Source organism: Nocardiopsis alba DSM 43377, from assembly GCF_000341225.1.
In the GTDB taxonomy this organism is placed as follows: domain Bacteria; phylum Actinomycetota; class Actinomycetes; order Streptosporangiales; family Streptosporangiaceae; genus Nocardiopsis; species Nocardiopsis alba.
In genome coordinates this window covers 114,318-170,955 of the sequence record NZ_ANAC01000015.1, presented here as the reverse complement: position 1 = coordinate 170,955, position 56,638 = coordinate 114,318, and the positions used below count along the sequence as shown (strand labels likewise).

Genomic DNA, 56,638 nt, shown 5'->3' with positions numbered 1-56,638 from the left:
CCGAACGCGCGCGCGTTGATCGACGCGGGCGCCCTGGTGGCGTTGGCCAGCGACTGCAACCCCGGCTCCTGTTTCACCTCCAGTCTGGCGTTCTGTATCGCGGTGGCGGTGCGGGACATGGGGATGACCCCGGACGAGGCGGTCTGGGCGGCCACCCGAGGCGGGGCGATGGCGCTGCGCCGTACCGACGTGGGCCACCTGGCCCCCGGGGCCCGCGCCGACCTCACCCTCCTTGACGCCCCCAACCACCTGTATCTGGCCTACCGGCCGGGGGTGCCCCAGGTGGCCGCGGTGTGGAAGGACGGTGAACTCGTCTCCGGCCGCCTCTGATCGGGCCCGGAGAACGAGAACGGGGGCGGTGTCCGCCGATGGCGGTCACCGCCCCCTTCGCGCGTCGACGCGATGAGGCCGTCGTCCCACCGCTCCCTCGGGGCGGCGGGGGATGGGTTCTACTTGTCGTCGCTGTCCGCGTCGGCGCTCTCGGCCGTCTCGGCGGTCTCGGCCGGAGCCGGGGACGCCTTCTTGGTGGCGCGACGCTTCTTCACCGGGCGGGAGTAGTCGACCAGGGGCTCGAAGCGGGCCTCGTGCTCCTTGAAGCACTCATCGCAGGCGTCGACCTCGCGAACGGAGCCCTCCCAGGCGAACTGGACGACCTCAGTCGCCTCGACCTTCTCCTCGCGAACGGCGTGGGGATCGCAGTACTTGCGCGTGAAGACCTCGGTGACCACGGCGGGGATTTCCCTTCGATATGGCGTGAACAGTGCGGACCCCGTGATCATACACCTGTACGAAAGCGGAGGCCGGTGTAGAGCCGGCCTTCCGCCTTGGTGTTCGGGGTCGCCCCGAAGCCTAGCGAAGACGGAAGGGTCGCTGCGCCTTCGAGCGACGCGCGTGCCCCGGGTGACCAGGCCCTCCGTTCACGGTGTTCGGTTGTGATCCCCGTCGCGCGGCGCCGGGCCCCGATGGGTTCCGCCGTGGTTTCGGAAGGTGTTCCGTCCGATTCCCTATTTTCGGTGCGGTTATTCTCCGGTCGGCCGTTTTATGCATTCTGTGAACACGGCGGGCGGGCTGTGGTTAGTGTGATGGCCCATCGGGGCGTGACCGGCGGATACGAACGCGAACACGCCGGATCGAGACGACCGATCCGCCCCGTGCGCCGGACGCCGAGACGGCGTTCGGGCAGGGCCGTGCGCCGTGGGGGAACGGCGCGCGGGAACGAACCGGACCGTCCGCGGTGGCGGGAGCGATCGTTGGGGGACGACCGTGGTCGAATACATGGAGGGCACGCCGAAAAGGCGTGATGTGCGAGAAGGGGAACGACACCGGCCCGGAGGAGGGGAGACGCGTTCCCGTGGCGGGCTCGAGGCCGATACGGCACGCGTCTGCGAACGTGTGTCGATCGATCCGCGTTTCGTGATGCTCCGGCGGAGGTTCGCCGTTCAGACCGCCATTCTGGTCGTGCTCTTCCTCGGTGGCTACATGACCTATCTTCTTCTTTCCGCCTACGCGCGCGATTTCATGGGGATTCCGATTATGGGGCCGATCAATGTGGCGCTGCTCCTGGGAATCGGGCAGTTTCCGCTCACCTTCCTGCTCGCCTGGGCCTTCCACCTGTTGTCCGTCCGCACCCTCGACCCGTTGGCCGAGGAGCTCCGGGTCGGGTTCGAGGAGGACGTCGAGGGGCGGGTGATCGACTGATGCCCTCCCTGCCCGCGGACCCGACCGAGGCGATCGTGGGGTCGCTCGGTGTCACCCACCTCTGGACCCTCGGACTGTGCGCCCTGTTCGTCCTGGTCACCCTGGTCATCACGGTCCGTGCCAGGCGCACCACCAAGGGCGCCGTGGACTTCTACGCCGGTGGTCGGGGCTTCTCCGGAACCCAGAACGGGCTCGCCCTGACCGGGGACTACCTGTCCGCCGCCTCCTTCCTGGGCATCGCCGGGATGATCTCGCTCCAGGGCTACGACGGTCTCCTGTACTCCATCGGCTTCCTGGTGGCCTGGCTCCTGGTGCTGCCCATGGCCCAACTGACACGCAACACCGGCCGTTTCACCATGGCCGACCTGCCCGCCTTCCGGATGCGCCGGATGCGGGTCCGGCTGGCCTGCACCATCTCCACCGTCACCGTCTGCGTGTTCTACCTGGTCGCCCAGATGGTCGGAGCGGGCGCCCTGGTGTCCCTCCTGTTGGGGCTGCGCGACGGCGGCACCTTCCTGGGGATGAGCGCGGCCGAGGCGCGGACGGGGGCGATCGTCCTGGTCGGCGTGCTGATGATCGTCTACGTCATGTACGGCGGGATGAAGGCCGCCACCTGGTTGCAGATCATCAAGGCCGTGGTGCTGCTCTCGGCCACCGGGCTGCTCACCGTCATGGTGCTGGCCGTGTTCTCCTTCGACCCCCGCGCGCTGTTGAGCGGGGCCGCCGAGGCGAGCGGTCACGGACAGGCCTTCCTCGAACCCGGGCTGCGGTTCGGGGTCGAGGTGCCGGGCGAGGGCGCACGGACCTTCTTCGACAAGATGGACCTGATCAGCCTCGGCCTGGCGCTGGTCCTGGGGACGGTCGCGCTGCCCCACATCCTCATCCGTTTCTACACGGTCCCCGACGGCAGGGCCGCCCGTTCCTCGGTCAACCGCACCATCGCCCTGGTCGGCGCCTTCTACCTGATGACCCTCGCCCTGGGGTTCGGCGCGGCCGCCCTGGTGGGCTCCGAACGCATCATGGCGGCGGACCCCTCGGGCAACTCGGCGGTCCCGCTGCTCGCCGAGGAGCTGGGTCGGAGGGCCGCCGGGCCGGTGGGCGCCGCGGTGCTGCTCGCCCTCATCTGCGCGGTGGCCCTGGCCACCATCCTCGCGGTGATCGCCAGCCTGACCCTGGCCTCCTCGTCCTCGATCGCCCACGACCTGTTCGGGCACATCCTCATGTGGGGGCGGCCGCGCGAGTCCCAGGAGATGGGGGTGGCCCGTCTCTCGGCCTGTGTGATCGGGGCGGTCGCCATCGCCCTGGCGGTCCAGGCCCAGGGGCAGAACGTCGCCTTCCTGGTGGGGCTGGCCTTCGCGATCGCCGCTGCGGCCAACCTGCCGGTCATCGTGTTGACCCTGTTCTGGCGCCGGTTCAACACCGCCGGGGTGGAGGGCGGTATCTACGGTGGGTTGGCGGCCACCCTGCTGCTCATGCTGCTCTCACCGGTGGTGTCCGGCAAGGTCGACCCCCGCACGGGGGAGAGCCTGTCACTCCTGCCGGTCGGGATCGACATCAACGTCTTCCCCCTGGAGAACCCCGCGCTGGTCGCGGTGCCGATCGGTTTCCTCTGCGCCATCGTGTGCAGCCTGCTCTCCTCCGAGCGGGGCAACGCCCGGTTCACCGAGATGCGGGTCCGCTCCCTCACCGGCCGAGGGGCCGACCGTGACTGATCCGGTCTCCCCGGCCCGGGCCAGCGCGGCCGTCACCTCGTCGAGGAAGGCCGGCACACCGGGCAGCCCTCGCGCGATACGGGCCCACTCCCGGCGCATCCGTTCCGTCCACTCCTGGACCGGCCGGTCCGGTGAACGGCGCAGTGAACGCAGCATCGCCCAGGTCGTCACCGCCACGAGGGGGCGGGCCAGGCCGCGTCCACGCACGTCCAGCCAGGCCTCCACCGGCCAACGCCCCTCCCTCTCGGCTCCGGGCACGGCCCGCCCCGAGACGCCCACCAGGGGATGGGACACCTCCAGACGGATCGGCTCCAGAGCCCTCTCACCCGCGGCGGCCGCGAACCAGCCGGGCAGGTCGATCGTCACCTCGACGTCGACGCGCAGCATCCGGGAGCCCTCACGGAGCAGGCCTCCCGGGGTGGGGAACCGCGTCCGCGAGCGTACGGTGAGGGTGCCGGCGGGCAGGTCGTGCTCGACCCGGCCGGTGGTGGTCGCCTCCTCGAACCCCGACCGCGCGGGATCGTCCCGCATGGCGAAGTCGAAGGCGCGCAGACCGTCCGTCTCCCAGGAGACGACGGCCAGATCGGTGCCCACCCAGCCGTCGACCTCCTCCTCGCCCTCCCCGACCTCGTCGGGTTCGGCGATCTCCGACTCGGGGACGGTCTCGGTGTAGAGGTAGCGCGCTCCGGGCACGAGGTGTTCGCCCGACAGCAGCTCCAGGGTCCGCGTGCCGGGAACCTCCTCCCGGGCGTCGTGCGGGTCGGAGGCCGACAGACCGAGTTCGCGGGCCCGCTCCTCCAGTCGCTCCAGCTCGGCCTCGTCGGGGACCAGGAGTCGCCCTCGAACGTCGAAACGGGCGGCGGCCAGAGCCCGGTACACCCCGTCGATGGCGTCGAGGAGGGCCTCCCGGTCCAGGACGTCCAGGTCCAGGGTGTGGCGAGGGCGGGGCATGAGCGCTCCGTTCGAGATGGAGGATGGGCCCGCTCATTGTGGTCCCCGCGACGGGTGATGGACAAGAGTCCACCTCTTTCTGGCGAGGCAGATGTGGAAAAGTCGCCCCGAGCGGGCACCATGGTCGCGGCCGTCCCGCGATCCCGTACCGGAGGGATCGTCGTACGGGGCGGGCCGGGACTGTCCGAGAGGAGTACCCGGCAGGGCGAGCACGGCGGGCGGCCGCCGTCACGACCGCGGAAAGGGGTGGGGCCGGTGCCCAGACGGTGGACCGTGATCCTGAGGGATCGAGCGGACACGGCACGGCCGATCCGCCCGGAGGACTGTCATGGCCTGCTCAACCACTGGTGGCCCCAGTCCGAACGGGAGCACACCGCAGCCAAACGCTGGGCGATGAACGGCTGGCCCCTGCCCCTGGGGAACCGGCTGTACCACTGGACCCTCACCTGGCTGGACGACGTCTCCGCGCCGCTGGACCCCGCCGATCTGATCGGTGTGCCCCAGCGGATCGGCGACCATCTCCTGGAGCCGCTCTCGGTCACCCCGACCTTCGAACGCTCCTACGCCGAGATGCTCACCTCCGAGCCCGGCCCCGTGACCGTACGCGGGGCCGAGGTGCACGCGCTGACCCCGGTGGTGACCACCACGCGTGACAACGCGGGCGAACGGATCCCGCACATCTGGCCCACCCCGCGTCGTCTCTTCGGCGCGGTGCACCGTTCGGGCGGGGAGATCGTCGGTGGCAGCGGGGCCCTGGGCGCGGTGGCCCGTTTCGCCCCGAGGGATCTGGCGACCCCCTGGCTGGAGGAGGCCCTGGTCGAGCTGGCCCGGGTCCGGCGAAGCCCCCTGCCCGGGGAGGACGTCCGACTGGCCGAACACGCCCACGCGGAGAAACGCACCGTGCTGGGCTGGCTGGGCGGTCTCCGGCTGGACCACGGGACGGGAGGTCGACGGCCCGGACCGACCTTCGAGGTCCTTCTGGAACTGCTCGAACTCTCCGGGATCGGCAAGTACACCGCCCAGGGTTTCGGGGCGGTCCGGGTGGACACGGTCACCGGCGGCCGCGTGACGGTCGAGGTCCCGGCACCCCGCGCCGGGAACGCCGAGCCGAACCGCCCGCGCCGGATCGGGGACAGGGTCGACCTCGCCTCGGTCCGCTCCGCCTCCGAGCCCGAGGAGTTCGGCGGCACCCTGTTCGATTGACCCCACGACCACCGGTTCCCGCTCGAGGACGGCGGGCGGGGATCGGTGCGGTACACGGCGGACACCGCGCCGCCGTGTACCGTCGGCTCCCACCCCGTGGACGGGGGTGGGAGCCTTCCTCATGTCTCAGCCGGTCCTCTCACCGGGAACGGTCGGAGGGCCGCCGGGGCGCTCGCGCAGGGAACGGGCCAGGTCGAGCAGGGGGGCCACGAGATCGTCCGGGACCAGGGCGGGGCCGGTGAGCTTGGTCGCGGAGGGGCGTTCCCGATCGGAGAGCCGGAGTGGTTCGGGGCGGTGTGGGGTCGGCATCGGCGGCCTTTCTCGAAGAGGCGTCCGGCGGGTCCTTGAGCGGTGCGGGGGCGGGCCCGTCAAGGTGGTCTCTCGGACAGTCACCGTCCGTGGGCGATCCTGGTTCGTGTTTTTCGGATCATTCCTCCCGCGCCGTCACCCGCCACCACCCTCAACGGTCGCGCTGACGCGCGCGGTGCTTCACACGGTGCCGGGCTTCCTCTCGCGGCGCCGACGTCGCTCGGACAGCCGAACCCGGGCGGGCCCCCGCTGTGCGATCCTGCGGAGCCTGCGTAGCAGGGCACAGTAGGGGCACCCTCGCTCGTCGTCTGGCGAGAGATCGCCCGGCGGCCGCTCGCCACGGATCGGCTCCGCCGATGCCGGGCGAAAGCATCCGAAGAACACTCCCCGGGGATGGCCGGAAGGGGACACCGAGATGACGGTGGAGCGCGTCTCCTGATATCCGTGGTGATGCCGGTACCACCGTCCGCGAAGGGCCTCTGGACCGTACACGCCTCCGACCCCGGAGACACGAGGAACACACCACGGTGACCCCTGCCCCCGTCCACCACAGAACATCGAACGCGCGACCGGAGGAACCTCCCCCGGAAGACGGCGTCCTCGTCGGCGTCGACCTTCGAGGGATCCAGGACTACGTCTACAGCGGTCGGCGCATCCTGGACGCGGTCGGCCGGGCGGCCCTGGTCGCCGAACTCACCGACACCTCCGACCCCGTCCACGGCGTGGCCGACCTGATCCCCGAGCGGTGTCTGATCCTGCGGGACGCGGGAGGCGCACTCACCGCCGTCCTCCCGGACCGGGAGAGCGCTCGCCACCTCGTCTCCCGCTACACACGCAGGCTCCGGGACCGGGCCGGGGAACTCACCCCCGTGGTGGCCCTCGTGCCCTTCGGCGCGCGGGGGCCGGCCGACGGGGGCGAGCCGGAGGCGCCCGACCTGGACACCGCGCTGGCCGTCCTGCCCGCGCGTCTGCGTCGTGCCCGCAGGTACATGTCGGCCCTGCACACCCCGGCGCACGGCTACGGCGTCACGGCGATCTGCTCGGTCGGAGGGGGACCGGCCGAATCGGTGGACAGCAGCCGCTCCGAACACGATCGGGTGGCGGCCGACGTCGTCCGGGCCCGGGGGATCGGGCGCCGGTGGCACCGGGAGCACAGCCGCGCCTGGCTGACGGACGCGGTCACCGCCTCGGGAGACCCGAACCTGGCCCTGCCGATGGAGGTGGACCGGCTGGGCCGCGACCACGGCGGGGTGAGCCGGGTCGCGGTGGTCCACGTGGACGTCAACGGTCTGGGCGCGACCCTGGCCGAGTACCGGGACCGGGTCGGGGATCCGGACCGCCCGGGGTCGGGGGCCCTGGCCCAGCGCTCCCTGTCCACCAGGATCGTCGGCCTCACCGAGGGGCTGGCCCGCGCCCTGGTGCGGGCGGTGGCGGCCACGGTCCGGGTCGACCCGGGGGAGGCGCCGTACGTGCCGGACCGGTGGCACGGCGGCCGCATCACCCTCGACCACGAGCCTCCCGGACCGGTCCGGTTGCCGGTCCGCCCGATCGTGGTGGCCGGGGACGACCTCACCGTCCTGTGCGACGCGCGTCTGGCGTTGAGCATGACGCGGTACGCCATGGAGTGGCTGGACGCCGACCCCGAACGGATCGAGGACCCGGAGGACCCCCGTGCGGCCCTGCACCGTGTCCTGGCCACCGCGCGCGGCATGAGCGGACGGACCGTGGTGAGGGGCGGGCGGCGTCACGTCACCTTCGTGCCCACGGTCGGTGTCGGGATCGCGGTGCAACCGGTGGGAGCGCCCCTCTCCCTCGGCTACGACCTGTGCGAGACGATGTGCCGTATGGCCAAGGACGACCGAGCGGCGCGGATCGAGGAGGATCCGGCCGCCGCCGAGGAGCACGCCGTGGCCTGGACGACCCGCTTCGACGGGGTGGACCGGGTACGAAGGCGACTGGAGGCGGACCTGCGGGAGGAGCCTCCGCGCACCGCCCGTCCGATGAGCGGAGGCGAGTTCTTCCGCTTCCTGGACCGCTATCTGCGCGCCGGCGGCCCGCTCGCCGACGACACGGCCCGGAACCGGGGCTGGTTGGTCTCCTCCCTGGTCCCGCTGCTGGAGTCGGGGGCCGATCCCGCCCCCGAACTGGCCCGACGGGCTCGCGCCACCGGGCGTCCCGTCGCCCTCCCGAAGGACTGGAGCAGGGGGGAGCTGCTCGACGCGGTCGGTGTCATGGACCTGTACGCGGATCCCGGGCTGGCCGAGACCTCGTGCCGGGGCGGGGGAGGGGGCCGATGAGCGTACCGGATCGGATCCTGGTGCGGTTGGTCTCCCCGGCCCTGTTCGTCGGCTCCAGCGCCGATGGCACGGCCGCCGACACCGACGTGGTCACCGACGAGCATGGCCTCCCCCATCTGCCCCGCCACCGGCTGGCCGCCCGTCTCAGGGCCGGCGCGGTCTCCGCCTCCGCGGTCTTCCCGGAGTTCGCGGGGACGGTGCACCGCCTCTTCGGCCGGGGGCGTTCCCACGGGAGGGATCGGATCCTGCGGGTGGGGCACGCGGTCACCGGCGACGAGGTGCGGTCAGCGGTGGCCCACGCCCTGGCCGGTCGGTCCGAACCCCTGCGCTCCCGGCTGCGCCGTTCCGTCACCGAGGCCTACACCACCCTGGAATCGGGGGTGGAGATCGGTCCTCACGGGGCGCCCGAGGCGGGCCGGCTGCGCACCGACCGCGTCCTGTCGCCCGGCCTGGTCCTGACCGCCGCCCTGACCTGGTCGGTTCCGCCCGCCCCCGACGACCGGCGCTGTCTGGCGATGGCCTGTCTGGCCACCGCTCAGATCGGGCTCAAGGCCACGCGTGGCAGGGGTCGGGTGGACGTGCGGCTGGCGTTCCCCGAGGACCCCGACCCGCACGCCACCACCCTGGCGGAGGCCGGGATCGCGAGGTCGGGGGACGGGGAGGTCGTCCCATGACCTGCCCGACCGAGGAGACCATCGCCTACCTTCCGCTGCGCTACGTCCTCACCGACTCGGTCGCGGTACGGACCTCCTATGATCCGCTGCGTGTGGACTCCGAGGGCGTGGTGAGCGGCCGGGCCCAACGGGGCATGTTGGCGGCCGCGCTGTCCAGGGCCGGACGCGAACGCGAGCTGACCGAGTGGGTGGCGCGGGGCGACCGGGTGCGCTTCGCCCCGGCCCACCCCAGGATCGAGGGGGGCGGCGGAGCGGTGGTCGCCCTCCCGGCCCCCGCCCACCTGTACGTTCCGGGAAAGGACGGCGACACCCTGGTGGACGCGTTCGCCGGCGGCACCGACGCCCCCGGCGTCCCCTACCGGGCGCTCAGGGAGCCGGTGACCGTCGACCGTTCTCGGCGCGCGAGCGTGGACACCACCGCCGAGCGCTACCTGGGCCGTTCGAGCTCGGGGGAGCGAGGCCGGGGCATGCCCTTCTTCACCACGAGCCTGGACCCGGGGCAGGTCTTCGAGGCCCGGTGGCAGTTGCGCGGCCCCGATCCCGACTTCGTGCGAGGGCTCGCCGAACGGATCCTGGACGTGCTCGCCGAGGCCCGCGGGTCCCTCACCCTGGGCGCGGCCGGCACCCGCGCCCACGGCGGGGTCGAGGTGGGCCCGGTGGACCCCGACCGCCCTCTGTCCCCGGATCGGGTGGACCGGCCGGAGACGCCCTTGTGGAAGGGCGGAGAGGTCGATCTCCTACTGATCTCCCCGGCCCTGACCGTGGGGGAGCAGGGGCAGTACCGTCCCCACGCCCTGGTGCCGGCGGTACGCGAGCTCTGGAAGCGGCGCGTGTCCGAGGCCGATCCTCCCGAGGTGGTGGCCGCCCACGTCGAACCGGTCCTCGTGGGCGCCTACCACCGCGCCTATCGAGGCCCCATGGCGCAGCGTTGGGCCGCCGCGCCCGGATCCGTGGTCCGACTCCGGGCCGGTCGGGCGCCGACCCCGGAGCTGGTCCGGGAGCTGGAGTCCCACACGTTGGGGGAGCGGGCCGTGGACGGGTACGGCCAGTTCGTCCTCCTCCCCACGCCCCCGCCCGGAGCCGCGCCGCTTCCGGAGGCCTCGGCCCCCCGACCCGAACGGCGTGAGGGCACCGTCACCCTGACCGACGGTCGGGTCCTGCCGGCGCCCGACCCCCGTGACCACGACCGGTGGCCGGACGATCTCTACGACACCCTGCTCTGGAACGCCGCCGTCGGCCCGGTCCGCGACCACGCGCGCGCCTCGGCGAGCGCCCTTTCCACGTCCGCCCACGGAACCCTGCGTCGGCTGCGAGAGGTGATCTCCGATCCACGCCGCTCCCCGGACGAGACGCTCACCGCCCTGCGCGCGACCCTGGACGCCTCCGCCGGGCCGGAGGACGCCCTCCACCGCCGTCTCGCGGGACTCTCCGGTGGGGAGGCGGCCCTTCGCTGGTGGGCCTCCTCGCGCCCGGAGGACGCCCACGGGTCGGCCTACGCGCGGGGGATCGCCGCCGTGGACCTGGCCCTGACCGACGGCCTGCCGCCGGCGGAACGCCCGAGCGGCCTGTCGGAGCGGGCCGAACGGTGGGAACGCCGGGACGCGGCACGGCTGTGCCTGCTGTGGGTCGCCTCGTGGCTGGCGGAGGCGGTGCGCGCCCCGCGGGAGGGCACCCGCCGGGGCGAGGAGGGACCACGATGACGGAGGTGCCCAGAGACCCCGACCTGCCTCGACCGACCGCGGTGGTCTGGGAACTGACGGCCCGGCTGTGCCTGCTCACCGACGCCCACATCGGGGCGGCGCGGTCCGTGTCGGGGCACGGGAGCGAGAACGACGGGGTCCTGCCCCTGGACCGGGATCCGATCACGGACGCGCCCCGTCTGAGGGCGACCACCCTCGCCGGGCTGTTGCGACACGAGCTCACCGCCCGCGCCGACCACACGGGGGCCGTCGGCCTGTTCGGCGGCGGGGGCCCCGTCTTCGCGCCCAGCGCCCTGGACCTGGACGACGCCCACGCCGAGCGGGCCGAGGCCATCCCGGTGACGGTGCGGACGGGGATCCGGGTGGCCCCCGACACCGGCGCCGCCCTCCCCGGCCGTATGTGGCGGCGGGAGATCCTGCCCGCCGGCACGCTGTTCACCTGTCACCTGCGCCTGTGGGTCCCCGCTCTCGCCCACGAGGCCCGACTCCTGAGCCTGCTGCTCCTGGCGACCCGCGGTCTGGAGGGGGAGGGACCGGGGCTCGGGATCGGGGCCCGTACCGGACGCGGCTACGGGGCGGTCCGCGCCACCCGGTGGGCCGCGCGCCGCCACGACCTCACCGACGCGCGCGGGTGGTCCGGTTTCCACGCGCGCGACTGGGCCGAACGCCACCGGCAGGGCGTCGAGGCGCTCACCGAGAACCCCGGAAGGCTGGCCGACCTCGTGGACCTCGGTCTGCGCGAACACGGCCGGGACGCGGTCGCCGCGCACGTGGCCGCCCGGGCGGCGCTCCCGGATCGCGCGCGTCGCGCCGAGCTCCGTATGGAACTCCACGTGGCCGAACGCGCCGCCCCGCCGGCCGGGCCCCCCACCGGACCGGAGGGGTTGCGGCCCGGGCTGCTCCTGGTGGGCGGGGATCCGGCGGAGGACACACGCCCCGGGGTCGACCGCTCCCACCGCCGGCGCCCCGTGGTCACCGATCCGGACACGGGGGCGACACGGGTCGAACCCGTACTCGGGGACACGGCCCTGTTCGCGCTCCTCAAACGGATCGGGGGCCGACTGGCGCGGGACGCGGCCGAACACCTGGGCGCCCCGGGAGAACGGTGGCGGGCCTGGCACGGGAGTTGGTGGGGAGCGGACTCCGCGCGGACCTCCTCCCCCGAACCCGCCGCGACCCACCACGGCGAGGCCGTGCCCTCCCGCGTCCGGTTGCGGTCCGTCCCCGTCCTGGCCGGTGGGGCGCCGCTGACCACCGCGCGTCGGACCGTGGACGCGCTGTTCGGCGACACCGTCGACGGCCGGCTGTTCACCGCCGAAGCGCACTGCGGCGGCTCGGCCGAGGTCGTCCTGGACGTCATCGGACCCGACGACGCCGTACGCGGGCTGCTCGCCCTACTGGTGCGGGAACTGGCGACCGTACCCTTCGACGGAGCGGGCGCGGGGACCGGCGGCGGCAACGGGGGGCTCGTCGCCACCCGGGCGGTCCTGACCACCTACGGCGACCCCTCGTCCCCAGTGGAGACCGAAGGGGACGACGAGGGGGACCCGGTGGACCTCATGGCCGTGTTCGCCGACCCCGAGGGGGAACGGGCCCACGTCGTACGCCGCTGGGTCAGGGCCCTGCACACGCGTCTCACCGGACCGGAGGACGAATCACGATGAGCCCCCACGCCCACGAGCCGCCCGCCCCGTTCGGGGTCGAGGTCGACCGGCTCGACACGGAGGAGGTCGACGGGGTCCTGGACGACGTGTTCGTCCACGGAAGGCGCTGTCGACTCCTGGACGAGTCCGGAGCGGGCCCCGGCCCCCAATGGCTCCTGGCCGAACTCGGCGACGGACGGATCACCGGCTCCTGCCCTGGAGACCGTTGGCGCCGTTCGGACGGGCCGGGCACCGCCCATCTGTCCGCTCCCTCCCTCGACCCCGGTGTCGACCGGTGGCGGATCCTGGAGGTCCTGGTCTTCTCCGCGCACGCCCAGATCCGGTTGGGCGAGGCCGCCGACACGGGATGGATCGCGATCGATTCCACCGAGGAAGGGCCCGAGTGGCTGCGTCCGCGCGACCGCTCCTTCCTCCTTCAGGGCTGGACCGGCGACGACCACGGACGCACCCTGGAGGGGGAGACACCGATGGCGATCACCCGGGAACCCTCGGGCAACGAGGCGGTCCTGCCCGCCCCTTGGACGGTGTTCTCCGGTCGCCTCCGTCACCGTTCCGGGTCGGACCGGGCCGCGCTGGAGAGCCGGGGGACCTGGTTGACCGTCCGCGAGTACTGGGCCGCGGACCCCGACACCGGCGCGGTCGGCGTGGCCTTCCACCGGCTCACCGGCGTCCACAACGGGACCAAGCCCACCGGGCCGGAGTTCGACGTGGGAACCGGCGATCAGATCGAAGAGGGCTGAGGATGGACCCCCGACACATCGCGGCCCGCGTCTCCCGGAACACCGCCCCCCGCCCCCGAGGCCGGGCCACCGCGCCCTACGGCCTGGTCCGGCTGGCCGAGGCCCCCGTTCCCGCCGCCGTCCTGCACGACGGGTACGACACCCACGACCTGCCGCGCTCCCACGACCGCACCGTCCCGGGCACGAACACGGGCTGGATCGAACTGACCCTCACCACCCTGACACCCACCTTCGTGGGCCGGACCGGGGAGGGGGAGGGGCCCTCGCGCTCCTTCCGGCTCCCGGACGGGGACCGGCTCCTGCCGGCGATCCCCGGCACCTCCCTGCGCGGACTGGTGCGCAACACGCTGCGCATGCTCACCGGCGGCGAGACCGGACCGGTCGACACCCCCATGCTCTTCTTCCGCGCCCCGGTGAGGGAGGGCGGCGCCGACGCCTCCGCGCGCTCCCGCCGGGTGCGCGCCCGACAGCACGAGCACTACCGCCGTCGGCGATCGGGGACCCGCACCGCGCAGGGCTTCCTGTACCACTCCCCTCGGGAGGGGCGCTGGTACGTCGTGGAGGTGCCCGCCACCCCCTTCGGACGCGAACGGGGACGGGCGCTCAAACTGCCCTTCCGTGTGTTGCGGGAGAGCCTCGCGACCTGGGACTTCGGGGTCGACCACTTCCCCGACCCGCCCCGGGACGGGACCTACGTCCCCACCACCCACGCGTCGCACGGGCGCCTACAGTACCGCCGGGTGTACGCCGTCCACCGCTCCGGTCGCGACGGGGTCGCCGCCGTCGCCCCCACCGAGGAGGAGGCCCGCGCCCACCTCGAACGGGGGCGGGGCGACGGCGAGGTGGTCCCCGCCCTGATCGTGCTGACCGGGGTCGCGGCCGAGAGACGGCGCAACGCCTACCTCTTCCCGCTCCCACCCGACCGGAGCAGGGGACGTCGCCCCGTCCCCGACGCCCTGATCGAGATGTTCGAGTCCGCGGCCCAGATCACCGACTACCAACGGGCGGCCTTCCCCGACACGTTGGGCACCGAGGAAGGCGACCCCGAACGCCCCCCGGTGGCCGGGGGGAGGGGCGGAGGCCTGCCCAGACGGGGCCTCGAACCGGTCTGGTTCGACGTGGGCCCCTCCGACCGGGTCGTGTCCTTCGGCCGTTCGGGCGGTTACCGGATCGCGGTCGGCGACGAGAACCCGATCCGAAGGGCCGTCCCGGAGGCGGTGCTGCGGCCCGGGGACGAGGACCCCGACCGGGCCGGTCGGACCGTGGACGTGTGCCGCGCGATGTTCGGCGACGTCGACGTGTTCGCGGGGGAGGCCGGGGCCCTCAAGGGGAGGGTGTCCTTCGGCAACGCGGTCGCGGACGACGTCGCCGCCGACCTCACCGACCCCGACCACCCCGACGGCACGGTCCTGCGGGTACGTCTGCTCTCGCCCCGACGCGGCTGCTTCGCCAACTACCTGGTGCAGGGGCCGAACGCGGACGAGGGGGAGCGCCCCGACATCGTCACCTGGTCGCACGAAGGGGACGTGCGCCTGGGCGGATACAAGATCTACCTGCACCGTCACCGGCCGGTGACGGGCCCCTTCCCCTACGACGCGCGCTCCCTGAGGGAGCTGGGGATCGAGATACCGCCGCCGGGCGGAGGAGGCCCCGGCCGGACCCACCGCGACATCGTCCCCCTGCGGGACGGGCTCGTCCTGCGCTCACGGATCACCTTCGCCAACCTCACCGACGCCGAACTCGGGGCCCTCATGCGCGCCCTGCTCCTCGACAACCCGGTCGACGGAGGGGACACGAACGATCCCGAACACGCGCACAAGATCGGGATGGGCCGCTCGTTGGGGATGGGAAGCGTCCACCTGCGCCCCGAGCTGTACCTGGTGGACCGAGGGGCCCGCGCCGCCGACCTGTCGCTGCGACCCGACGCCGGGGTCGTCCACGCCGACGAACGCCGCGTCCGGCAACTGCTCGACGCCTTCTCCGCGGCGCTGGTGGCCCACCGCCTTCCGGGGGAGCCCTCCCCGGAACGGTGGCGGGAGGTCGACCAAGCGGTCGATTTGTGCCTGGCCACCCGGTGGCGGCGGCGCCTCCCCTGGGAGGAGACCGCGGTGATGTCGGCGGGCGGGTTCGCCGAGTACCCGGTCCTGCCGCCGCTGACCGAGCGGTTCCGGCGGGCGGGGCTCAGCCCCGAGAGGTGATCGTCTCGGCCAGCGCCTCCAAGAGGTCGGCCCGCAGGTCGGGGTCCTCCCGCGCGTCGCGCCACCGCTCCGGGACGGCGGGCCCCTCCACCAGCAACCGGCACAGCAGGAGGTCGAGCGAGCCGGTGGGGTCGGCGTCGAAGGCGGCCCGGTGGGCCTGTGCCTCGGCGGTCAGCTCCCGGGCCAGCCAGGACAACCACCGCTGTTCGTCACGGCGCAACACCTCGCGTCGATCGCCGTCCTCCTCCCACGACGAGGTCTCGGGGACCGGGGTGTAGGGGGCGCTGCGGGCACGGCCGCGGGCGTGCTGCACCAGGGTGAAGTGCGCGGGCATGAGCGTGGACATCCGGCCCAGGACACCGGTCAGACGACGGGCCAGATCCTCTCCGGTCAGCTCGGGCAGCAGCCCGCGCAGCAGCAGACGGCGCCGCTGGTCCGGGGTGCGCCCCGGGTCGGCGTCCTTGCCCGAGGCGAGTTCGGCCAGCTTGCGCAACAGGTAGTCGCCGGTGGCGGTCGAGACCATCGGCGGTTCCTTCCCCACGGTCATCGGTCGTCCGTACAGGTCGGCCACGGGAACGGCGCTGCCGTCCTCGGTGAAGGACACCGACTCACCGGGGGTGATGTCCTCGGGAAGGTCGGCGGCGGGGTTACCGCGCCCGGCGGTGAGCACCAGCATGGCCAGGGCCTCTTGCTCGACCACGTCGGTGGCCACGTGGGAGACGTCGCGCCGCTGGGCCCACCGGCGGGGGCGTTCGGAGAAGGCGCTGCGGGCCTTGCCGTTGGGCGCCGGGTGCGGGTAGACCCGCCGCAGGTTCTTGTACGAACGGTCACGGCGCACGTCGTCCAAGGCGTCGCGGAGCCGGTGCGCGGCGGTACGGTCCACCCCGTCGGGGCCGGGCCTGGCCCGCCCCATGCGCACGGCGAGTACCCCGTGCGGATCGCCGCCGTGCTCGGAGCACGGACAGTGTTCGACGCACAGGTCGATGTAGTCCCAGAACTGTTGGGTGTGCTGAGCGCAGCCCTGGGCGGTTCCGTCGGTGGAGCACGGCCCGCATCCGAGCACGCGGGTGAACACGCGCAGGAAGGTGGCCGAACCGTACAACTCCCAGGCGGAGCAGTGGTGCTTGCTCACGAACTCTTCTCCCCGGATACTCCGGGGCCGGGATGCCTCCCCAGCCCTTCCGGGAAGACGTGCGGACGAGTCGCGAACCCTGTGCGACACCCCCGGGTCAGCGGGAGGTCATATAACAAAATAGGGCCGATGAGGGTGAAAAGTCAATTGTCGATGGCCATTATCGAAAAGCGGGAACGCCATTTCCTTTCGTGAATCGGTCAGGACGGAACAGGGGTACCAGGGGGAACACGGGTCCGTTCCGTCGAGGTCACACGGATGTGTCCGAGAGAGTGCGGTGAGAACCGGACCGGCCGGCAGCGGGGGTCCACCGGAACGAGAGAGATCGAGAGGCCGCCGTATGAGGGTGATCAACCTGACCCCGCACGAGGTGAGAGTGGTCGATGAGGAGGCCCGGGTCATTCGCACCTGGCCCAGCGCGACCCGCCCGGCCAGGGTGGAGGCGGCGCGGGTGCCGCTCAGGGACCTGGACGGCATCCCCCTCATGGCCGAGAGGCGGACCAGGGCGGCCAACCTGCCCGAACCCCGGGCCGGGGTGTGGTTCATCGTCTCGTCCGTGGTCAGTTCGGCCCATCCCGAACGAGGAGACCTGTTGGTCCCCTCCGACCTGGTCAGGGACGGCAGAGGGGTCGTCACCGCCTGCCGTTCCTTCGTGGTCGTCTCCGATTCGGTGTGCGGGGCCCGCCCCCTCCCCTTGGCGTCGACCGCCCCCGGATGAGTACGGTGGGGGCGTCCGCGACCACCCGGAGACGATCGGCGCACGGATCGCCCCCATCCCCTGGGAGAGGAGAACGTGGACGGACCCGGAGCCGCCATCGTCCTCGTGGGCCAGAACCCCACACCGGCCCTCCTGGCCTCGTCGACGCTGCCCGTGGAACGGCTGTTCCTGGTCTGTAGCGACGGCACCTCGCCGGTGGCCCACCGCGTCGTCGACGCGGTCCACCGCCTCCACGACGACCGTTCGGCGCGCGCGCTCAGCGTGGGCCCGGACCCGCACGACCCCCGTGCCGTCACCGCGGTCCTGGAACGGATCCGCCGCGAACTCGACGGACGCCCCTGGTACCTGGACTACACCGGGGGGACCAAGATCATGAGCGTGGTCGCGGCCCTGCACCACGAACGCTCGCTCCCTCCCGGATCCCGAGGGTTGCGCCGCTACCTCGACCCGCACGGCGCCTCGTCACGGGAGGCCCCCGGTCCGGACCTGAGCACGCTGGCCGCGATCCACGGCGCCCACTGGGCGGAACGGCGCGACCCCGAGCCGGTGCGGATCTACCTGCGCGGCGGCGAGGACGCCCTGCGCGAGGCCTACCCGAGACTCCCCGAAGGCGAGGTGAACGGTATCTCCGCCGAGGGGCGCGTCCTGTCCCACCTGCGCCGCCTGACCCGCGGCCGCGACGACACCGAGGTACTGGGATCCCGCCGGATCGTCGACCCCTACCGGCCGGGCGGCTCCATCGCCGACTTCGACGTCCTCTTCCGCCACCGGCACCGGGTGCTGTGCGTGGAGGTCAAGAGCCGCTCCGAGGACGTGGTGGCCCGGGCCGGATGGACCGTGGCCAAGGCCCGCCGCGTGTTCGGCGGCGCCGCCCGGATCCTCTTCGTCTACGCGGGGCCGCCCGTCGACGACCTGCGGGAACGGCTCACCGCCTACAACCCGGCCCTGTCGGCCCGCAACGTCCACGTCTGGCACCTGGACGCCTTCCTGGCCAGGATGACCACGTTCGAGGCCCTGCGCCGTGCCTTCCTGCCCGAGAGCCCCCCTCGCCCCCGAGAGGCCACCGATCCGGAGGACCCGCGCACGTCCTCCACACCGCCGGCCTCACGACCGCGCCATCCCGTACCGGAGGAGGGGCCCCTGCTCGTCACCCCGCTGGGCGGCAGCCGGTTGGGCGCCCTGACCGCCCTGCACGCCCACCGCCCCTCCCGGGCCCTGGTCCTGCCCTCCCGGCAGAGCCTGCGCACCAAGGTGCGCGAGGCGGCGGCCCGCACGCTGTACGCGGTCGAACACCCCGGAGCGGAGGCGCCCGACGACGCGACCCTGCGTTCGGAGGGCTACCGTGATCGGGTGCGGCTGGCCGCCGACCCGGTGGACGGGTTCGACCCCGCCGCGGTGACCCGGAGCGTGGGCGCGTGGATCGACCGAGAACGCGACGGGGACCGGCCGGTCGTCGTCGACTTCACCACCGGGACCAAGGCGATGAGCCTGGGACTGGCCGAGGCGGCGCGCGGGGCCGGAGCCTGCGCCACCTACCAACTGGCCAGGGAACGGGCCGTGGTCTGCCTGGAGCACGGGCGTCGGGAGCTTCGAGGACGCGCCCGCCCGGACTGGTCGCTGGTGCTGTCCGGTTACGAACCCCTCGACGGGGCGCTGCGCGACGTGGTGCGGGGGCCGGCGCTCGACCAGGTCGATGTGGAGTTGCTGGACCTGGCGGCGCGCTCCCTGATCGAGGCCTCCTCCACCGGGTGCCGGGTGTGGTGGGACCCCTCCCTCGCCGACGGACAGGCCTTCCTCACCGCCCGTGAACGTCCCGGCCTGGCCCTGGCCTTCGACGATCGCGTGGTGGGTCTGGCCGCCCCCGGATGGAGACGGCGCCGCACCCCCGAAGGGCCGCTCCGCGCGGTGAGCCCGGGAGGCTGGGCGCAGAGCGTGTTCGCCGCGACCACGCACCTGGCGGTCCGCTGCGACGTGGCCGGAACGCTCCTGGCGCTGACACGGCCCGGCCGTGACGTGACCAGGGCGGGGGAGCTGGTGGACTGGATCGCGCAGGGCCCGACGGGGGAGACCGCGAACGAGGGGATCCGCTTCGGGGACCCCCACCGGCCCATGGTGGTGGAGGTCGATCCGGCGGCGCCGCCCGCCCTGCTCGGCACCGACGTCGGAGGGCTCTGAACAGGGCACGGGTCTATCGGCGGATCTCCCTTCGACGGTTTCACCACCGAACGTGCTCTTCCTCCCATACCGGGAACGCAACCTCCGAAGGGGGTGGAACGTCTCATTCCCCGCGCGTCACCGGAGCACCGGTGCGCGGCTCTCGGAACACGGGGGCCGCGCGGACGGCGCGAGAGCGGAAGAGGAATCGAGAACGTGCGTTTCACGGGTGTCATGGTCCTGGGCGGTGTCGCCACACTGCTCCTGGCGGGATGCGCCCCGCCGAGTGCCGCTCCGGAGGAGGACGGCGGGCCCGCCGACTTCGCCTTGGGCACCATCGACTGGGAGCCCTGCAAGAACGAGGAGGAGTTGGCCGAGGCCCCCGAGTGGGACGGCGACCCCGAATGGCTGGAGACGCTGGAGTGCGGGACCCTCGACGTCCCCCTCGACCACGCCGATCCCGGTCAGGGGACCATCGGGCTCGCCATGGTCCGACGCCCCGCCGAGGGGGCGGACGAGGACCGGATCGGCTCCCTCGTGCTGAACCCGGGCGGGCCGGGCGAGACCGGGGTGGACCTGCTGGACTTCCCCATGTTCGACGACCCGATCCTCTCCGCCTTCGACCTGGTCTCCTTCGACCCGCGCGGTGTCGGTGACAGCGGCGGCTTCGCCTGCGGAGACTGGTTCGCCCTCGACGAGGCGCGTAGCGCGGTCGAGGACCCGACCCGGGTGAGCGACGCCGAGCTGGGCGCTCTGGAGGAGGCCGCCCGCGCCTACGCCGACGACTGCGCCGAAGAGGTGGGGGAGGACTTCCTCGCCGCGATCGGCACGGTGAACGTGGTGCGCGACCTGGACCTGATCCGTGAGGCGCTGGGCGACGAGCGGCTGAGCTACGTGGGCTTCTCCTATGGCACCTACATCGGTGCCCTGTACGCCGAGATGTACCCGGAGAACACCCGCGCCCTGGTCCTGGACGGGGCGGTGGAGACCGAGCGTCCCAACGTCGAGGTCGCCGTCGACCAGGCCGAGGGCTTCCAGTACGCCTGGGACCTGTTCGTCGAGGACTGCTCCGCCGCGGGCGAGTGCCCCTTCTCCGATCCGGCCGCCTCCGAAGGGTGGATGGCGGACCTGCTGGAGGACCTCGACGCCGACCCGCCCATGGCGCGGGACGTCGAGGTGGACGGGGCGACCCTGATGTCGATGATCTCCCAGCAGCTCTACTACGAGAACTCCGGTGACCTGCTGGCCGCCACCCTGACCGCTCTGGACGAGGACACTCAGGGGGCGGGCGAGTACCTCGACGTCCTCTACGACGACACGTTCGCCGAGTACGAGGAGGAATCCGACGACTGGTCGGACAAGCCCGGCATGACGTGGGCGGACGAGGAGGCGGCGCTGACGGCGATCAACTGCGCCGACCGGACCGACCCCACCGACGCCGACGCCTACCGTCGCGCCGCGCAGGAGGCGGCCGTGGACTCCCCGCTCTTCGGCTCCGACCTGGTCTGGGAGCAGCTCCCCTGCGCCTACTGGCCCGACACCGAGGAGGCGCCGAGCGGCTTCACCGCGCCCGACGCCCCGCCGATCGTCGTGGTCGGCACCCTGGGCGACCCCGCCACCCCCTACACCTGGGCCGAGGAGCTGGCCGGGCAGCTGGACTCCGCGGTCCTGCTCACCTACGAGGGCACGGGCCACACCGCCTACGCCTACGGTGACCCGTGCGTGGACCCGGCGGTGGACTCCTACCTGCTGACGGGCGAGATGCCCGAGGAGGGGCTGTCCTGCCCCGCCTGGGAGTGGTGAGGACCCGCTAGGGAGAGGGCACGACCCTCTCCCACCCGGGTAAAACACACCAGAACGGACTATTGACCCGCCTGTCGGCATGTTCGCCATGCGTGTCTCGACGATCACTCAGAGTATGTGAATCTCGGTCGTCGGGGGTCACGGATGAGGTCGGTTGTGCGGGTGCGCGTTATGAAGACGGGGGCGTTCGGGCTCGGAGCCCTGGCGGTGGTCGTGGTCGCCACGTCGATCACGGCCCACGCCGACGTCGGCGGGGACCACCCCTTCCACGGACAGAGCATCGCCTGGGAACCGTGCCTGCCCCCCGAGGAACTCGCCGCCACCGAGACCGTCGAAGGCGATCCCGACTGGCTCCGCCGTCTGGAATGCGGGACGGTCACCGTCCCCATGGACCACGGCGACCCCGAAGGCCGGACCCTGGACCTGGCGCTCGTCCGCCACCCCGCCCAGGGGCCGGCCGACGGACGTCGGGGCTCCCTGCTCTTCGAGTTCGGCGGCCCCGGGGTCTCCGGCGTCGACACCTTCCTCGCCGGCTCCCTGCCCCTGGGGCGGGAGATCCGAGACTCCTTCGACCTGGTCTCCTTCGACCCGCGCGGCGTCGGCGACAGCGAAGGGTTCTCCTGCCCCCTCCTGCGCGTCATGGACCGCCCCCTGTCCGAAGCGGACCGGATCGGCGCCGCCGAGGTGGAAGGCGACCTCCTCACCGACATGGAGAAGAGCGCCCACGCACTGGCCGCCGCCTGCGAGAAGGAGGCCGGCGCCGACTTCCTCGCCACCATGGGCACCGTCAACGTCGTCCGCGACCTCGACATCATGCGCGACGCCCTGGGCGACGAACGACTGAACTACGTGGGCTTCTCCTACGGCACCTACATCGGCGCCCTGTACGCCGAGATGTACCCGGAGAACACCCGCGCCCTGGTCCTGGACGGCGCCGTCCAGACCGAACGCGACGTCGTCTCCGAGGCGGTCGAACAGACCGGCGGACTCCAGACCTCCTGGGAGGCCTTCGTCGCCTTCTGCCTGGACCGGGCCGAACCGTGCCCCTTCACCGGCACCGACTCCGCCCTCCGGGAGATGGAGGGGATCCTGGACGGCATCGACGCCGAACCCCTCCACGTCGCGGACCGCACCCTGGACCGGGACGGGTTCCTCGACCTGCTGCGCGGCGCCCTCTACACCGAGACGCTCTGGTACGACACCGCGGGCCTGCTCGCCCGACTGGCCGAGGGCGAACGCGACGACTTCGTCCACGACTACCTGCTCGGCCTGCTGCGCCGGGGCGGTGACGAGACCCCGGGGATGGAGGAATCGGCCCACCTCGCCGTCCGATGCGCCGACCACGCCGCCCCGACCGACGTGCGCGACTACCAGGAGGGCGCGATCCGGGCCACCCGCCTCTCCCCGCTCTTCGGCGGCGACGAGGTCTGGCGCAAACTGCCCTGCGCCTACTGGCCCGACACCGAGATCGCCCCCATCGGGGTCACCGCGCCGATGGCCCCGCCGATCCTGGTCGTGGGAACCCTGGGCGACCCGGCGACCCCGTACACGTGGGCGAGGGAGATGGCCGACCGGCTGGCCACGGCGACCCTGCTCACCTACGAGGGCGGCGGCCACACCGCCTACGCCAAGGGCCACCCCTGCGTGAACGAGGCCGTCGACGCCTACCTCCTCCGGGGCGAACTCCCCGAGGAGGGCACCGTCTGCCCCACGGGTTCCTGAGCCTCCCTCCCGAGTACCGATGGCCCCTCCCACGGGGCGGGAGCACCGGACGAGCGAGAATCGGAGAAGGACGACACCGAACGAGGGAGCGCGGCATGGACACCGAACGGTCGCACGAACCGATCACGAGGACCACGCCTCCCGTGTGGCTCGCGTACGCGGCCTCCGGTACCGGACTGCTCCTGGGCGCGGCACACCTGACGGTCACCGGGGGCCTCCTGCTGAGCGAGGCCCGGAACCCCACACCCGGCTACCTGGCCTGGATGCTCGCCCCCGTCCTCATCGCCCTGGCCATCGCGGCCGTGCCCTTGACGCTCATCGACCCCCGCCGGGCAGGTACCTCTGTGCCCCGGTGGACCTGCGGGGCGATCGCCGTCCTCACGGCGGCTCTCGCCCTCTTCGGGCTCGCGCCCCTGGCCTTCGGAGCCGCCCCGCTCTCCCTCTTCCTCGGCCCGGGACCCTACGCCCTGGCCTGCGCGGTGGCCTTCACCGCCCTCACCCTGAGCACCCGCAGGCCCCGCCCGTAGGGGTGGGCCCCGGGCTCTCCTGTGAGCGCCCGAGGCCCGGACCCGTGCCGGTTCGCGCGGGCGTCTCATATCCTGTTCCGAAACCGGAGGCGAACCTTCCACCCCGGTCCCTCACATCCCCACGATCCCGAACAGGCATCCCCCATGCACCGTTCCCCATTTCCCGCGACCCTCGTGCCCCTGACCGACCCGTTCCCGCCGGGTCTCATCGTCATCGGAAGCCCCCATGCCTGAGCCCGGGCGAGAAAGAGTGCGCTTCAAAAGATGGACCTCGGCCACCGTCGCGTGGCTGATATACGCGATGTGCGGGTTCGGATGTTTCGCCATCGGTGGTGGGACCGGGGACTCGGGGCGGATGGAATGGGCCGATGTTCCGATCCTCCTGTTGGTCTTCGTCTCCTCTTCCACGCTGGCGTGGCTCTGGTCGATGCTCGGTGTGCTGACCGGGGTGAGGATGCGCGGTCAGAACGTGATCGTGCGGAACTTCGCGAGGGAGGTGGAGTTCCCCGCCTTCGTGGTCACCGGCGTGCACTGGGTGGGAGGCATATCCCTTTCGCTACGGGGAGGGCACTCGATCAAGTGCATCGCCTTTCCCGACTCCCTCATGTCCCTGATCCTGGGGTACCGGAACTTCAGAGGTGTGGCGAGGGCACTCGAACGGGAGATCGCTGAGAGGTCGATCCGTTTCCCCGAGACGGACGACGCCCACGCCGAAGAGTGTTATCGATGGGGTCTTTCCACATTCCTCGTCATTCTGGCCTCGTACTTCCTGCTCTTTCTTCTCGGCTACGTGATATTCGTCTGAGCGGCGGGCGAGTCGGGGGAGGTGTCCTCGTTTTCCTCTTCCCGATAACGGGCCGGTGGGGCGCCGAACTCCCGCTTGAACGCTCCGGCGAATGCGAACCGGGAGGCGTAGATGCCCAGTCCATGGACGGCTACGCCCACACCAACAACAGCCCGGCGGCGTACTGGGACGGATCTGGTCTATCCGCGTGTACCCCGGCCGATGGCATCTGCATAGAGATCGGTGGTAACACCAACGTTCACTACAAGAAGGGCGGGAAGAGTCACGTCCAAACCTGGAACTACCGCCCGAACACTGGGTGGCGAAAGATCACGCAGACCTCCTATAAGGGTTCCTCCAGTAAGTTCTTCAGCACGAATAGATATGTCAGAGGGCACGGGTGGAGTGTCCTGATGTTGGGTATGGGAGGGGGAGCTGCTCTGAGTGTCGGCCGTCTGGCCTCTGGGACATGGAGTGGAGCTTTGAGGTCAATGGGCTCTAGGCCTACGGTGCGGACTGGTGTTCAAAGGTGGGATTATAATCCCAGGTCGGGGAATCCTCAGCGTAGAAGCGGGATTTTTCAAGGTTGGGATATGAATTCAGGGGCAGTGGACTGGGGGGCTTCCTCTGCTGGTTATGCTGTTAATATCGCCAGTGGTGCTACATTTGGGGGTCCTGTTCCGTATGGGAACCCGTTTGCGAGGAACTAGATTTGGCTGAGGGAAGAGAGGTTTTTCGGAGTGTCGGAACGCTACTTCTCGGGGCGGTTGTGACATTCCTTGTCTGGCTCCTTTTCTCCTTGGCTGTGATCGGTGAGGGCTTCGGGGTTTCAGGGATCCTTGTTATGGCGAATATTTTCGCCTTCTTTGTCTGGGTTGAGTTGAAGGTGGTGTTCTGGAGGAATGTTTCCTTGGAGGATGGCGAAGTGGTGTTGCGTGGATATTGGACAAAGACTCGTATAGGGGCTGGTCGAATTGATCGAGCCTGGGTCGGCGGAGGGGCGCTTCTGATTGAGTTGAAGAATGGTGATATATTGGATGTCTCGGCTTTTCGGGGTTCCATTATTTCCTCTATTTTTGGAAGTCCCAGTGCTTCTCGGGCTGCCGGGAGGATCGAAGAAGTCTGTAGGTCCGATGCTGTAAAGAGTGATGGCGATAGATCGACTTCCTTGCATTTGAATATCTTGTATGTGCCGGTGATTTGGATTGCATCTTTTGTCTATTACTGGTTCTTGAGTGGGTTTGTTGTTCACTGGTGATCTGTGTTGGGTGCTGGTGTGACGGCGGCTCGGTTGCGGTTGGATTGCTGGCCGCGAGGGCGATGTCGAGTTCCTGTAGTAGCCCATGGGGAGGGCGTCGGGGGCCTCTTGGGATCTAGGGGTATTGAACTTGGAGGATTCCAGAATTCGCCTGGGGGAAGTCGGCCTCCTGCGCCTTGATGAGTATGTTTAAGGGGAAGAAAGATCAAGCCGGCGGAACGCCTGGTGGTCTTGTTGGTGCTCCTCTCCGTGCTCGCGCTCTCCTTCTGGGAGCTCTACAGATATTGAACCGAGGAGATCGTCGTGGTGAATGTGGGAGAGCGGCAGAGATGAGGGGAGCCGACCGTGGCGCGTGACGAAGGAGGTGCCAGGCGAACGATCTCCCAGGCGAGGTCGACCTGGGCCGAATGGGTTGTGGCGTTTCCACCCATGCCCCCCACCCGCGGTGACATGAACGTGTTCTCCCTGGTCACCGCTCTCATGGCCCCGGCCCTGTTCGCCGTGTTCGGGATACTGGCGCTCGATCACAAGTACGGGCTGGGCTCTTATGGGAGCGGCGCTCATGTCTGGCTGGCCATTCTGGCCTTCTGGCAGATGGCGGCCTGTTGGATAGGACTCTCATCGGGGTGGGTGGGGAGGAGGTTCCCGGAGGCCGAACGCTATGCTCGCGCGTTCGTCATCGGTCTATGGGTGCTGAACGTCCCCCTTCTTTTTTTCGGGGCCTGGTTCTTCCTGACCGCGGGGGCTCCACTGCTGCGACTGATCCCTCTGGGAGTGGCGGCCCATCTCTGTCTCGCCCTCTCGGTGGTCTCCTTCTTCCTGCCGGCCTCGAAGAGGGTCGAGCCGTGAGCCCGGCGGCGGATGTCCTGATGAACGGGGTCGCGGGGCATGAAGGTCGTCACGCCTCTGCTGAGGGCCTTGAACGGTTGACGATCGATCCCGGGAGGGTCTCTTGCGCACGATCGCCCTGCTGAACTGCGGGCTCTTCCTGTTCCTGCTGTCGCGTTTCCAGCTCGCCCATCAGCGGGAGGGGCACGGGTTCTCGCTGGTTCTGGCGGTGGTGATGGTGGTTCTGTTGCTGGTCCACCTCTTCGTGCTGCGGGACGGCCGCTTCGACCGCCGGCTCTCCGCCTGGGCGACCGTGCCCTACGGTCTGTTCGTCGTGGCGATGGGGGCGTTGGTCCTCTACGGCCTCCTGGGGGCGGAACCGTACCGGCACACGTTCGCGATCTTCGGCCTCGGAGCGCTCTTCCTCTTGGCCCCGCCGGTTCTCGCCCTCTCCGCGAAGAGAACGACACCCCCGCCCTCCGCCGCCTGACGACACCGGGGAACACGAAGGCGCCCCGGCGGGAACTCCCACCGGGGCGCCTTCGTGTGGAGGGCTACAGCTGCGCGGAGGCCGCCTGGTCCAGCCAGAAGACGGTCCGCTCCGCGCCGCGCGCTCCGGCCACGGGGGCCCGGTCCACGCTCGCGTCGGACAGGCCCAGCCGTACGGCCTCGGCCTTGGACTCACCCGCGGCCAGCACCCACACCTGGCGGGCGGTGCCGATGGCGCACAGGGTCAGGCTGATCCGGGTGGGCGGCGGCTTGGGGGAGTCGTGGACGGCCACCACGGCCGCCTCGTCCTCGTGCACGCCCGGCAGGCCGGGGAACAGCGACGCCACGTGGGCGTCCGGGCCCAGACCGAGCAGGCACACGTCGAACTCCGGCACCGGGCCCTTGCCCCGCGCGGCCACGGCCAGGGCCTGCGAGTAGGTGGTGGCGGCGCGTTCGGCCTCGGCGTGGTCGGTGCCGTCGGAGGACGGCATCGGGTGCACCTGGTGCGCCGGAATGTCGATGTCGGCGATGAGGGCCTCGCGCGCCTGGGTCTCGTTGCGCTCGGGGTCTCCCTCGGGGAGGAAACGCTCGTCGCCCCACCACAGGTGCACGTGGGACCACTTCATCCCGCAGGCCAGCGCCTCGTCGCGCAGGGCCGCGAGCGTGCGGATGCCGACCCCGCCACCGGTCAGGACCAGGTGGAAGTCGCGCCCCTCGGTCTCGGCGCTCACGATCAGCTTCGCCAACCGCGAGGCCGCGCTCTGGGCGAGCTGCTCGGCGTCGATGGTGCGGACGATCTCCGGTTCGCTCATCTCATGCTCCGCTTCCGGCGAGCATCGGGCCCAGGTGGCGGGCCGCGCTCGCGTAGGTCTCGTCGGCGTCCAGTCGGCGCAGCTCCTCGGCCAGGGCCTGGGAGGCGCCGCGTCGGGCCAGGGCCACCGTCTGGTCCGGCTGGCCGAACCTCGACAGGATGGCGACCTGGCCGTCTCTGCGGGAGATCGTGATGTCCCCCTGGTCGGTGCTCAGGCACACCTCGGTCAGCCCGGGGCCGTGCGAGGTGGCGCGCTCCACCGGGACGTCGAGGCGTTCGGACAGCCACGACGCCAGCAGTTCGGCGCTCGGGTAGTGCGGTTCGGCGGTCACCCGGGCCGAGTTCACCCAGCCGCACGGCTGGTCCATGGCGCTGGCCAGCAGCGAACGCCACGGGGTCAGCCGGGTCCAGGTCAGGTCGGTGTCGCCCGGACGGTAGTGGGCGACCCGCTCCATCAGGTCCTCCAGCGGGTTCGGGGCGCGCAGGGCGTCGGTGATCCTGCGCTGGGCCAGACGACCGACCGGATCGTCGGCCGGGTCGAGCGGCCCCTGGCCCGGCCACCACACCACCACGGGCGCGTCCGGCACCAGCAGCGGGGTCAGGACCGAGTCGGGGTGTTCGCCCAGGGGCCCGTACAGCCTCAGCAGCACCGCCTCGCCGGGGCCGGAGGTGCCGGGCCTGCGGATCTCGGCGTCGATGGCGGGCTCGGCCTTGGGGTCGCGGCGGATCAGCGCCACGACCCGGGACGGATGTTCGCGTCCGGCCTCGGTGGCGGCCCGGACGGCGTCGTAGTGGTCGGCCTCGTCGGTGACGATGACCAGGGTCAGAACCATGTTCATCGCGCCGCCGCCGACACTGAGACGCTCGGACATGAGCGCCTCGGTGATCTGCGCGGTGGTGGTGCGCGGCAGGTAGAGCGTCATCGGTTCCTCCCGACGCGGGCGGTCATGGGCGGCGCCACTGGCGGCCGTCCCTGGCGAGCAGTTCGTGGGCGGAGTCGGGCCCCCAGGTACCCGAACCGTATTGTTCGGGGCGGCCCTCCTTCGCCCAGTAGTCCTCCACCGGGTCCAGGATGCGCCACGACAGCTCGACCTCCTCCTGGCGGGGGAAGAGCGGCGGGTCGCCGATCAGCACGTCCAGGATGAGCCGTTCGTAGGCCTCGGGGCTGGCCTCGGTGAAGGACTGCCCGTAGGTGAAGTCCATGCTCACGTCGCGCACCTCCATGGAGGCGCCGGGCACCTTGGAGCCGAAGCGCAGGGTGACGCCCTCGTCCGGCTGGATGCGCAGTACCAGGGCGTTCTGCCCCAGTTCGCTGATGTCGGAGCGCGCGAACATCTGCTGCGGAGCGGCCTGGAACACCAACGCCACCTCGGTGACGCGGCGGCCCAGCCGTTTGCCGGTGCGCAGGTAGAAGGGCACCCCGGCCCAGCGGCGGGTGCCCACGTCGAGCCTGAGGGCGGCGTAGGTCTCGGTCACCGAGTCGGAGGGGATGCCCTCCTCCTCCAGGTAGCCGCGCACCGCGGCGCCGCCCTGCCAACCGGCGGCGTACTGTCCCCGGGCGGTGCCGGTGGACAGGTCCTCGGGCAGGGAGACCGCGGAGAGCACCTTCTCCTTCTCCGCGCGGATCGCGTCGGCGCTGTAGGAGACGGGCTCCTCCATGGCCACGAGCGCGAGCAGCTGGAGCAGGTGGTTCTGCATGACGTCGCGGGCGGCGCCGATCCCGTCGTAGTAGCCCGCGCGTCCGCCCACGCCGATGTCCTCGGCCATGGTGATCTGCACGTGGTCCACGTAACCGCGGTTCCACAGGGGCTCGAACAGGGTGTTGGCGAAGCGCAGCGCCAGAATGTTCTGGACCGTCTCCTTGCCCAGGTAGTGGTCGATGCGGAACACCGCCGACGGCGGGAAGACGTCGTCCACCACGGAGTTGAGGTCGCGGGCGCTGGTCAGGTCGTGGCCGAAGGGCTTCTCGATGACCACGCGCCGCCACGGGGTGACCCCGCCGGTCCCCTCGCCCTGTTCGGGCTCGGCCAGGCCGGACCTCTTGAGCTGGGTGACCACGGTCGGGAACAGCTTGGGCGGCAGCGACAGGTAGAAGGCGTAGTTGCCTCCGGTGCCGCGCGCGGCGTCCAGCTCGTGGACGGTCCGGGCGAGCTCGTCGAAGGCCGCGTCGTCGTCCAGGTCGCCCTGGACGAACCGCATGCCCTCACTGAGCTGGCGCCACACGTCCTCACGGAAGGGGGTGCGCGCGTGCTGACGCACCGCCTCGTGGGCCTCGTGGGCGAAGTCCTGGTCCTCCCAGTCCCGGCGGGCGAACCCCACCAGACCGAAGCCCGGCGGCAGCATGCCCCGGTTGGCCAGGTCGTAGATGGCGGGAAGCAGTTTCTTGCGGGCCAGGTCGCCCGTCACGCCGAACAGCACCAGCACGCTGGGCCCGGCGATCCGGGGGAGCCTTCGGTCCAGGGCGTTGCGGAGCGGGTTGGGTACCGCTCCCGGCATCACCGGTTCTTTCAAGAGTCTCTTTCTCCTGTCGAGCGTGGCCGATGCCTCGGTGGACGGGCACCCGTGCCCGCGCGGATCGCGCACGGGCACGGGGCGGTGAGAGGGTGCCTCGAGGGCCGCACGGGCTCCGGTGCGACGGAGGCCCGTGGATGCGGCCTAGGCGAGCTCGTCGAGCTTCATGGTCAGCCGGCCGAGCAGGCTCTCCCAGGAGTCCACGAACTTGACCACGCCCTCGTTCTCCAGGTGGAGGACGACGTCGGCCATGTCCACACCGGCCTCGCGGAGGGCGTCCATGTCGGCCTGGGCCTCGGCGTAGTGCGCCCGGACCGTGTCCCCGGTGATCTCACCGTGGTCGGCGGTCGCGTCGAGGGTGGCCTGCGGCATCGTGTTCACGGTGCCGGGGGCCACCAGGTCGGTGACGTAGCGGGTGTCGGAGTAGGACGGGTCCTTCACCCCGGTGGAGGCCCACAGCGGACGCTGCGGGGTGGCGCCCTCGGCGGCCAGCACCTTCCAACGGTCGGCGGAGAAGACCTGCTCGTAGTCCTGGTAGGCCAGCCGCGCGTTGGCGATGGCGGCGCGGCCGAGCAGACGCCCGGCCTCGTCGGTGCCGATGGCCTTCAGCCGCTTGTCCACCTCGCTGTCGACGCGGCTGACGAAGAAGGACGCCACGGACTGGATACGGGACAGGTCGTGGCCGTTGGCGCGGGCCAGCTCCATGCCCTCCAGGAACGCCTCCATGACCTCCCGGTAGCGCTCCAGGGAGAAGATCAGGGTGACGTTGACGCTGATGCCGTGCCCGAGCACCTGGGTGATCGCGGGCAGACCCTCGACCGTCGCCGGGATCTTGATCATCAGGTTGGGACGGTCGACCAGCCACCACAGCGACCGGGCCTCGGCGATGGTGCGCTCGGTCTCGCGGGCCAGACGCGGGTCCACCTCCAGGGAGACCCGGCCGTCCACGCGGTCGGTGGCGTCGTACACCGGGCGCAGGGTGTCCGCGGCCCAGCGGATGTCGTAGGCGGTCAGCATCCGGACGGCCTCGCCCACCGAGACACCGCGCACCCCGAGGGCGTGCACCTGCTCGTCGTAGGCGTCGCCCTCGGCGAGGGCCTTGTCGAAGATGGTGGGGTTCGAGGTCACCCCGGTCACGTGGTGGGTCGACATCAGTTCGGCGAGGTTGCCGGTGCGCAGTCGGTCCCGGCTGATGTCGTCCAGCCAGATGGACTGCCCGGCCTCGGCCAGATCCTTCAGTGCGGTGCTCATGTCCTTCTCACGCCTTCCCTGCGCTTTGTCCTGGGCCCGCGCCGCGCACGGGCGGCGGCCCCGCCGGGGAGGGCTCCCCGGCGGGACCGCTCCGTCAGCGTCCGACCTTGGCCAGACTGTCGCGGACCGCCGCGACGACCGCTTCGGAGGTGATGCCGAACTTCTCGTAGAGGGTCTGGTAGGGCGCGGAGGCACCGAAGTGCTCCAGGCTCACCGAGACGCCGGCGTCGCCGACGTAGGAGCGCCAGCCCATGGCGATACCGGCCTCGACCGACACGCGGGCGCGCACCGAGGAGGGCAGCACCTGCTCGCGGTACTCCTCGCTCTGCTCCTCGAACCACTCCACGCACGGCATGGAGACCACGCGGGTGGGGATGCCGGCCCGCTCCAGCTCGGCGCGGGCCTCCAGCGCGAGGGAGACCTCGCTACCGGTGGCGATGACGATGGCCTCGGGGGTGCCCCCCTCGGCCTCGGCGAGCACGTAGCCGCCCTGGGCCGCGCCCTCGGCCGGAGCGTGGACCTCGCGGTCCAGGACCGGGACGTTCTGGCGGGTGAGCGCCAGCGCGGTGGGACGGTCGGTGCTCTCCAGCGCCTTGCGCCAGGCCACGACGGTCTCGTTGGCGTCGGCGGGACGGATCACGTCCAGGCCGGGGATGGCGCGCAGCGCCCACAGGTGCTCGATCGGCTGGTGGGTGGGGCCGTCCTCGCCCAGACCGATGGAGTCGTGGGTCCACACGTAGGTGACCGGCAGCTTCATGAGCGCGGCCAGTCGCACGGCCGGACGCATGTAGTCGCTGAAGACCAGGAACGTGCCGCCGTAGGGGCGGGTGGGGCCGTGCAGGGCGATGCCGTTGAGGATCGAACCCATGCCGTGCTCACGGATGCCGAAGTGCAGCACGCGACCGTACGGGTTGCCGGGGAACATGCCGCTGGCCCGGTCGAAGGGGAGGAAGGAGGGCTCGCCCTTGGGGGTGGTGTTGTTGGAACCGGCCAGGTCGGCCGAGCCGCCCCACAGCTCGGGCAGGATCGGCGCGACCGCGCTCAGCACCTCGCCGCTCGCCTTGCGGGTGGCCATCCCCTTCTCGCTCGCCTCGAAGGAGGGCAGCGACTCCTCCCAGTCCTCGGGCAGCTTGCCCGACTGGAGCCGGTCGAAGAGCTCACCGTGCTCGCCGGCGCCCTTGCGCCAGGCGTCGAAGGCGACCTCCCAGGCGGCGTGGGCCTCGCGGCCCCGGTCCAGTGCCTTGCGGGTGTGCTCGATGACGGCGTCCTCGACCGCGAACGGCTCGTCCGGAAGGCCCAGGATCTCCTTGGTGGCGGAGATCTCGGCGGCACCGATGGCGGCGCCGTGGATGGCGCCGGTGTTCTGCTTGTTGGGCGCCGGCCAGCCGATGACGGTGCGCAGACGGATGAAGGTCGGACGGTCGGTCTCGGCCTTGCCGCGCAGGATCGCCTGGTAGAGGCCGTCGACGTCCTCGACGTACTCGCCGGTGGCGGTCCAGTCGACGTCCTCGACGTGCCAGCCGTAGGCCCGGTAACGGGCCATGACGTCCTCGCTGTGCGCGATGCGGGTGTCGTCCTCGATGGAGATCTGGTTGTCGTCCCAGATCATGATGAGGTTGCCCAGGTTCTGGGTGCCGGCCAGGGCGCTGGCCTCGTGGCTCACGCCCTCCTGGACGTCGCCGTCGGAGCAGAACGCGTAGACGTGGTGGTCGAAGGGGCTGACGCCCGGACCCGCCTCGGGGTTGAACAGGCCGCGCTCGCGGCGGGCGGCCATGGCCATGCCGACGGCGTTGCCCACACCCTGGCCGAGCGGGCCGGTGGTGGTCTCCACGCCGGGGGTGTGGCCGACCTCGGGGTGACCCGGGGTGAGGCTGTCCCACTGGCGCAGCGACTCCAGGTCCTTCAGGGTCAGGCCGTAGCCGGCGAGGTAGAGCTGGATGTACAGGGTGAGGCTGGAGTGTCCGATGGACAGTACGAAACGGTCCCGGCCGACCCAGTCGGGGGCGGCGGGGTCGTGGCGCATGACCTTCTGGAAGAGGAGGTAGGCGGCGGGAGCGAGGCTCATCGCGGTACCGGGGTGACCGTTACCCGACTTCTCTACCGCGTCCATCGCCAGCGCCCGAACCGTGTCGACGGCACGGAGGTCGAGGTCCGACCACTCCAGATTCTGCGGGGTGTGGGCGTTCACGGACTTTCGTTCTCCTTCTCGGGCACCGGAGGCACCCGTTTCCGGGGCGGGTGGTGGTCGTGTGTACTTGTTGTCCGCCGGGATCGACGGACGACCCGCTCGTGGGGCGGGCCGAGAGGGGTGTGCGAGGGCGGGGTCGCTCGGCGTCGGGCTGTGGACGTCACGCGGCCCCGAAGCACGTGTCCGGTCCGTGTTCGCACGAGGTCGGTGGAACACGGACGGGGCCGTCTGCGAGCCTATCGTCCGCGGCAGGGGATGTGGGTGCCCGACACCTCCCGCACCGGCTGGTGGAGGGGGCGTGGGGCCGGATCCCCGCGCTCGGTGGGGCGCGTGGCACGCTGGAAGCGTGGTGGGGCTTGTGCGACCCTTCTGTACACCCGAGGGGCGGCGAGGTCTCGGGCCGAAGGTCCCGGCCGGCGGGGCACCCGTACCCAGGGGGCAGGTCTCCGGTGCGCGCGAGGAAGTACTACAGTATGTCGTTGACGGGGTTTTCGCTGATCCTGACGCTTTGTCGGTCCGATCGACCCCGCGTGGCGAGCAGTGTCGAAATTCCCTAAGAGTTGTCGAGGTATCCGCGTGTCTGAAACCGAGCCGGCCCCCCAGGGGACAGGAGTGCTTCCGGCCGTGGGGACGCGGCACCCATGACACTCACCAACCGTTCCCCGCAGGCCGGATCGCCCACCCCCGAGGCCCCCCGTAAGGCCGCCCTGGGTGACTACGTCCGTGCCTATGTCGCTCTCTCCAAGCCCCGCGTCATCGAGCTTCTGCTCATCACCACCATCCCGGTGATGTTCGTGGCCGCCGGGGGTGTGCCGCCGCTGTGGACCGCGGTCGCCACCCTGCTGTTCGGCACCATGTCGGCGGCCAGCGCGAACGCGATGAACTGCTACATCGACCGTGACATCGACCGTGAGATGCGTCGCACCCGACAGCGTCCGGGCGCGATGGACCTGGTCACACCGAAGGGCGCCCTCATCTACGGGCTCGCCCTGGCGATCGGCTCCACCGTCGGCTTCCTGGTGTTCGTCAACGTGCTGTCGGCGACGCTGTCGGTCTTCGCGATCCTCTTCTACATCTTCGTGTACACGATGCTGCTCAAGCGTCGTACCGCGCAGAACGTGGTGTGGGGCGGCATCGCGGGCTGTATGCCGGTCCTCATCGGCTGGGCCGCGGTCACCAACAGCCTCGACTGGGCGCCGTTCGTCCTCTTCCTGGTGGTGTTCTTCTGGACGCCTCCGCACACCTGGACCCTGGCCATGCGTTACCGCGAGGACTACGCCGCCGCCAAGGTGCCGATGCTCCCGGTGGTCGCCGGCGACCGTCGCGTGCTGCTGGAGACGGTGCTGTACAGCTGGGCCACGGTCATCGTCTCGCTCATCTTCTGGCCGGTCGCGGGGACCACCGTGTTCTACGGTGCGGTCGCCCTCATCCTGGGCGCGCTCCTGGTGGTCCAGGCCCACCGCCTGCTCAGCCGCTCGATGGCGGGGGTGAGCGGGGCCAAGCTCAAGACCATGGGCTTCTTCCACCTCTCCAACGCCTACCTGGCGCTGCTGTTCACGGCGGTCACCATCGACCCCCTCATCGCGCGACTGCTCGGCTGAGCGGTCCCGTAACGACGCGGACGGCGCCCGCCCCGGATCCTCGGGGCGGGCGCCGTCGTTCGTGGGTGAGGGTCATTCCACCGGGATCGTGAAGGCGCCGAAGGGGCCGGCGTCCAGCTCCACCTCGTCCACGCCCAGGGCGGGCGCGGGGAAGTAGACGAAGGTCCTGCGGCTCTTCCCACCGTCGGGGAACGGGTTGAAGTGTCGGGTGGACAGGTAGCGGGGGTCCTCGTCCTCGGGGTGGGAGGGGCCGATACGGACGGCCCGCAGGACGTCGTCACCGCCGGGGGCGCTCACCGAAAAGGCGGTCATCTCTCCGCCCCGCAGGTCTCCGGAGAGGGGAGAGACGACGTGCGGCACCGTCCCCGATCCGCTGTCGTCGTGTTCGAGTTCGAAGACCCCGACGAGGTAGGAACCGTCCCGGTACATCGGATACGCGTGCAGTCGATAGCGCGCGACGTCGCTGAGGAAGGTCGCCTCGCCCGTGGCGACGACCTCGCCGTCGCCTTCGCGGAACGGCGCCGGCGGCGCGGCCACGTGCTCCGTCCCCTCGGTGACGGTGGTACCGGCCTCTTCGCCGGTCTCCTCGCGTTCGCCCTCGGGAAGCAGGTGGTAGGAGATCTCCACCCGCCGGTTGGCCGCGCGCGCCTCCTCGACCTCCTCCTCGGTGTCGGCGTTCTCGCTTGCCACCGGTTCGGTGTCCCCGCGTCCCTCGGTCTCGTACGCGTAGTCGGTGCCCAGCTCCTCGCGGAGGAAGGCGTGGACGGCCTCGGCACGCTCCTCGGACAGGGTCAGGTTGTAGTCGCCCGCCCCTTGCCCATCGGTGTGGCCCACGATCGTGATCGGCGGCCGTGAGGGGTCGGCCTCGGCCCGGGTCTCCTCGGCCACCTCGCGCAGGACCTCTTCGGCCTCTGTGGTGAGCTCGGACTCGTCGAGATCGAACAGCACGTCGGCGTGCAGTCCCACCGTCGTCTCGTCCGCGCCGCCCGTGTGGACCCGGTCGGGCCGCTCGACGATGGAGTACAGGTCCTGGACCCGATCGTCGGGGTCGCCGGCCGGTTCGGCGTCGCCGGGTCCGGGACGCACGGTGTCGCCCGGGTCGATGTGGTTGTGGTCGATGTCGTCGGAAGGCTGGGCGGAGGGCTCGCCCCGGTCCACCACGGGGATGCCGGTGAACTCTCCGGCGTCCCCGGTGGTGTGGAGGGTGAGGCGTTCCACCCCCTCGGGGATCGGTGGGAAGTGGATCTCGAACTCGTAGGTGGCCCCGGGGACCCAGTTGGGCGGCATGGGGCTGCCGATCGTGCGGTCGTCGGAGTCGAGCAGCGGGAGATAGTGCTTCCGTCCGACCGGGTCGGTCAGGGAGAACGCCCAGTTCCGGCCGAGCAGTCCTCGGGAGAAGGCGGCGGGGCGGTGGATGTAGCTCTGGTCGGTCTCACCGGTGGCCTCCACGGTGAGACGGAGGACGCCGCGGTCCCGGCCGCGCTCGATGTGGTGCACCGCCACCCGGGCGGGGAAGTCATAGGCGCCGAAGAGCCCCTCCCTGACATAGGGGCCTTCGGGATAGGTGGTGGTCTGTTCCGCCGTGCTCTCGGGGTCCGGGACGTCCTCGGTGTCGGTCGGGGCGCATCCGATGGCCATGATCAGGGTGCCGACCAGGACCAACGCGGTGGGGATCGTTCGGGTGCTCCGTGGCATGCCTCTCCTTCGGGGGGTCTCACCGTCTTCGGAGGCAACTCGAAGAGGTGGGTTTCGTTGAAGGGGTTGTCGGTAAAGCACACTATGTTGCCTTGCGCGCGAGGTAAAATCCCGGAGCGGTCCCGTAACGACGCGGACGGCGCCCGCCCCGGATCCTCGGGGCGGGCGCCGTCGTTCGCGGGGGAGGGTCAGGAGGCGGGGCGTCGGCTCCACGCGAGTACGGCCGCCCACACCACCAGGGCGACCAGGACCAGTGCCAGGGGGACATGGCCCTGAAGGGGGCCGTAGGTGCCCAGCGCGGCCTGGACGAAGCCCAGGGCGAAGGTGGCCAGGCTCAGCAGGAGGACGTTCAGATCGACGCCGGAGCCGCGGCCGGCCCCGAACCACACCATCGCCGCGGCCAGGAGCTGGACGGCGGCGGTCACGTGCACCGCGTAGGCGCCCCCGTTGTGCAGGGGCAGGGCGGTCGCGTCGAACGTGACGAGCCGTCCGGCGGTGACGAACTCCCACACGAGGGCGGCCACGGAGGCGAGGACCGCCACCCGCAGCGTCCATTCCCGACCGGAGACGGTCCTGCGCGGGGTGATGTCCTTCTCCATGCCAGAGGCCTTCCTCACGGGTTCGATCGTTCGCCACCATCCTGTCGCACGTGGGAGGGGGACCGTACCGCCCCCGACCGGGGCGGACGGCGCGCCCGCGAGCCCGGCAGACGATACGATCTGTGCTCATGCCCCGACTCGACAGCAAGGCCATTCTCCAGGGCCGCAGATCCCGTTATTCGATGACCCTCATCCTGGGCACCGCCATCAGCGTGGTGTGCATGCTCGGGATGCTCGGGTACCTGTGGATCCTGGCCATGGCCGGGGGAGCGGCCGCCGGGATCGACGGTGCCACGGGCTTCGTGGTCAGTCTGGTCGCGGCGATCGTCCCGGTCACGATCCTCGTCCCGCTCATCCTCATGCTCGACCGGCTCGAACCCGAGCCCGGCTGGGTGCTCTTCTTCGCCTTCGTCTGGGGCGCGGGGGTGGCGGTGCTCGCCTCGCTGCTGCTCAACAGCTGGGGCATCGCCTACCTGATGGTGCCCCTGTTCGGGCAGAGCGTGGGCGACTTCCTCGGCACCTCCATGGTCGCCCCCGTGGTCGAGGAGAGCGCCAAGGGCATGGTCCTGCTCCTGCTGCTCTGGCGGCGCCGCAACGAGATCGACACCTTCACCGACGGCGTGGTCTACGCGGGGATGGTGGCCACCGGTTTCGCCTTCACCGAGAACATCCTGTACTTCCTCGGCGCCTTCTTCGACGGTAGCCTCGTCGCGACCTTCGCCATCCGCGGGGTGGTCGCCCCCTTCGGCCACCCGATCTACACCGCCATGACCGGCCTGGGCGTGGCCTACGCGGCGATGCGCACCGGCGGTGGACGTTTCCTCGCCCCGATCGCCGGCTGGGTGCTGGCGGTGCTGCTGCACGGCATGTGGAACGCGTCGACGATCTTCGGCTGGTACGGCCTGGGTCTGGCCTACCTGGTGCTGTTCGTGGTGCTGATGGGCCTGCTGGCCATCGCCGCGCGCGACCGTCGCAGCCAGGTGGCCGCCATCGACCGCTACCTTCCGCCCTACATCTCCACCGGCCTGGTGACCCCGGCCGACATCACCATGCTCAGCTCCATGAGCGGGCGCCGTCAGGCCAGGGACTGGGCCGCGCGCAACGCCGGTGCCCGGGGGCGCGCGGCGATGAAGGACTATCAGCTGGCCGCCACCGAGCTGGCCCTGCTGCACCGCAAGATGGACGCCGGTGTGCGCCGCACGGACTGGAAGGTCAGTCGGGACTCGTTCCTGGCCCTGATGCACGTGGCCCGGGACACCTTCCTGGGGCACGTGCCCCGGCCGGTGACCCCGGGCTGGGCGGAGACGCCCACCGACTCCGGGTTCCTACGTCGCGCCGACTTCGCGCACGTCATCGCTCAGGCGCAGGCTCAACAGAGCTACGTTCCCCGGCACGGTCAGCCTCCTCGCTGACCTCCTCGCCCGGAGGGGTCAGCCGCGTGGTGGCGAAGTACAGGCGGGAGATCGCGACCCAGGTCAGACCCGAACCGAGGACGTGGAGCACCACGAGCGCCTCGGGCAGCTCCAGGGCGTACTGGGTGTAGCCCAGGACGCCCTGGAGGAGGACGATCACCAGCAGGATCACGCTGTTACGGCGGGCGGGGGCCCCGGCGCCGCCGCGGAAGGCCAGGATCACCGCGGCGGCGGCGCCGACCAGGGTGAGCCAGGCCAGGGCCGAGTGCACCCGGGTGACCGAGGGCAGGTCCAGCGCCCAGCGCGGGGCGGCGGCGTCCCCGCCGTGCGGGCCGGTACCGGTGACCACGGTGCCGGCGATCAGGAGCAGGAAGCCGACGACGACCAGGCCGATGCTCACGGTGTGCAGCATGGGGCCGACCACGATCCGCGGCCGTCCTTCGGGCTCCTGGCAGCGCACGTACAGCGCGACGGTGATGAAGACCATCACCATCGACAGCAGGAAGTGGGTGGCCACCGAGGCCGGGTGCAGGTCGGTCCACACGGTGATGCCGCCGACCACGCCCTGACCGAGGACGCCGAAGGGGATGATCACGGCCAGCCGGAACAGGTCCTTGCGGCGCGGGGTCATGCGCAGGACGGCGATCAGGGTGATCACGGCGACCGCCAGGACCACGAAGGTCAGCGTCCGGTTACCGAACTCGATGGCGGCGTTCAGGGCCGCGTGACCGGTGTCGATGGGCACGAAACTGTCGGGCGTGCACTTGGGCCACTCCGAACAGCCCAGCCCCGAGGAGGTGACCCGCACGGTCGCGCCGGTGACGGCGATCCCGGCGTTGACGGCGACGTTGCCCAGCGCCCAGGCGCGCAGCGACCGCGAAGTGGGGTTCCAGATGGTGCGGGCCAGGAGGGCCAGGGCCAGGACGCCCACGAGCGCCACGGCGATCTGCCATCCCCAGAGGGGCACGCCGAGGAGGACGATGTCGTCGATCTCGTCCGCCGCGAGCGGGGGAAGGGTGTGCGCGGCCGTGGTCACGGCGGCCGGGGAAGCAAACATACGACAGACTGTAGTACATCGTTCGGGGTCGTCCGACGTGGCCCCGCCGTCCGCCGCCACCTGCGGAGACACCGGGCTCCGAGCGGACGAGCCGTCGGGGATGTTCGTGATCCGCGCGTGAGGCGGTCTCTCCACCGGATCCCCCGGAAGGAGACGTTCACCGGCCGACGGCCGAGGACCCCTTCTCGTCTCCCGGTCCGGCCGGTCGCGACGACCGTTCCCGGCTCAAGCCGTCCCCTCCGGGGCGCTCAGCGCGTCGGAGGAGAGGCCGAACAGGGTTCCGAAGGCCTCCGAACCCTCCGGGGTCACCATGACGGCACGGGGTACGCCGGTGCGGACGATCCATCCGGACGAGAACGCGTGGGAGCAGAACGCGGCCGCCAGGGCGCCGGCGAGGTGGAAACGGCGTTCCGTCCAGTCCAGGCAGGCACGCACCGCCGGACGACGGGCGCCGGGTGCGGTCGCCAGCCCCAGCTCCGCGCTCCACTCCTCCCCGGCCGGGGTCAACGCCAGCCCCCGCCCCTCGGACAACAGGCCCCGCTCGATCATCGCCTCGGTGATCAGTACGCCCAGTCGACCGGCCAAGTGGTCGTAACAGGTCCGGGCCAGAGCCAGATGACGCCCGCGAGAGCGTGCCCTCAGCGAGGGTGACGGAGGAGCCGCCTCCGGCCCCAACGCGGCGAGGCGTTCGACCAGTTCGGCGATCTCGGGCGAGGCCAGGCGAACGTAACGATGGCGCCCTTGCCGTTCCTGGACCAGGAGTCCGCCCGCCACCAAGGCGTTCAGGTGCCCGGTCGTCGTGGAGGCCGCCACTCCGACGTGGCGCGCCAGCTCTCCCGCGGTCCAGGCCCGTCCGTCCAACAGGGCCAGACAGAACCCGGCTCTGGTCGGATCTGCCAGCAGAGCCGCGATCTTCGCCAGCCCGGGGGCGACACGCTCGGTTTCCATGGGCCCATTGTCCCCATCGACGTTTCGGTCCGCGCCGAAACGTCCGGTCGTTAACGTCACCGTCCATGACCACCGACACGCACCGGAACCCATCGGTCGATCCCGGATCCCACCGCGAAATCGAACCCCGCGTCCTCTACTTCGGCACCCCCGTGGCCCTCGTGTCCACGCTGAACGAGGATGGGACGCCGAACCTGGCGCCCATCTCCTCGCTGTGGGCCCTGGGCATGCTTCTCGTCGTGGGGCTCGGCGCGACCGGACAGACCGCCCGCAACCTCGAGGAGCGCCCCGAGATGGTGGTGAACATGCCCTCCGCGGACCTGTGGGAACGTGTGGAGCGTCTGGCTCCGCTGACCGGACGGGATCCCGTTCCGGAGGGGAAACCGCCGGGGTGCCGTTTCGAGGCCGACAAGTTCGGCGCGGCGGGCCTGACGGCGACGGGATCGGTCCTGGTCGGTCCGCCTCGGGTGGCCCAGTGCCCCTTGCAACTCGAGACGAAGGTCCGGCACGTGCGGGCGGACGACTCCGGCGAGCACGTCATCGTCGAGGCCCGGGTGGTGCGCGTCCACGCGGAGAAGGGCGTCATCGTACCGGGAACGCATCACATCGATCCCGCGAGCTGGAACCCCTTGATCTACAGCTTCCGTCACTACTTCGGCCTTGGAGCCGAACGGGGATACTCCCACCGTTCTCAGACCCCGACCCGTGGTGCGGGCGGGCGCGCTCCGGAGCCCTCACGGGCCTGAGGTCCGCGCGGCCGTGCCGGCCGTGTCGAGGGCGCGGGGGAGAAGGGGGAGAGAACATGGGAGGAGCCGCCCCCGCAAGGTGAGGGGCGGCTCCGGGCACCGATCTATCGAAGGTGCGTCAAGCGTTGTAGTTGGCGATGCACTGGCTGAGCAGGTTGAGGTCCAGGTTGATCAGCCCCAGAGCGTTCTGCTCATCGATACATGCCTGATAGACCTCGGAGTTGTGGCCACCGGCCGAGGCGGCGCCGGCGCCCATACCGAGGAGTCCCGCCGCGAAGAAAGCGGTCAGGGCGAGCTTGGCGACGATACGCATGGGTGTTCCCCTTCGAATGCGGGTGCAGGAACGGGTCGGCCTACCCACCGGCAACAATTACCGCCGGCCTCGAAGCGGAAACGCTCCGCACTCGTGGTTTGCCCTGAACATGAAGGTGTTCTGCCGAATCGATGGTCGTAGGGCCGGACCCGTGGTCGGGCATTGCCCACGCCCTTGCCTTCCCCGGCCCTACGGATCGTCGCGGCGGACCTCCCCCTCCGTGCCGGACGAGGCCTTGGCGGCCTCACGGGAGGAGGTCCGGGTCGAACCGGCGCTCGCGATGATCACACAGGCGACCGCGGCCCACTGCCACACGGTCAGCAGTTCGCCGAGCAGGAGCAGACCCACCAACGCGGCGGCGGCCGGTTGCAGACTCATCAGCACGCCGAACACGCGGGGCGGCATACGGCGCAGGGCGTTCAGTTCGAGGGTGTAGGGGACCACGGAGGAGAGCACTCCGACGGCCAGACCGAACAACAGCAGACGCCAGTCGAGCAGGGCGGCGCCTCCCTCGGCGATCCCCGCGGGGGCCATGACCAGGACCCCCACCACGCTGGCGATGGCCAGACCGGAGGTGCCGTCGAAGCGACGTCCGGTCGCGGCGCTGAGCAGGATGTAGCCGGCCCAGGCCACCGCGGCCAGTACCGCGAACAGCACGCCCAGCGGGTCGAGGGAACGGAACTCCACGCCGAGGGCGGCGACGCCGAGCCCGGCCATCCCCGCCCACACCAGGTCGACACGGCGCCGCGAGCCCACGATGGCGATCAGCAGCGGCCCCAGGTACTCGATGGTGACCGCGATACCCAGGGGGATGCGGGCGAAGGCCTGGTAGATGAAGAAGTTCATGGCGGCCAGGGCCACGCCGTAGCCGACGACCACCATCCAGTCGGCCCGGGTGCGTGCGCGCAGCACCGGCCGGGCGACGAGGACCAGGAGGATCGCCGAGGTGAGCAGACGCAGCCACACCACGGCTGCCGGTGGCAGCGCGTCGAACAGGTTCTTGGCCACCCCGGCGCCGGTCTGGACCGAGACGATGCCGACCAGTACCAGCCAGACCGGGGGCAGGGAGTCCAGCAGGTTACCGCGGGTGGGGGCGGCCGTCGCTTCGGTCCGAGAACGCATAATGGATCATCCTACGTTTTCCGGTGTCCGGTCGGCCTCCCCCGGGTCCCTTTCGACGGGAGCGGGCGCCGGTACGCGCGGTTCCCACACCAGCGCCAGCAGGAGCAGACACCAGGCCGACGCCACCAGCGCGGGCTGCAACAGGGTCATGACCAGGCCGATCACCGTCAGGTCCCCCCGCCCGAAGAGGGCCTGGAACCCGAGCCAGAGGAACGGCAGCGCCGCCGCGAACAGGTTCACGACGAGGGCCGTCCAGGCCAACCACGCCCGCGCGGGACGACGCCACCACAGGAGGACGCCGCCCACCAGTACCAGGAACAGGGGAGGGCCCAGATAGCGGACCACGATGAACCAGGGCACTCCGATGCTCTCCATGGGCGATCACCCTATCCACGATCGATCGTGGCCCCCGAACGTGCGTGAGGTGGGGGATGTGGTGTGAAATGGTTCGGTTTCATCCCGAAGGAACGTCCCCGCCCGCAGGAGAGCCCCGCCATGTCCCGAAGCAGCGCCCGCCCGGACGACCTCCAGGACCGGGAACCGCCCCGGTGGCCGGTTCTGGCCGGGGCGACCGCCCTGCTTCTGCTCGCCGGTCTCGGCGGCTACACCGCCGGTGTGTTCGTCTCCGAGAACCGCGCCCAGGTCGAGGAGATGTCCGTGGTCTCGGGCATCCTCGTCCAGCCCGAGGGCGCCCCTGACGAAGCCGAGGAACCGGAGGAGGAGCCCGAGGAGGAGACCCACCCCGCCGGGATCGACCCCGAGGTCTCCTACGCCCTGCTCAGCGTGCACGGAGGGCGGGCCGTGGACGTCGCGGGCGCGGCGCAGGACAACGGCGCGCACGTCCACCTGTGGGACCGCCACGACGATGAGCATCAGCAGTGGCGCTTCGTCCCGGTCGACGACGGCTTCTACGAGATCCTCGGCGTGGCCAGCGGCAAGCTGTTGGAGTTCCCCGCGACCCCCGATCCCGAGACCGGTGAGGGGGCCTCGCTGCTCAGCCGCACCGGCGCCCCCGAACAGCAGTGGCGGGTGATCGAGGTGGGCGACGGCGTGGTCCGGCTGGTCAACCGGGCCGACGGGCAGGCCCTGGGGAACCAGGACGGTGAGGAGGAGAACCGGACGCTCCTCACCCCGGCCGAGGACGAGGGCCATCCGCACCAGCAGTGGCGTTTGGTCCCGGTCGGCTGACCCCTCCAGGGGACCGTGTTAGAGTCCGGACCGTGTTCTCCCTCTGTGCGTAGATCGACGCCCCGCCGCGACACCGTGTCGCGGCCCTTCGGCGTCCACGCACCTCCGCGGCGCCCGCGCGCCGCCTCTCCACGGAGAACACCATGTCCTCGCCTGTCCCGGGCCCCTCCTACCGTGCCGTCCTGCGTGTCACGGGGGCTTGCCGTCTCCTGATCCCCGCCCTTGTGGGCCGATCGTCCTACGGCCTCGTCTCGCTCGCCCTGGTCCTGTCCGTCGTCCACGCCACCGGCTCCTACGCCTACGTGGGGGTGGTCGTCGGGGTCTTCGGCGCGACCGTCGCCGCCCTGTCCCCGCTGCGCGCCCGTCTCATCGACCGCCACGGCCCGTGCGCCGCCCTGCCACCGATGGCGGCCCTGTTCGCCCTGACCCTGCTCGGTCTGGCCGTGACCACCTGGAGCGAGGGAACGGGCCCCGGCGTGCTCGTGGCGCTCGCGGCGGTGGCCGGGGCCTGCGCGCCGCCATTGGGGCCGGTCACCCGGAGCCTGTGGAGCCACCTGATCGCCGAGCGGGCCCTGCTCCAACGTGCCTACAGCCTCGACACGGTGGTGGAGGAGCTTATCTTCCTGGGCGGTCCGCTCCTGCTCGGAGCCCTTCTGCCGTGGTGGCCGCCCCCGATCGGTCTGGTGGTCGGCGCTCTGCTGGTGTCGACCGGAACGTGGGGGCTGGTCACCTCTCCGGTGGCGCGTTCGCTGTCCCGAAGGTCCCCGGAGAGGTCGTCGGCCCCGGCCCTGGATACGGACGTGACGCCGCGTCCCGTCGCCCGCGGCGGCCTTCTCACGGCGGTCGCCCTGTCCGGGGCGGCCGGTATCGCTCTGGGGGCGACGGCGCTGATCAACGTCGCCTTCGCCGAGCAGCACGGGCGGGTCGAGACCGTCGTGTTCCTGGAGGCCCTCCAGACCGCCGGCGGGGTGATCGGCGGCCTTCTCTACGGGGCCGTCTCCTGGCGGGCCGGTTCCCGGACCAGGCTCGTCCTGATCTCTCTGGCCCTGGGCGGGGGAGTGGCCGCCGCGACGTTCGCGCCCGGCGTGGCAGCCCTGACCGCGTTGCTCTTCGTGGTCGGTGTCGTCGGAGCGCCCCTGATCACTACCTCCTATCTGCTCGCCGACGAGTCGGTGGCGGCGGACCGCCGGACGCGTGCGGGGAACTGGGTGAACACCGCCCATAACGCGGGGTCCTCGGCCGGCGGGGCCGCGATCGGCGCGCTCCTCACCCTGGTCCCGCCGAGTACGGCCTACACGGCGGCGGGCGGGGTCCTGGTCGTGGTGGCGGTGGTCGTCCTGCCGTTCTCGATCCCTCGGAGGCGCGTACGCCCCCTCAGGGGATCATCATGGGCCGTACCGTCCGCCACGTCCGCTCGTCGGCGGCGGTGAGCAGGAGACGACCCTCGCCGTCGGGCCGGTAGGGCTCTCCTTCGGGACGGAGACAGACCCCGCCGGCCTCGGTCAACAGCAGGCTTCCGGGGGCGTGGTCCCAGGGCCGGGTCCCGGAGAACAGCATGAAGTCCAGCCCGCCCTCGGCCAGACGGGGGTAGTCCACGCCGACGCAGCCGGATCCCCGCTCGAGCCCGGCGAGGGCGGGCGCGGACCCCTCCACGTGCGCGCGTTCGGCGGTCGACAGGGAACGGCCCCGCGCCGCCCCGCGCAGAAGAGCGGGGTCGGCGGGCGCGGGTTCGCGTCGGACTCTGCGCCCGTCGCACCAGGCCCCCGAGCCGAGCTCGGCGACGTGGACACGGTCCAGGGTCGGGCGCAGGATCCAGGAGACGATCGACCGACCCCGGTAGACCAGCGCGACCATGACGGCGAACCTCTCGTCGCCGTGGACGAAGTTGCGGGTCCCGTCCAGGGGGTCGACCACCCAGACCCGGGGTTCGGCGAGCAGGGCCCGCGTCAGGCCGGGGTCGGAGGAGGCGGCCTCCTCGCCCACCACCGGCACGTCGAGGATCTCGCGCAGCCTGCGGGAGATGATCTCCTCGGCCTCTTGGTCGGCCACGGTGACCAGGTCGCCGGGCGCCTTCTCGGACACCTCGCCCTCGGCCAGTCGACGGAACCGGGGGAGGACCACCGTCTCCGCGGTCTCACGGAGGATCTTGGTCACGGTGTCGATGTCGATCGTCATGGCCGACAGACTACGGCCGTGGCGCGGTACGGGCCGGTGCCGGGCCTACTCCCAGCGGAAGAGGCGGGAGGCGGCCAGGCCGCCCACGACGGTCCACACGGCCAGGACCGCGAAGACGCCGAGCCCGGGGGCCGCCCCGTGGGAGAGCACGTCGCGCAGCCCCGAGGCGAGCGCGGTGATCGGCAGGACGGACACGGCCCGCTCCATCACGGCGGGGAAGCCGGTGGTCGGGAACAGGACGCCGCCCAGCCCCAGCATCAGCACGTACACGAGGTTGGCGCCGGCCAGGGTCGCCTCGGCCCGCAGTGTTCCGGCCATCAGCAGCGCGAGCGAGCTGAAGGCGGCGGTGGCCAGGAGCACCAGGGCGACGGCGGAGAGCACCCCGGTGAGGGAGAGCGCGGGGGACCAGCCCAGGAACAGCGCGACCACGGTCAGGACGGTGATCTGGATGGTCTGCACGGCCAGCACGGCCAGGGTCTTGGCGGCCAGCAGGCCGAACCGCGACAGGGGGGTGGCCCCCAATCGCTTGAGGACCCCGTAGCGCCGTTCGAAGCCGGTGCCGATCGCCAGCCCGGTGAAGGAGGTGGACATGACGGCCAGGGCCAGGATGCCGGGGGCGAGCGTGTCGACCCGGGGCCCCTCGCCCACGTTCAGGACGTCGGTGAGGCTCAGACCCACCAGCAACAGCACGGGGATGACCATGGTGAGCAGGAACTGCTCGCCGTGGCGCAGCATCACCCGCAGTTCCATCCCGGCCTGGGCGGCGACCATCCGCCACATCGGCGCGGCCCCGGGGTTCGGGGTGAACAATCCGGGGTCGGAGGCGAGGGTCGGTGTGTCGGAGGCCGTCGGAGCGGCCGTGCCATAGGTGTGCTCGGTCATCAGTCGCGCAGTTCCCGGCCGGTGGTTTCGAGGAAGACGTCTTCGAGGGTACGCCGTCGTACACGCAGGTCCTCGGCGAGGACGCCGGCGGAGGCGCACCAGGCGGCGACCGTGGCGAGGAACTCCGGCCCGGGGGCCTCGGCGGCGTGCGTGGCGACGGTGTACTCGTGACGGCCGCCGGCGACGATCGACGTCACCTCGCCGCCATCGGGCAGGGCGGCGCGCAGGGCCTCGGAGTCGATCGGGGTCTCGGTGGAGAAGCACACGTCGCGTCGGCCGCGGGTGAGCTCGGCCGGGGTCCCCTCGGTCACCACGGAGCCGTGGTCGATGATCACGACGTGGTCGGCGAGACGCTCGGCCTCCTCCATGTGGTGCGTGGTCAGGATGACCGCGACACCGGCCGCGCGCAGGGCCGAGACCAGGTCCCAGGTGGCCATGCGCGCCTGCGGGTCCAGACCGGCGGTCGGCTCGTCGAGGAAGACGATCTCGGGGCGGCCGACGACGGCGCAGGCCAGGGAGAGGCGTTGCTGTTGGCCGCCGGAGAGGCGGCGGAACGGGGTACGACCGGCCGAGGTCAGCCCCAACCGCTCCAGGAGCAGGTCGGGGTCGATCGGGTGGGCGTGGAAGGAGGCCATGAGGCGGAGCCATTCGGCGGCCCTGGCGCCGGTGGGCACTCCGCCGGACTGCGGCATCACACCGACGCGGGGCTTGAGCTCGGCGGCGTCGGCCACCGGATCCCGACCGAGGACCCGCACGCTGCCCCCGTCGGCATGACGGAAACCCTCGCAGATCTCGATGGTGCTGGTCTTGCCCGCTCCGTTGGGGCCGAGCAGGGCGGTCACCGCGCCGCGGCGCGCGGTGAACGAGAGGCCCGTGACGGCCGTGGTGGCGCCATAACGCTTCACCAGGTCGACGACCTCGAGGGCGGGTGTGTCCATGGGGCCTGAGTTTACGTGCGTCCCGGTGCCGGGCTTCACCACCCCGCCCGGAGGGGGAGAGGCGTGATCCGGGGCTCGGGGGATCGTGGGGCGGACGAGATCGGGTTCCGGGGGAATGGCTCCGCCCGCTTTCCCGTTGTTCACATCCGTTGACCCGTTTCCCCTGGTCCCCGCGGAGTCGACACGGTGTCCCCTGAGAAAAATTCGCTCGAATGGCGAGACTCGAGTCTTGTCATTCGAGAAAGCGCGTGCGGAGGAAACCGCTCGTGAGAGGGCTCCGGGCGGTCGGCTCGAGCGAATCTCCAGCTTAGGCAAGCCTGACCTTCGTGATGAAGCGCATCGTATCGGGTTTGCCTCGGTGGACTTATTTAAGCCACACTGATGTTGTCAAAACCACGAGCCGGTAGCGAACGAGGGGGGAGGAGCATGTCCGAGGCACGCCATGCCCCCCGTCCCTTGAACGGGCCCGACCACGGTACCCGCGCCCGCGTCGCCCGGCTCATTCTGGAGAAGGGTCCGATCACCGCGTCCGCCCTGGGCGAGCGGCTCGGTCTGACCCCGGCGGCGATCCGCCGCCATCTCGACCACCTGGCCGGCGAGGGCATGATCGAGGCCCGTGACGCCCGACCGGTGCACGGACGTCGACGCAGAGGGCGCCCCGCCCGCGTCTTCGCCATCACCGAGGCCGGACGCGACGCCTTCGTGCACGCCTACGACGACCTGGCCACCGAGGCCCTGCGTTTCCTCGCGAGGACCGCCGGACCCGAGGCGGTCGGGGAGTTCGCCCAGAGTCAGGTCGCCGACCTGGAGCGGCGCTACAAGCCCATGCTGGACGCGGTTCCCCCGGAGCGACGTGTCCTGCTACTGGCCGAGGCGCTCTCCAACGACGGCTACGCCGCCACCGCCGGCCGGGCTCCGGCCCCCGGAGGCGGCGACCAATTGTGCCAACACCACTGCCCCGTCGCGCACGTGGCCGCCGAGTTCCCGCAGCTCTGCGAGGCCGAGATCGAGGCCTTCGCGCGGCTTCTGGGCACCCCGGTGCGCAGGTTGGCCACCATCGCCCATGGCGACGGTGTGTGCACCACACACGTCACCCCCCGGGGAGACGGCGACGGCGGGGAGCACCACGTCCCCGCGACCAACACCGCTCGCCGTACGGCGAGCGGAGGATCGCAACACCACAAGGACGTCTGAGTCCAGGAGGAGTCCGCGCATGACTTCTGTCGCGCACCCCGAGCTCGAAGGGCTCGGAACATATGAGTACGGCTGGGCCGACTCCGACGAGGCCGGGGCCACGGCCCGTCGTGGTCTGAACGAGGAGGTCGTCCGGGACATCTCGGACAAGAAGAGCGAGCCGGAGTGGATGACCAAGCTCCGTCTGAAGTCGCTCCGGCTCTTCGACAAGAAGCCGATGCCCGACTGGGGCGCGGACCTGTCCAAGATCGACTTCGACAACATCAAGTACTTCGTGCGGTCCACGGAGAAGCAGGCCACCTCCTGGGAGGACCTGCCCGAGGACATCAAGAACACCTACGACAAGCTGGGCATCCCCGAGGCGGAGAAGCAGCGTCTGGTCGCCGGTGTCGCCGCTCAGTACGAGTCCGAGGTCGTCTACCACCAGATCCGCGAGGACCTGGAGGAGCAGGGTGTCATCTTCCTGGACACCGACACCGCGCTCAAGGAGCACCCGGAGATCTTCGAGGAGTACTTCGGCTCCGTGATCCCGGCCGGCGACAACAAGTTCGCCGCGCTCAACACGGCGGTGTGGAGCGGTGGCTCGTTCATCTACGTGCCCAAGAACGTGCACGTGGAGATCCCGCTCCAGGCCTACTTCCGGATCAACACCGAGAACATGGGTCAGTTCGAGCGGACGCTGATCATCGTCGACGAGGGCGCCTACGTCCACTACGTCGAGGGCTGCACCGCGCCGATCTACAAGTCGGACTCGCTGCACTCCGCGGTCGTCGAGATCATCGTCAAGAAGAACGCCCGCTGCCGTTACACGACCATCCAGAACTGGTCGAACAACGTCTTCAACCTGGTCACCAAGCGCGCCATCGCCGAAGAGGGCGCGACCATGGAGTGGGTCGACGGCAACATCGGCTCCCAGGTCACCATGAAGTACCCGGCCGTGTACCTGATGGGCGAGCACGCCAAGGGCGAGACCCTCTCGATCGCGTTCGCGGGCGAGGGTCAGCACCAGGACACCGGCGCCAAGATGGTGCACTGCGCGCCCAACACCTCCTCCAAGGTCGTCTCCAAGTCGGTGGCGCGCGGTGGCGGTCGCTCCTCCTACCGCGGCCTGATCCAGGTCCAGGAGGGGGCGCACCTCGCCAAGTCCTCGGTGGAGTGCGACGCCCTGCTGATCGACACGATCAGCCGTTCCGACACCTACCCCTACAACGACCTGCGCGAGGACGACGTCGAGCTCGCGCACGAGGCCACCGTCTCCAAGGTCAGCGAGGACCAGCTCTTCTACCTGATGAGCCGGGGGATGGGCGAGGAAGAGGCCATGGCCATGGTCGTTCGAGGATTCGTGGAGCCCATCGCCCGGGAGCTCCCGATGGAATACGCGCTGGAGCTGAACCGTCTGATCGAGCTCCAGATGGAAGGATCGGTGGGTTGAGTTGACGACCACGAACACGGAGCCCAAGGCGCACAGCCACGGCCTGGGACAGATCCCGGTCTCCAAGCTCGACACGCACGGCTCCAGCGACGTGAACGACTTCCCCGTCCCGAACGGGCGCGAGGAGGAGTGGCGCTTCACCCCGCTGCGCCGCCTCAAGGGTCTGCACGACTGGAAGGGGACCGCCGACGGCACCGACGAGCTCGTCATCGACGCCCCCGAGGGCGTCACCGTCGAGAAGGTCGGCCGTGACGACGAGCGTCTGGGCAAGGCGGGTCTGCCCGTCGACCGCGTGATCGCGCAGGCCTACAGCTCCTTCGAGCAGGCCACCGTCGTCACCGTGCCGCGCTCGCTGGTCGCCGACAAGGCGATCACGATCGACCGCAAGGGTCTGGGCGGCACCGCCTTCGAGCAGATGGTGATCGACGTCCAGCCGATGGCCGAGGCCACGATCATCATGACCGCCACCGGCACCGGTGTGCGGGCGGGCACCCTCGACATCCACGTCGGTGAGGGCGCCAGGCTCACCCTGGTCAACCTCCAGGAGCAGGACGACGACGCCGTCGAGGTCGGTCAGCACAACGCGCGGATCGGCAAGGACGCCAGCTTCAAGTCGGTCGTCATCACCCTGGGCGGCGACCTGATCCGTCTCTCCCCGCGCGTCTCCTACGAGGGCCGCGGCGGCAACGCCGAGCTCTACGGGCTCTACTTCGCCGGGGACGACCAGCACCACGAGCACCGCTCGCTGATCGACCACAACCTGTCCCACACCCGGTCCCGCGTGGACTACAAGGGCGCGCTCAGCGGCGCCGGGGCCCACACGGTCTGGATCGGTGACGTGATCATCGGCGAGGGCACCGAGGGCACCGACTCCTACGAGCACAACCGGAACCTCCAGCTCACCGACGACACCCGTGTCGACTCCGTGCCGAACCTGGAGATCTTCACCGGTGAGGTGCAGGGGGCCGGACACGCCAGCGCCAGCGGTCGGCTGGACGACATCCACCTCTTCTACCTGTGCTCGCGCGGCATCCCCGCCGAGGAGGCCCGGCGTCTGATCATCCGGGGCTACTTCCTGGACATCGTCAACCGGATCGACGACGAGGACCTGCGCGATCACGTCATGGAGAAGGTCGAGCGAAAGCTTGCCGCACATGAGTGAGACCGACGGCTGGACCAAGGTCGCCGAGCTCGACGAGATCCCCGAGGAAGGTGTCCTGGGGATCGAGACCGACGACGAGACGCCCATCGCGCTGGTGCGCACCGAGGGTGAGATCTACGCGCTGCGCGACGTGTGCTCGCACGCCGAGGTCCGCCTCTCGGAGGGCGAGGTCGAGGACGGGACCATCGAGTGCTGGCTGCACGGTTCCTGCTTCGACCTGAAGTCGGGGGCGCCGATCAACCCGCCCGCGACCCGGCCGGTTCCCACCTACGACGTGAAGATCGACGGCGATGACGTGCTCGTCTCGCTGGATGAGAAGAATTCCTGAGGCTTGAAATGACGAAGTTCGAAATCCGCGGTCTGCGTGCCGACGTCCTCATCAGCGAGGACGAGCGGCAGGAGATCCTCAAGGGCGTCGACCTCACCATCAACTCCGGTGAGACCCACGCCATCATGGGCCCCAACGGCTCCGGCAAGTCCACCCTCGCCTACGCGATCGCGGGCCACCCCCGTTACGAGATCACCGAGGGCGAGGTCCTCCTCGACGGTGAGAACGTCCTGGAGATGGAGGTCGACGAGCGGGCGCGCGCCGGCGTGTTCCTGGCGATGCAGTACCCGGTCGAGGTCCCGGGCGTCTCCATGTCCAACTTCCTGCGCAGCTCCGTCAGCGCGGTGCGCGGCGAGGCCCCCAAGCTCCGGCAGTTCTCCAAGGAGCTCCAGGGCGCGATGAAGGACCTGTCCATCGACTCCTCCTTCGCCGCCCGCGGCGTCAACGAGGGCTTCTCCGGTGGTGAGAAGAAGCGTCACGAGATCCTTCAGCTCGAGCTGCTCAAGCCGAAGGTCGCGATCCTGGACGAGACCGACTCCGGCCTGGACGTCGACGCGCTCAAGATCGTCTCCGAGGGCATCAACCGCGCCCAGGCGGCCAACGACATGGGCGTCATGCTCATCACGCACTACACCCGCATCCTCAACTACGTGAAGCCCGACTTCGTGCACGTCTTCGCGGAGGGTCGCATCGCCGAGTCCGGTGGCCCCGAGCTGGCCGCCGCGCTGGAGTCCGAGGGTTACGAGCGGTTCGTGAAGGCGGGCGCGTAACACATGAGTGATCGCGAGCTGGGACGGCTCGACGTCGCGGCGATCCGGGAGGACTTTCCGATCCTGTCCCGGACCGTCCGTGACGGGCGCCCGTTGGTGTACCTCGACTCCGGGGCTACCTCGCAGAAGCCCCGTCAGGTGCTGGACGCCGAGCGTGAGTTCTACGAACGCCACAACGCGGCGGTGCACCGGGGCGCGCACCAGCTCGCGGAGGAGGCCACCGACGCCTACGAGTCGGCCCGTGAGACCATCGCGTCCTTCATCGGTGCCGACTCGGGCGAGGTGGTGTTCACCAAGAACGCCACCGAGGCGATCAACCTGGTGGCCTACGCCATGAGCAACGCGGCCACCGCCGAGGACGGGCTGCGACGGCTGAAGGTGGGCCCGGGCGACGAGATCGTCGTCACCGAGATGGAGCACCACGCCAACCTGGTGCCCTGGCAGCAGCTCTGTCAGCGCACCGGCGCGACCCTGCGCTGGTTCCCGGTGACCGACGAGGGTCGCCTGGACCTGTCGGACCTGAACGAGATCGTCAACGAGCGCACCAGGATGGTGGCCTTCGCGCACCAGTCCAACGTGCTCGGCACCGTGAACCCGGTCGCCCCGATCACGGCGCGGGCCCGCGAGGTCGGCGCGCTGGTGCTGCTGGACGCCTGCCAGTCGGTGCCGCACATGCCGGTCGACGTGGCCGCCCTGGACGTGGACTTCCTCGCCTTCTCCGGTCACAAGATGCTCGGCCCCAACGGGATCGGTGTCCTGTGGGGACGGCGCGAGCTGCTGGAGGCGATGCCTCCGTTCATCAGCGGCGGCTCGATGATCGGAGTGGTGCACATGGACCACTCGACCTGGGCGGAACCGCCTCAGCGTTTCGAGGCCGGTGTGCCGATGGCCCCGCAGGCCGTCGGTCTGGCCGCGGCCTGTGACTACCTGTCCAAGGTGGGTATGGATCTGGTCGCCGATCACGAGCGCGCGCTCACCGAATACGCCCTGAAGCAGATCGGGGCGATCGAGGGCGCGAGCATCGTGGGGCCGAACGAGATCGCCGACCGGGGCGGCGCGGTGTCGTTCGCGGTGGAGGACATCCACCCGCACGACCTGGGCCAGGTCCTGGACGACAGGGGGGTCGAGGTGCGGGTGGGCCACCACTGTGCCTGGCCGCTGCACCGTAAGCTCGGCATCGTCGCGACCACGCGCGCGTCCTTCTACCTCTACAACACGATGGAGGACGTGGACGCGCTCGCGGAGGCGATCCGGGCCGCCCAGAGGTTCTTCGGGACCCGGGCCTAGTAATCGAGGATTCTGCCTGATCATGCAGTTGGACGCGATGTACCAGGAGATCATCCTGGACCACTATCGGAACCCGCATCACAAAGGGCTGCGGGATCCGCACGACGCCGAGGCGCACCACATCAACCCCACCTGTGGGGACGAGGTGACGCTGCGGGTGGCGTTGACGCCCGCCTCCGGGGCGACCGGTCTGGACGAGAAGGCGATCGTCAGCGACGTCTCCTATGAGGGGATGGGCTGCTCGATCAGTCAGGCCAGCACCTCGGTGCTCACCGACCTGCTGATCGGCCGGTCGGTGGCCGAGGGGATGGAGACCCTGAACGCGTTCACCGAGATGATGCAGTCCAAGGGCAAGGGTGAACCCGACGAGGACGTGCTGGAGGACGCGGTGGCGTTCGTCGGCGTGTCCAAGTACCCGGCCCGGATCAAGTGCGCCCTGCTGGGGTGGATGGCCTGGAAGGACGCGGTCTCGCAGTCCTTGGAGAAGGAAGGCGCCTGAATGAGCGAGAACGAGAGCACGACGACCGAGACCGCCGAGAAGCCCGAGGCCGCTCCGCTCTCTCCTGAACAGGAGAAGCTGGCCGAGGAGATCGAAGAGGCGCTCAAGGACGTCATCGACCCCGAGCTCGGGGTGAACATCGTGGACCTGGGTCTGCTGTACGGGGTGAACGCGGACGACTCCTCGATCACCCTGGACATGACCCTGACCAGCGCGGCCTGCCCGCTGACGGACGTGATCGAGGACCAGGCCAACAGCGCCCTGGACGAGTTCGAGCGCGACGTCAAGATCAACTGGGTCTGGATGCCGCCGTGGGGTCCGGACAAGATCACCGACGACGGTCGGGACCAGCTGCGCATGCTGGGCTTCAACGTCTGATCCGATCCGACGTGCGAACGGGCCGGGACCTCATGAGGTCCCGGCCCGCCGTCGTTCCTCATGAGGCCCCGCGCCCCGGGGCCGCGAGGGGGTGGGGCAGGATATCGCCATGGCCCCCTCCGTCGCCGTGTCCGGCGCCTCCGTTCGACGATCGACCTCCGCCTGGTGGATCCCCGTGTGGGTGCTGTTCGCCCTCGCCTCGCTGGGCGTCGTCCTGGTGACCCAGGGCTCCCTGTTCCTCGTCTCCCAGGACCACCCCGCCTGGTGGGGTCCGTGGGTCTTCTTCTGGCTGTGGCCCACGGTGTGGCTGCTGATGACGCCGGTCGGTGTCACCCACTTCGTTCTGGTGTGCACGCGCCGTGCGAGCGTGATGCGCCGTCGCCTGCTGATCGCGCAGGTCGTGGCGATGTCCCTCTACCAGGTCACGAGCTGGGGTCTCTTCGCGGCCGTCGGACTCACGGAGGGCTTCTACGCGGTCTGAGGGCGATGCCGATGGGCGTCCGTGTCGTTCGAGCGCGCCGGGCCCGGGGTCTCACCAGAGGGGGGAGTGGGCGAGTTCGTGGACCCGGTGCGCGACCTCGTGCGGGGTGCGGGCCGGGCGGTGGAAGGGGATCAGCACGTCGTGGTCGCCGTCGGACCCCTCCATGCGGAGGCGCAGCCCGTAGCGGTCCACCCCCAGGGGACGTGGCCGGCCCTCGGGCAGGGGGACCGGGCAGTGGCGGACGACCGCGTGCAGCAGGTCGCCGTGGTCCCGCTCCAGGTGGCGGAGCCAGGGCCCTTCCCAGCGGTCGAAGGGGTCCGCCCGCAGGGAGGTGAACTCCTCCGGGGACAGCAGGTGGCAGCCGTCGTTGTCGGAGTACATGATCAGGTGGGGCTCCAGGACGACCATGGTGCGTCCGTGGCCCAGGTCGAGGAGGCGTTCGTCGGGATCGTCCTCCACCGCCTCGAGGGCCAGGTCTCGGGCCCGCCGGGCGGAGGGCAACCGCAGGTTCCCGTTGATCCAGAGCAGGGAGCGGACCCGGTCGCGCAGGTCGACGGGGGCGGTGTCGGTGAACTCGATGGTGACCTCGTGGCCCTCGGGGTCGAGCAGGGCCAGGAGACGGTGCCGGTCCGGGATCAGCAGGGTGACCTCGCCGTCGGGGCCGGTGTGACAGGCGGGGCCGGTCAGGTGCAGGGACGCCTCGGAGGTCGTCACGGTCGCCGGGTTCGGGCGGGCCAGGACGGAACGGGCCCGCTCGACGGGGGACGGGGCCAGGGTGTTCGGGGACAGGAGGATCACCTCAGCTCTCTTAGGTAAGGCTAACCTACATCTTCCCTCGTGCTCTGTCACGCCCGGAACGTGACGAATCGGCCCGTGAACACCGCGAGCACGACGAAGGCCCGCGACCGATACGTGGTCGCGGGCCTTCGACGAGACGGCTCTAGCGAGCGGCGAACATGCCCGAACGCAGCTCACCGGCGATGTCCTCGTCGCCGCGCAGGGACAGGACGTCGAGCAGCGCCCGGGGCTCGGCCAACGACTCGTCGCCGTTGTCGGTCACCCGGCGGGAGAGGATGCGCAGGGCCTCCTCGGTGGACGCCGGAGCGGTG

At 70.8% G+C, this 56,638-nt stretch carries 53 protein-coding genes (2 of these 53 only partly in view); 33 read left to right on the top strand and 20 right to left on the bottom strand.

The genetic code is table 11. From position 1 onward, the window contains the following. Positions 1–330, top strand: the 3' portion of a protein-coding gene (gene hutI / locus D451_RS0117710; RefSeq protein ID WP_017535433.1) for an imidazolonepropionase. It extends 888 nt beyond the left edge of the window; only the last 330 of its 1,218 coding nucleotides appear in the window; the start codon falls outside the window, past its left edge; its stop codon occupies positions 328–330. A gap of 119 nt (positions 331–449) precedes the next feature. Here the strand turns inward: hutI and D451_RS0117705 are convergent, their stop codons facing one another. After that, positions 450–728 (bottom strand): hypothetical protein, encoded by a 279-nt coding sequence (locus D451_RS0117705; RefSeq protein ID WP_014913543.1) that lies wholly within the window; start codon positions 726–728, stop codon positions 450–452. Between the two features lie 535 nt (positions 729–1,263). Between D451_RS0117705 and D451_RS0117700 the strand changes: the two genes are divergently transcribed. The 3 genes from D451_RS0117700 to cas6 all read left to right on the top strand — a co-directional run bounded on the left by D451_RS0117700 (position 1,264) and on the right by cas6 (position 5,564). Beyond that, a complete protein-coding gene (locus D451_RS0117700; RefSeq protein ID WP_017535432.1) occupies positions 1,264–1,698 on the top strand; it encodes a DUF485 domain-containing protein in 435 nt (144 codons plus the stop codon). After that, positions 1,698–3,410, top strand: coding sequence for a solute symporter family protein (locus tag D451_RS0117695; RefSeq protein ID WP_017535431.1), 1,713 nt, complete (start codon positions 1,698–1,700; stop codon positions 3,408–3,410). The genes D451_RS0117700 and D451_RS0117695 overlap by 1 nt, the downstream gene beginning before the upstream one ends. 1,206 nt (positions 3,411–4,616) lie before the next feature. After that, complete coding sequence (gene cas6, locus D451_RS0117685) at positions 4,617–5,564, top strand: CRISPR system precrRNA processing endoribonuclease RAMP protein Cas6 (RefSeq protein WP_017535429.1); 948 nt, start codon at positions 4,617–4,619, stop codon at positions 5,562–5,564. Positions 5,565–5,690: 126 nt separating this feature from the next. Here cas6 and D451_RS0117680 read toward each other — a convergent pair whose 3' ends face one another. Then, a complete protein-coding gene (locus D451_RS0117680) occupies positions 5,691–5,873 on the bottom strand; it encodes a hypothetical protein (RefSeq protein ID WP_014912436.1) in 183 nt (60 codons plus the stop codon). Between the two features lie 527 nt (positions 5,874–6,400). On the opposite strand from D451_RS0117680, the gene D451_RS0117675 reads away from it, so the two are divergent. The 6 genes from D451_RS0117675 to D451_RS0117650 are packed head-to-tail and all read left to right on the top strand — an operon-like array spanning position 6,401 to position 15,146. After that, positions 6,401–8,170 carry a hypothetical protein gene (locus D451_RS0117675; protein WP_017535428.1) on the top strand — a complete coding sequence of 590 codons (1,770 nt, stop codon included), beginning with the start codon at positions 6,401–6,403 and terminating at the stop codon, positions 8,168–8,170. Next, positions 8,167–8,844 (top strand): hypothetical protein, encoded by a 678-nt coding sequence (locus D451_RS0117670; protein WP_017535427.1) that lies wholly within the window; start codon positions 8,167–8,169, stop codon positions 8,842–8,844. Before D451_RS0117675 ends, D451_RS0117670 begins: the two co-directional genes overlap by 4 nt. After that, positions 8,841–10,544, top strand: coding sequence for a hypothetical protein (locus tag D451_RS0117665; RefSeq protein ID WP_017535426.1), 1,704 nt, complete (start codon positions 8,841–8,843; stop codon positions 10,542–10,544). Before D451_RS0117670 ends, D451_RS0117665 begins: the two co-directional genes overlap by 4 nt. After that, a complete protein-coding gene (locus tag D451_RS0117660) occupies positions 10,541–12,208 on the top strand; it encodes an RAMP superfamily CRISPR-associated protein (RefSeq protein WP_017535425.1) in 1,668 nt (555 codons plus the stop codon). The genes D451_RS0117665 and D451_RS0117660 overlap by 4 nt, the downstream gene beginning before the upstream one ends. Next, positions 12,205–12,948, top strand: a complete 744-nt coding sequence (locus tag D451_RS0117655) for a hypothetical protein (RefSeq protein WP_017535424.1) — start codon at positions 12,205–12,207, stop codon at positions 12,946–12,948. The genes D451_RS0117660 and D451_RS0117655 overlap by 4 nt, the downstream gene beginning before the upstream one ends. Positions 12,949–12,950: 2 nt before the next feature. Continuing rightward, positions 12,951–15,146: a TIGR03986 family type III CRISPR-associated RAMP protein gene (locus D451_RS0117650; protein ID WP_017535423.1), complete on the top strand. Its 2,196-nt coding sequence runs from the start codon at positions 12,951–12,953 to the stop codon at positions 15,144–15,146. Here D451_RS0117650 and D451_RS0117645 read toward each other — a convergent pair. Beyond that, on the bottom strand, positions 15,130–16,278 hold the full coding sequence (locus D451_RS0117645; RefSeq protein WP_017535422.1) for a hypothetical protein: 1,149 nt from the start codon (positions 16,276–16,278) through the stop codon (positions 15,130–15,132). The two genes, D451_RS0117650 and D451_RS0117645, sit on opposite strands and share 17 nt — an antisense overlap. 340 nt (positions 16,279–16,618) lie before the next feature. Between D451_RS0117645 and D451_RS0117640 the strand changes: the two genes are divergently transcribed. From D451_RS0117640 to D451_RS0117605, 9 genes are all read left to right on the top strand, one after another. Continuing rightward, on the top strand, positions 16,619–16,996 hold the full coding sequence (locus tag D451_RS0117640; protein ID WP_017535421.1) for a hypothetical protein: 378 nt from the start codon (positions 16,619–16,621) through the stop codon (positions 16,994–16,996). A gap of 75 nt (positions 16,997–17,071) precedes the next feature. After that, positions 17,072–19,171, top strand: coding sequence for a CRISPR-associated protein (locus tag D451_RS0117635; RefSeq protein WP_017535420.1), 2,100 nt, complete (start codon positions 17,072–17,074; stop codon positions 19,169–19,171). A 195-nt stretch (positions 19,172–19,366) separates the two neighbouring features. Continuing rightward, complete coding sequence (locus tag D451_RS0117630; RefSeq protein WP_017535419.1) at positions 19,367–20,953, top strand: alpha/beta hydrolase; 1,587 nt, start codon at positions 19,367–19,369, stop codon at positions 20,951–20,953. A 171-nt stretch (positions 20,954–21,124) separates the two neighbouring features. Further along, positions 21,125–22,675, top strand: a complete 1,551-nt coding sequence (locus D451_RS0117625; protein WP_017535418.1) for an alpha/beta hydrolase — start codon at positions 21,125–21,127, stop codon at positions 22,673–22,675. 95 nt (positions 22,676–22,770) lie between these two features. Continuing rightward, positions 22,771–23,202, top strand: a complete 432-nt coding sequence (locus tag D451_RS0117620) for a hypothetical protein (protein ID WP_017535417.1) — start codon at positions 22,771–22,773, stop codon at positions 23,200–23,202. 226 nt (positions 23,203–23,428) lie between these two features. Then, positions 23,429–24,007 (top strand): hypothetical protein, encoded by a 579-nt coding sequence (locus D451_RS0117615; RefSeq protein ID WP_161628224.1) that lies wholly within the window; start codon positions 23,429–23,431, stop codon positions 24,005–24,007. A gap of 691 nt (positions 24,008–24,698) precedes the next feature. Then, on the top strand, positions 24,699–25,244 hold the full coding sequence (locus D451_RS27915) for a hypothetical protein (RefSeq protein ID WP_152472911.1): 546 nt from the start codon (positions 24,699–24,701) through the stop codon (positions 25,242–25,244). Positions 25,245–25,694: 450 nt separating this feature from the next. Next, positions 25,695–26,093 (top strand): hypothetical protein, encoded by a 399-nt coding sequence (locus tag D451_RS0117610; protein WP_234305843.1) that lies wholly within the window; start codon positions 25,695–25,697, stop codon positions 26,091–26,093. 103 nt (positions 26,094–26,196) lie between these two features. After that, positions 26,197–26,562, top strand: a complete 366-nt coding sequence (locus D451_RS0117605) for a hypothetical protein (RefSeq protein ID WP_017535414.1) — start codon at positions 26,197–26,199, stop codon at positions 26,560–26,562. A gap of 64 nt (positions 26,563–26,626) precedes the next feature. Here D451_RS0117605 and pgl read toward each other — a convergent pair whose 3' ends face one another. The 5 genes from pgl to tkt all read right to left on the bottom strand — a co-directional run bounded on the left by pgl (position 26,627) and on the right by tkt (position 33,322). Beyond that, a complete protein-coding gene (gene pgl / locus D451_RS0117600; RefSeq protein ID WP_014909374.1) occupies positions 26,627–27,373 on the bottom strand; it encodes a 6-phosphogluconolactonase in 747 nt (248 codons plus the stop codon). A 1-nt stretch (position 27,374) separates the two neighbouring features. Beyond that, on the bottom strand, positions 27,375–28,295 hold the full coding sequence (locus D451_RS0117595; protein WP_017535413.1) for a glucose-6-phosphate dehydrogenase assembly protein OpcA: 921 nt from the start codon (positions 28,293–28,295) through the stop codon (positions 27,375–27,377). Between the two features lie 22 nt (positions 28,296–28,317). Then, positions 28,318–29,868, bottom strand: coding sequence for a glucose-6-phosphate dehydrogenase (gene zwf, locus D451_RS0117590; protein WP_014911782.1), 1,551 nt, complete (start codon positions 29,866–29,868; stop codon positions 28,318–28,320). Positions 29,869–30,027: 159 nt separating this feature from the next. Beyond that, the gene (tal, locus tag D451_RS0117585) at positions 30,028–31,134 is read right to left on the bottom strand and encodes a transaldolase (protein ID WP_017535412.1); all 1,107 of its coding nucleotides are present in this window, start codon (positions 31,132–31,134) and stop codon (positions 30,028–30,030) included. Positions 31,135–31,228: 94 nt separating this feature from the next. After that, positions 31,229–33,322, bottom strand: coding sequence for a transketolase (gene tkt, locus D451_RS0117580; RefSeq protein WP_017535411.1), 2,094 nt, complete (start codon positions 33,320–33,322; stop codon positions 31,229–31,231). A 641-nt stretch (positions 33,323–33,963) separates the two neighbouring features. Between tkt and D451_RS0117575 the strand changes: the two genes are divergently transcribed. Further along, entirely contained in the window at positions 33,964–34,923 is a 960-nt protein-coding gene (locus tag D451_RS0117575; RefSeq protein ID WP_017535410.1) for a heme o synthase, read from the top strand. 72 nt (positions 34,924–34,995) lie between these two features. On the opposite strand, the gene D451_RS0117570 is transcribed toward D451_RS0117575, so the two are convergent. Beyond that, positions 34,996–36,618, bottom strand: coding sequence for an OmpA family protein (locus D451_RS0117570; protein WP_017535409.1), 1,623 nt, complete (start codon positions 36,616–36,618; stop codon positions 34,996–34,998). Positions 36,619–36,806: 188 nt separating this feature from the next. Further along, positions 36,807–37,217, bottom strand: a complete 411-nt coding sequence (locus D451_RS0117565; protein ID WP_017535408.1) for a hypothetical protein — start codon at positions 37,215–37,217, stop codon at positions 36,807–36,809. Positions 37,218–37,345: 128 nt separating this feature from the next. Here D451_RS0117565 and D451_RS0117560 point away from each other — a divergent pair, with 128 nt between their 5' ends. Further along, a complete protein-coding gene (locus D451_RS0117560) occupies positions 37,346–38,629 on the top strand; it encodes a PrsW family intramembrane metalloprotease (RefSeq protein WP_026125155.1) in 1,284 nt (427 codons plus the stop codon). Here the strand turns inward: D451_RS0117560 and D451_RS0117555 are convergent. Both D451_RS0117555 and D451_RS0117550 read right to left on the bottom strand, forming a co-directional pair. Then, positions 38,568–39,686 carry a COX15/CtaA family protein gene (locus tag D451_RS0117555; protein ID WP_017535406.1) on the bottom strand — a complete coding sequence of 373 codons (1,119 nt, stop codon included), beginning with the start codon at positions 39,684–39,686 and terminating at the stop codon, positions 38,568–38,570. The two genes, D451_RS0117560 and D451_RS0117555, sit on opposite strands and share 62 nt — an antisense overlap. Before the next feature lie 225 nt (positions 39,687–39,911). Then, positions 39,912–40,634 carry an ArsR/SmtB family transcription factor gene (locus tag D451_RS0117550; RefSeq protein WP_017535405.1) on the bottom strand — a complete coding sequence of 241 codons (723 nt, stop codon included), beginning with the start codon at positions 40,632–40,634 and terminating at the stop codon, positions 39,912–39,914. Positions 40,635–40,699: 65 nt separating this feature from the next. On the opposite strand from D451_RS0117550, the gene D451_RS0117545 reads away from it, so the two are divergent. After that, on the top strand, positions 40,700–41,380 hold the full coding sequence (locus tag D451_RS0117545) for a flavin reductase family protein (protein WP_017535404.1): 681 nt from the start codon (positions 40,700–40,702) through the stop codon (positions 41,378–41,380). A gap of 118 nt (positions 41,381–41,498) precedes the next feature. On the opposite strand, the gene D451_RS0117540 is transcribed toward D451_RS0117545, so the two are convergent. The 3 genes from D451_RS0117540 to D451_RS0117530 form a co-directional block, all read right to left on the bottom strand. Further along, a complete protein-coding gene (locus D451_RS0117540) occupies positions 41,499–41,693 on the bottom strand; it encodes a hypothetical protein (protein ID WP_014912625.1) in 195 nt (64 codons plus the stop codon). Positions 41,694–41,882: 189 nt separating this feature from the next. After that, the gene (locus D451_RS0117535; RefSeq protein WP_017535403.1) at positions 41,883–42,815 is read right to left on the bottom strand and encodes an EamA family transporter; all 933 of its coding nucleotides are present in this window, start codon (positions 42,813–42,815) and stop codon (positions 41,883–41,885) included. A 6-nt stretch (positions 42,816–42,821) separates the two neighbouring features. Further along, positions 42,822–43,190 (bottom strand): hypothetical protein, encoded by a 369-nt coding sequence (locus tag D451_RS0117530; protein ID WP_017535402.1) that lies wholly within the window; start codon positions 43,188–43,190, stop codon positions 42,822–42,824. A gap of 120 nt (positions 43,191–43,310) precedes the next feature. Here D451_RS0117530 and D451_RS0117525 point away from each other — a divergent pair, with 120 nt between their 5' ends. After that, positions 43,311–44,003: an RICIN domain-containing protein gene (locus D451_RS0117525; RefSeq protein WP_026125154.1), complete on the top strand. Its 693-nt coding sequence runs from the start codon at positions 43,311–43,313 to the stop codon at positions 44,001–44,003. Positions 44,004–44,146: 143 nt separating this feature from the next. Beyond that, complete coding sequence (locus tag D451_RS0117520) at positions 44,147–45,433, top strand: MFS transporter (protein WP_017535400.1); 1,287 nt, start codon at positions 44,147–44,149, stop codon at positions 45,431–45,433. On the opposite strand, the gene D451_RS0117515 is transcribed toward D451_RS0117520, so the two are convergent. From D451_RS0117515 to D451_RS0117505, 3 genes are read right to left on the bottom strand one after another with little or no spacing between them, the layout of a single operon-like run. Further along, positions 45,378–46,178 carry an inositol monophosphatase family protein gene (locus tag D451_RS0117515; protein ID WP_017535399.1) on the bottom strand — a complete coding sequence of 267 codons (801 nt, stop codon included), beginning with the start codon at positions 46,176–46,178 and terminating at the stop codon, positions 45,378–45,380. The genes D451_RS0117520 and D451_RS0117515 overlap by 56 nt on opposite strands. Positions 46,179–46,223: 45 nt before the next feature. After that, a complete protein-coding gene (locus D451_RS0117510) occupies positions 46,224–47,060 on the bottom strand; it encodes an ABC transporter permease (protein WP_017535398.1) in 837 nt (278 codons plus the stop codon). Then, the gene (locus D451_RS0117505; protein WP_017535397.1) at positions 47,060–47,998 is read right to left on the bottom strand and encodes an ABC transporter ATP-binding protein; all 939 of its coding nucleotides are present in this window, start codon (positions 47,996–47,998) and stop codon (positions 47,060–47,062) included. Before D451_RS0117505 ends, D451_RS0117510 begins: the two co-directional genes overlap by 1 nt. A 426-nt stretch (positions 47,999–48,424) precedes the next feature. On the opposite strand from D451_RS0117505, the gene D451_RS0117500 reads away from it, so the two are divergent. From D451_RS0117500 to D451_RS0117460, 9 genes are all read left to right on the top strand, one after another. Further along, positions 48,425–49,192 carry a helix-turn-helix transcriptional regulator gene (locus D451_RS0117500; RefSeq protein ID WP_014910548.1) on the top strand — a complete coding sequence of 256 codons (768 nt, stop codon included), beginning with the start codon at positions 48,425–48,427 and terminating at the stop codon, positions 49,190–49,192. A 19-nt stretch (positions 49,193–49,211) separates the two neighbouring features. Then, a complete protein-coding gene (gene sufB / locus D451_RS0117495) occupies positions 49,212–50,624 on the top strand; it encodes a Fe-S cluster assembly protein SufB (RefSeq protein ID WP_014912019.1) in 1,413 nt (470 codons plus the stop codon). 1 nt (position 50,625) lies between these two features. After that, positions 50,626–51,786: a Fe-S cluster assembly protein SufD gene (sufD, locus tag D451_RS0117490; RefSeq protein ID WP_014909925.1), complete on the top strand. Its 1,161-nt coding sequence runs from the start codon at positions 50,626–50,628 to the stop codon at positions 51,784–51,786. Next, positions 51,779–52,114: a non-heme iron oxygenase ferredoxin subunit gene (locus tag D451_RS0117485; protein ID WP_014911922.1), complete on the top strand. Its 336-nt coding sequence runs from the start codon at positions 51,779–51,781 to the stop codon at positions 52,112–52,114. Before sufD ends, D451_RS0117485 begins: the two co-directional genes overlap by 8 nt. 8 nt (positions 52,115–52,122) lie before the next feature. Next, complete coding sequence (gene sufC, locus D451_RS0117480) at positions 52,123–52,884, top strand: Fe-S cluster assembly ATPase SufC (RefSeq protein ID WP_014912613.1); 762 nt, start codon at positions 52,123–52,125, stop codon at positions 52,882–52,884. Between the two features lie 3 nt (positions 52,885–52,887). Beyond that, positions 52,888–54,171, top strand: coding sequence for a cysteine desulfurase (locus D451_RS0117475; protein WP_014910315.1), 1,284 nt, complete (start codon positions 52,888–52,890; stop codon positions 54,169–54,171). Between the two features lie 22 nt (positions 54,172–54,193). Continuing rightward, positions 54,194–54,670 (top strand): Fe-S cluster assembly sulfur transfer protein SufU, encoded by a 477-nt coding sequence (gene sufU / locus D451_RS0117470; protein WP_014910223.1) that lies wholly within the window; start codon positions 54,194–54,196, stop codon positions 54,668–54,670. After that, positions 54,671–55,048: a metal-sulfur cluster assembly factor gene (locus tag D451_RS0117465; protein ID WP_014910639.1), complete on the top strand. Its 378-nt coding sequence runs from the start codon at positions 54,671–54,673 to the stop codon at positions 55,046–55,048. A gap of 109 nt (positions 55,049–55,157) precedes the next feature. Continuing rightward, positions 55,158–55,529, top strand: coding sequence for a hypothetical protein (locus tag D451_RS0117460; RefSeq protein WP_017535396.1), 372 nt, complete (start codon positions 55,158–55,160; stop codon positions 55,527–55,529). Positions 55,530–55,580: 51 nt separating this feature from the next. Here the strand turns inward: D451_RS0117460 and D451_RS0117455 are convergent, their stop codons facing one another. Together D451_RS0117455 and D451_RS0117450 are read right to left on the bottom strand one after the other, a co-directional pair. Next, positions 55,581–56,327 carry a DUF2470 domain-containing protein gene (locus D451_RS0117455; protein ID WP_017535395.1) on the bottom strand — a complete coding sequence of 249 codons (747 nt, stop codon included), beginning with the start codon at positions 56,325–56,327 and terminating at the stop codon, positions 55,581–55,583. Positions 56,328–56,469: 142 nt separating this feature from the next. Next, positions 56,470–56,638, bottom strand: the 3' end of a protein-coding gene (locus D451_RS0117450; RefSeq protein ID WP_017535394.1) for a hypothetical protein. Its footprint extends 2,168 nt past the window's final position; only the last 169 of its 2,337 coding nucleotides appear in the window; its start codon lies off the right edge, out of view — the gene reads right to left on this strand; the stop codon is at positions 56,470–56,472.

What these genes read in the sequence shown, in the direction of transcription:
- D451_RS0117560 (WP_026125155.1), top strand. Translation starts at nt 37,346, where the DNA reads ATGCCCCGACTCGACAGCAAGGCCATTCTCCAGGGCCGCAGATCCCGT.
- D451_RS0117535 (WP_017535403.1), bottom strand. Translation starts at nt 42,815, where the DNA reads ATGCGTTCTCGGACCGAAGCGACGGCCGCCCCCACCCGCGGTAACCTG.
- D451_RS0117525 (WP_026125154.1), top strand. Translation starts at nt 43,311, where the DNA reads ATGTCCCGAAGCAGCGCCCGCCCGGACGACCTCCAGGACCGGGAACCG.
- D451_RS0117680 (WP_014912436.1), bottom strand. Translation starts at nt 5,873, where the DNA reads ATGCCGACCCCACACCGCCCCGAACCACTCCGGCTCTCCGATCGGGAA.
- D451_RS0117540 (WP_014912625.1), bottom strand. Translation starts at nt 41,693, where the DNA reads ATGCGTATCGTCGCCAAGCTCGCCCTGACCGCTTTCTTCGCGGCGGGA.
- D451_RS0117665 (WP_017535426.1), top strand. Translation starts at nt 8,841, where the DNA reads ATGACCTGCCCGACCGAGGAGACCATCGCCTACCTTCCGCTGCGCTAC.
- D451_RS0117655 (WP_017535424.1), top strand. Translation starts at nt 12,205, where the DNA reads ATGAGCCCCCACGCCCACGAGCCGCCCGCCCCGTTCGGGGTCGAGGTC.
- D451_RS0117570 (WP_017535409.1), bottom strand. Translation starts at nt 36,618, where the DNA reads ATGCCACGGAGCACCCGAACGATCCCCACCGCGTTGGTCCTGGTCGGC.
- D451_RS0117670 (WP_017535427.1), top strand. Translation starts at nt 8,167, where the DNA reads ATGAGCGTACCGGATCGGATCCTGGTGCGGTTGGTCTCCCCGGCCCTG.
- D451_RS0117640 (WP_017535421.1), top strand. Translation starts at nt 16,619, where the DNA reads ATGAGGGTGATCAACCTGACCCCGCACGAGGTGAGAGTGGTCGATGAG.
- sufC (WP_014912613.1), top strand. Translation starts at nt 52,123, where the DNA reads ATGACGAAGTTCGAAATCCGCGGTCTGCGTGCCGACGTCCTCATCAGC.
- D451_RS0117660 (WP_017535425.1), top strand. Translation starts at nt 10,541, where the DNA reads ATGACGGAGGTGCCCAGAGACCCCGACCTGCCTCGACCGACCGCGGTG.
- D451_RS0117550 (WP_017535405.1), bottom strand. Translation starts at nt 40,634, where the DNA reads ATGGAAACCGAGCGTGTCGCCCCCGGGCTGGCGAAGATCGCGGCTCTG.
- D451_RS0117520 (WP_017535400.1), top strand. Translation starts at nt 44,147, where the DNA reads ATGTCCTCGCCTGTCCCGGGCCCCTCCTACCGTGCCGTCCTGCGTGTC.
- D451_RS0117510 (WP_017535398.1), bottom strand. Translation starts at nt 47,060, where the DNA reads ATGACCGAGCACACCTATGGCACGGCCGCTCCGACGGCCTCCGACACA.
- D451_RS0117465 (WP_014910639.1), top strand. Translation starts at nt 54,671, where the DNA reads ATGAGCGAGAACGAGAGCACGACGACCGAGACCGCCGAGAAGCCCGAG.
- D451_RS0117695 (WP_017535431.1), top strand. Translation starts at nt 1,698, where the DNA reads ATGCCCTCCCTGCCCGCGGACCCGACCGAGGCGATCGTGGGGTCGCTC.
- D451_RS0117530 (WP_017535402.1), bottom strand. Translation starts at nt 43,190, where the DNA reads ATGGAGAGCATCGGAGTGCCCTGGTTCATCGTGGTCCGCTATCTGGGC.
- D451_RS0117595 (WP_017535413.1), bottom strand. Translation starts at nt 28,295, where the DNA reads ATGACGCTCTACCTGCCGCGCACCACCACCGCGCAGATCACCGAGGCG.
- sufB (WP_014912019.1), top strand. Translation starts at nt 49,212, where the DNA reads ATGACTTCTGTCGCGCACCCCGAGCTCGAAGGGCTCGGAACATATGAG.
- D451_RS0117615 (WP_161628224.1), top strand. Translation starts at nt 23,429, where the DNA reads ATGCCTGAGCCCGGGCGAGAAAGAGTGCGCTTCAAAAGATGGACCTCG.
- D451_RS0117610 (WP_234305843.1), top strand. Translation starts at nt 25,695, where the DNA reads ATGAACGTGTTCTCCCTGGTCACCGCTCTCATGGCCCCGGCCCTGTTC.
- D451_RS0117650 (WP_017535423.1), top strand. Translation starts at nt 12,951, where the DNA reads ATGGACCCCCGACACATCGCGGCCCGCGTCTCCCGGAACACCGCCCCC.
- D451_RS0117485 (WP_014911922.1), top strand. Translation starts at nt 51,779, where the DNA reads ATGAGTGAGACCGACGGCTGGACCAAGGTCGCCGAGCTCGACGAGATC.
- D451_RS0117620 (WP_017535417.1), top strand. Translation starts at nt 22,771, where the DNA reads ATGGACACCGAACGGTCGCACGAACCGATCACGAGGACCACGCCTCCC.
- D451_RS0117500 (WP_014910548.1), top strand. Translation starts at nt 48,425, where the DNA reads ATGTCCGAGGCACGCCATGCCCCCCGTCCCTTGAACGGGCCCGACCAC.
- D451_RS0117460 (WP_017535396.1), top strand. Translation starts at nt 55,158, where the DNA reads ATGGCCCCCTCCGTCGCCGTGTCCGGCGCCTCCGTTCGACGATCGACC.
- sufU (WP_014910223.1), top strand. Translation starts at nt 54,194, where the DNA reads ATGCAGTTGGACGCGATGTACCAGGAGATCATCCTGGACCACTATCGG.
- tal (WP_017535412.1), bottom strand. Translation starts at nt 31,134, where the DNA reads ATGAGCACCGCACTGAAGGATCTGGCCGAGGCCGGGCAGTCCATCTGG.
- D451_RS0117505 (WP_017535397.1), bottom strand. Translation starts at nt 47,998, where the DNA reads ATGGACACACCCGCCCTCGAGGTCGTCGACCTGGTGAAGCGTTATGGC.
- D451_RS0117545 (WP_017535404.1), top strand. Translation starts at nt 40,700, where the DNA reads ATGACCACCGACACGCACCGGAACCCATCGGTCGATCCCGGATCCCAC.
- zwf (WP_014911782.1), bottom strand. Translation starts at nt 29,868, where the DNA reads ATGCCGGGAGCGGTACCCAACCCGCTCCGCAACGCCCTGGACCGAAGG.
- D451_RS0117625 (WP_017535418.1), top strand. Translation starts at nt 21,125, where the DNA reads ATGAAGACGGGGGCGTTCGGGCTCGGAGCCCTGGCGGTGGTCGTGGTC.
- pgl (WP_014909374.1), bottom strand. Translation starts at nt 27,373, where the DNA reads ATGAGCGAACCGGAGATCGTCCGCACCATCGACGCCGAGCAGCTCGCC.
- D451_RS0117515 (WP_017535399.1), bottom strand. Translation starts at nt 46,178, where the DNA reads ATGACGATCGACATCGACACCGTGACCAAGATCCTCCGTGAGACCGCG.
- D451_RS0117555 (WP_017535406.1), bottom strand. Translation starts at nt 39,686, where the DNA reads ATGTTTGCTTCCCCGGCCGCCGTGACCACGGCCGCGCACACCCTTCCC.
- D451_RS0117575 (WP_017535410.1), top strand. Translation starts at nt 33,964, where the DNA reads ATGACACTCACCAACCGTTCCCCGCAGGCCGGATCGCCCACCCCCGAG.
- D451_RS0117475 (WP_014910315.1), top strand. Translation starts at nt 52,888, where the DNA reads ATGAGTGATCGCGAGCTGGGACGGCTCGACGTCGCGGCGATCCGGGAG.
- D451_RS0117565 (WP_017535408.1), bottom strand. Translation starts at nt 37,217, where the DNA reads ATGGAGAAGGACATCACCCCGCGCAGGACCGTCTCCGGTCGGGAATGG.